This window comes from Corynebacterium sp. HMSC036D02 (assembly GCF_001836165.1).
Lineage (GTDB): Bacteria > Actinomycetota > Actinomycetes > Mycobacteriales > Mycobacteriaceae > Corynebacterium.
This window is the reverse complement of record NZ_KV827661.1, coordinates 75479-129580: the sequence shown is the minus strand read 5'-3', so window position 1 is coordinate 129580 and position 54102 is coordinate 75479. Positions and strand designations below refer to the sequence as shown.

Below are 54102 nucleotides of genomic sequence, written 5' to 3'. Positions count from 1 at the left end.
GTTGCCTGGCTCATCGGGGTTGCCTGGCTCGTCCGGGTTGTCCGGGTTGTCCGGGTTGTCCGGGTTGCCTGGCTCGCTCGGGCCCTCGCACTTGCACTTGGTGCCAACGCGGATCTTGCGGTCCTGCTTATCCTTCGTCACCGTCTCGGTAGTCTCCGGATCGCCCACAGGCTCACCGTTTACAAGCTTCCAAGTCTTGGAAACTTCCTTCTCACCATTGACACCAGGCTGGTCCTCTTCGACCTTGCCCGCTTCGAGGTTCGGGTCGTACTCAATGATGGTCTCGTACGGAATCTCCTCGGTGTGCTTATCCGTCAGCTCAGTCTGGTTCTCAGCCGGACCAACCTCGATGATGCGCGGGGAAGGCTTGCTGATTTCCTCAGAAGACTCCTCCTTGTTCACCTCGCCGTTATCAACAGTCACCGTGACGGTGTGCTTGATCTCACCAGGCGTGCCTTCTTGGACAACCTTGGTCTCACCCGGCTGCAGGTCCGGGTTCACGCGAATCTCGGTCTCGTACGGGGTCTTCTCAGTCCATTCGACCTTGTCGGAAACAGGGTCAGCCTTGGTGCCCACACGAATGACCGCGTTGCTCGGCTCCTTGGTGCGCTCGGTGGTCACGGTCGGCTCGCCGGAAGGCTTACCGTCCACGATCTTCTGAGTGGAAGTGACGACCTCAGTACCCAGCTCGCCCTGCTTATCGACGACCTGCTCGCCCGCCTTCAGATTCGGATCGAAGACGATTTCAGTCTCGAACGGAACAGACTTCTCCAGCTTGGTCACTACCTCGCTGTCGTCAATCTTCGGACCGTACTCGATGATCTGCTCAACCGGCTGCTTGATTACCTTCTCGGTGGTGTTCACCGTGGAGGTGTTGTCCTTCGCGGTGAAGTCGGCGGTGAATTCCTTCTCGCCGTATTCACCCTTCTGGACAACCTTCATCTCACCCGGCTTCAGCTCCGGGTTCACGCGCACGATCGTGTCGTACGGCAGCGGCGCAACCCAAGTTGCCTTGTTGGTTGCCTCAGCCGACTTGGTGCCGACAGTGACAATCTTCTCAACCGGCTTCTCAATGATCTCTTCAGTAATCTTCGGGTCACCCGGCTTGGAGTTGACGATGTCGCGTTCGATCGTCACCTTCTTCTTGCCCGGCTTGCCTTCCTGAGTGACCTTGGATTCGCCCGGCTTCAGGCTCGGGTCGTAGACGACCTTCACCTCGTACGGAACCTCAGTCTCAATGGACTCAGTGTTCTTGCCTGTGGTCTTGGTACCCACGCGGATGATCTGCTTGGTCGGCTCCTTGGTTCGCTCAGTGCTCACCTCAGGATCACCAGACGGCTTGCCATCCACGATCTTCTGAGTAGAAGTCACAACCTCAGTGCCAAGCTCACCCTGTTGGTCAACCTTCTGCTGCCCTTCTTCAAGAGAATCATCGAAAACGATCTCAGTCTCGAACGGAACCGGCTTCTCAACCTTGGTCACCACAGTGGTGTCCTCAGCGGCCGGACCGTACTCGATGATCTCCTTAACCGGATCCTTGGTCTGCTTCTCCTCCGGGGTCACCGTAGCCTGGTCACCCTTGGCGGTGAAGTCCGCAGTGTAGGTCTTCTCACCCGGAACGCCCTTCTGGACGACCTTGATCTCACCCGGCTTCAACTCCGGATTCGGACGAGTCTCAACCTCGAACGGAACCTGCGAAGTCCACTCAACCTTCGAGGAAGCCTCCGACGGCTTCGTACCGACTTTGATCACCTGATCAACCGGCTCTTCGGTGACCTTCTCCTCAACGGTGGCCTCGCCATCCGGCTGGGAATTAGTGACCTTCTGGGTCACCGTGATGGTCTTCTTGCCCGGCTTACCCTCGGTAACGGTCTCCGACGTACCTGCCGGCAGGTTCGGGTCAAACTCGATCTTGATACCGAACGGAACCTCAGACTCAACCGACTTCTTAACCTCACCGGTGGTCTTGGTACCGACGCGGATCTTGGCGTTCTTCGGTGCCTTCGTCTGCTCGGTGGTCACGGTCGGCTCGCCATCCGGCTTACCGTCCTTGATCTTCTGGGTAGAGGTGACAACCTCGGTACCCAGCTCGCCCTGCTGATCAACGACCTGCTCACCCTCCTTGAGGGAGTCGTCAAAGACAATCTCAGTCTCAAACGGAACAGGCTTCTCAACCTTAGTCACCACAGAGGTGTCCTCAGTCGCCGGACCGTACTCGATGATCTGGTTAACCGGAGCCTTGGTCTGCTTCTCCTCCGGCGTGACCGTTGCCTGATCACCCTTAGCGGTGAAGTCAGCAGTGTAGGTCTTCTCACCAGGCACGCCCTTCTGGACGACCTTGATCTCACCCGGCTTCAACTCCGGATTCGGACGAGTCTCAACCTCAAACGGAACCTGAGCAGTCCAGGTCACCTTCTCAGAAGCCTCAGACGGCTTCGTACCAACCTTGATCACCTGATCAACAGGCTGCTTGGTGATTTCCTCGGTGACCTGCGGATCACCCGGCTTGGAATTGGTGATGTCGCGCTTGACCGTCACCGTCTTCTCACCAGGAACACCCTCCGTCACAACCTCAGACGTGCCGGCAGGCAAGTTCGGATCGAACTCGATCTTCACACCGAACGGAACCTCAGACTTAACAGTCTCAACGTTCTCACCGGTGGTCTTGGTACCGATGCGGATCTTGGCCTTCTTCGGGGCCTTAGTCTGCTCGATGTTGATGCTGGGCTCGCCGTCCGGCTTGCCGTCCTTGATCTTCTGGGTGGAAGTGATGGTCTGCTCACCCGGGACGCCCTCTTCGTCGACAACCTGCTTGCCGGACTCGAGAGTGTCGTCGTAGACGTACTCGATCTCGAACGGAACCTCTTGGGTCTTCTTACTGGTCAGCTCTTGATCAGGGATGCCCGGGCCGACCTCAATGATGCGGGTCTGCGGCTCCTTAGTAACCTTCTCCTCAGCCACTGAAGCCTGGTCGCCCTTGGAAGTGAACTTTGCGGAATACTTCCGCTCGCCGTTCTCGCCTTCCTGAATGACCTTCATCTCGCCAGGCTTGAGCTCCGGGTTCTCGCGAACCTCGGTCGGGTACGGGATCGGGAACGTCCATTCGACGTCCTTCGCGCTCTCGGCAGGCTTGGTGCCGACAACGACGACTTCGTTCTTTGGCTCCTGGGTGCGCTCCCAGGTGCCGTCAAGGTTCATCTCTTCCTTGCCTGGCTTACCCTTGGTCTCAACCTTGTAGGTACCGGCAGGGACGGTGTCGTCGTACTTGTACTCGACCTGGAACGGAACCTCGCGCTTCGGAACGTCGATGACGTTGACCGTTGCGGTGGTGTTGTCCTTCGATCCGTCCTCGTAGGTCACGATGACCGGGACATCGATCTTATCGCCCGGCTTCGCGGTCTCCGGCGCGGTCGAGATGACATTGCCCTTGTCATCCAGACCAACGATCCAGTCGCCGTTAGCCGTCTTCATCTTGTACGTCGGGTTGCCGAACTCGTTGTTCTCACCCGTTGCCTCCAGGCCCTTGCCATTCGGATCAATGGTGAACGGCTTGTCCGCATCAAGGTTGATCTCCGCAGGCTTCTCGACGCCAATCGGCGAGGTCGCCGTACCACCCGGGTAGACCGTCTGCGACGGCACAACCGGCTTAGACTCCCAGGCGTTGGTCAGCTTGACCACGGTGGTAACCGGTGCCTGAGTCGTCAGACCACCCGGGGCGTTAACCGTTACCGTGACGGTGTTCTTGTCACCTGGCTTAGCATCGGCCGGCGGGGTGGAGGAAACTTCACCGGTCTTCGGGTCAATGGTGTATTTCCAGCCATTGACTTCCTGGGTAAGAACCGGCTTGCCATTCTTGTTTCCGAAGGAGAAGGTCGAGCCGTCAGGAGTGTCCTCTACCTGGTGCTTGACTTCCTGCCCCGGAGCGGTGACCTGGACGTTGTAGTTCGCCTTCAAGTCTCCCTTAATGACAACGACAGTGCCGACAACCGTCTGCGGCTTCTGCTTGCCTTCATCGCTGTAGTGAGCCTTGACCGGAACATTCAGGATGTCGCCTTCCTGCGCACCCTTCGGAATCGTGGTCGTAATCTCACCAGTTTTCTCGTCCACGAAGACGGTCCACGTCTTACCATCCTTGCTGGTAAGGGTGGTCTGGTTAGTACCATCCTCGAAGGTGTAGCGCGTCGGGGCCTCATCGGTCGTGTTGCCACTCAAACCGCGTTCCGGGATTTCAGGCGTGAGGCTGACACTCGCATTCGGCTGACCAGTCACTGTGTCGTAGGTCGGGATCTTGATGTCCACGATCGCCTGGAACTGGGTCTCGATCTCATCCGTGGTCTGGTCCGGGTAGGTTGCCTTCACCTTCGGGGTAATGATGCTGCCCGGCGTGACTGTGTCATCTGCCTTCGCGGTAACCTTGCCGGTGTCATCGACGGTGACGGTCCATCCCTCAGGGACAGTGGACTGATCAATCTCGAACTTGGCCGGGTGGACCGGCTTGTGGCCCTTCATGATGGACTTGGTGCCCACCTGGGCGGTAATTTCCTCGTTCAGCTTGCCCTTGGATAGGCCAGGGCGCACGAGGTCTGTGACCTGGGTGTTGTTCGGGTCGACAACCACGAGGAGTTGGAGTACGTCTGTGGAGCCGTTCGAGTACTCGACAGTGATTTTGGGCTGCGCAAAGCTACCCGGCTTCGGGTTCTCAGGAGCAGTGACGGTGACGTTGTAGTCCTCGTCCATCTCAACGGACCAGCCATCGAAGACGTACTTCTCGTCCAGAGTGACCTTAGCCTCGAAGCCGCCGTCACCCTTCTTCTTGACCAGGTCCTTGATCAGGTCCGGGGTCTGGGTGAAGGTGACCTTCTGCGGCTCGGTAGCAATCGGACCGGTAGCACTATCAACGCCCGAGATGATCGACGCATCCGTCTTGTCGTACTTCGGGGAGTGGTACTCGGTGTCGTCCAGGGAGAACGCCTTCGAGTCGATGACGTTCGCCTTACTGTAGCGCGTCAGCGAGTTGGAGCTATCGAATACTTGAGTGTTACCCCACTCATTGTTGTTCTCACCAGCAGCCTGGAGCTGGTCGACGGTACGTGGCTTTGCCAGAACGGAGAAGTTTACGTTCTTATCAGTGGCCAGGTCAGTACCGCGGTACTCAGGCCACGTGAAGAAGATCTCGCCAGTGGCTTCGTCGATACGCAGGTTCTGCGTACCCCCAGATGCCGCCGGGTCCGTGGTGCCGATGAACTTGCCATTGCCGTCGTAGGCCTCTACGACCATGCGGGACATCGAATCATCCGTGCCGCCGTTCGCAACAGCAGGAACGTTGATCTTACCGACCTTGGTTTGCTCACCAGGGACGATAACGTGCTTCTCGAAGCTCTCCCACGACACCGTAATCGGGTTACATTCGATGTTCTCGCTCGGCCACGGGTTCACGATGGCCGTAAAGGATGAGTTGGTTCCCTGGGTGGCCCTTGGCCCTTGAGGATTGTCCTGCTTATAGTTGCCCTGCCAGGCATAACGTACCGGGTTCGTGGCAGTGGCCTCAGCGAACTGCTTGACTTTGGCATCGGTCAGCTTCGCATTGAGATTCAGGGGTCGTTGTGGCCCAGAAGCAGTAATACCGAGAATTTCGTCGGCCTTGTGCGTGACCACCTTGTCAACAAGGGTCTGACCAGCATTCAAAGCGGGAATTTGAGCTGCATCAAGGTATGCGCCCATCCTGCCGTTATTGGTAAAGCCCCAATCGGCGAACGTGCGGTCCTTCGAGTTATCAAAGGAGACGCTCAAGCCCCACCGGGTTTTCGAGGGACTGGTCGCAGACGGCTCAGAGGTATACCAACTGAAACCAGCCTGGCTGCCCTCCGTAGTGCTTTCTGAGACAGTACACGAACCGGCCGGCAGGTCGGAGGCCTTCTGGGCGTCCTTCTCCACCGCGCCGGACTTGTCGCGGATGCCGCCGCTGAGGGTGGCGGCATTAGCCTCCGGAACCACCGTGTTAAAAGAGGTGATGCTGAGGCCGCTCAGCGCGAGTGTAATAGCAGAAAGAGCTGCTACCCCTTTACGGGAAGAGGGCCGACGGGCCGAGCCACTTCGTGGTGCATTCATTCCTTAGGTCCTTTCAAATGCGGTACCCTGCCCACCCCACAGTGCGGAAACCCGAAAGCCGCGGCGGCTTCTCAAGACATTTCCTCACAAATTCGTTTAAGGATTGACAGGAAATAGGCAGGTGAACGCTAAAAATTGTACCCTCCTATACATAAAACCGCAAGAAAAACAGGGTTTTACCTGGAATCTTTAAGAATAAGTACACAAGCGCGTGGGAATTATAGATTTCCTGGAATCGACCACTCTGTGAGATACTGATCGGTTTCCACACGTAGGGAGTGGGGCGGTGCGGCGAGACGTCGCCAAGCAGGGCGTGCCCATCGCCGTTATATGCAGTCCCGTATCGCCACCCCCAGACGCCGAGGACTGCGCCCCCTAGCTTGTCTCTTCTAGGACTCCTCGTGGACCAAATCCGAGCCACCGGAAGAGTTGGAGTCGCCTTCCTCATTGAGGTTCTGCATGAGGTTGGCCTCTATCCAGGCGCGTACGGTCGCCTCAAAGTCCTCGGAGTCTTCTACTTCCTGGACAACTTCATCGAGGTCCTGCGCGGTGAGGAACTTGGTAATGGAGGCAACTTCCAGCTTTTCATCGCGGTTGAATAGCCCGTCTTGGTAGACCACGACGTAATTCTGCGGAAGCTCCGGTTTTGAATTGGGGCAGCCTTCGGCACCGGCAGGCTCCACGACGGAGACCTCCGGGGGCAAAGACGCCATGAGCGCGACGTGGGTGCGCTCCAAAAAGTCCACGTCCTTGGTGCCCTCTTCCTTGACAGCCACGTAGTCCTTGGAAATCGCGCGGGCTTCCTCCGGGTTGTAGACGCTTAAGAATTCACCCGTGCAGCCAACGAAGAAGTTGCCGTTGGTGCTTATACCGCTGACGTGCTCCCCTCCCTGGCGCACCAGCATATGTTTCTGGGATACGGTAGCCGCGCGCCCCTCATCGCGCAAGGTCTGGCGATAGATTTCCGCCAGCACGCGCTGCTTATGGGAAGTCGGATCAATCATGATGGTGATCGGCGCCGAGTTCACTGGGTTCGGCACCGGCTTGGGTTCATACCCGGAGCAGGCGCTAAGCGACGCCCCCGCAACCCCCACCAAGGCCACCCCAACAATGCGGGCGAAGGTGCGGGAACGTCCAATAAGGCGGGGCATCAGAATCAGGCGCATTCTTTCTATTCAACCGGACATGCAGCACACATGTCGCTGTTCTTCAGGGTTCTCAGTCAGCAGCGCTGGGCCGCAGTATCTGGCTGAATCTTACACACCCCGCTGGCCAGACGGCGGTGTGGCTCTCCCCGATAGCAAGTGACTAGACTAATGCGCGTTATGACTAGCGCTATTACTGAATCTTCCGTTCGCGACGCGCTCACCCGCGTCGATGACCCAGAAATCGGACGCCCCATCACGGAGCTGGGCATGGTCAAGTCCGTGGCCGTCAATGGTCCGGACGTCGACATCGAGCTTTATCTCACCATCGCCGGCTGCCCGATGAAGGGCACCATCGAGTCCAATACCCGCGCGGCCGTAGCGGAGCTCGACGGTGTCGGCAACATCAGCATCTCCATGACGCCGATGAGCGACGATCAGCGTAAAGAGCTCAAGCAGAAGCTGCGCGGCGGGCAGGCCGAGCCGGAGATCCCCTTTGCCAAGCCCGAGTCCACCACCCGCGTTTTCGCGGTGGCCTCCGGCAAGGGCGGCGTGGGCAAGTCCTCCGTCACGGTGAACCTAGCCGCAGCCTTGGTCAACAAGGGGCTCAAGGTGGGCATCGTGGACGCCGATATCTACGGCCACTCCGTGCCCAGCCTGCTGGGTTCCACGGCGGGCCCCACAGTGCTTGACGACGAAATGCTGCTTCCCCCCATCTCCCACGGCATCAAGCACATTTCCATTGGCCAGTTCGTGGAGGGCAACGCGCCCGTGGTCTGGCGCGGACCGATGCTCCACCGCGCCCTGCAGCAGTTCCTCGCGGACGTCTTCTGGGGCGACTTGGACGTACTCCTGCTGGACCTGCCGCCGGGTACTGGCGACGTAGCCTTGTCGGTGGCCCAGCTCATCCCGAATGCTGAGCTGCTGATTGTGACCACCCCGCAGGCTGCTGCGGCCGAGGTGGCTGAGCGCGCCGGTTCCATCTCCCAGCAAACGCGCCAGCGTGTGGCCGGCGTGATTGAGAACATGGGTGCGATGGTCATGCCGGATGGCTCCACCATGGATATCTTCGGCTCCGGCGGCGGCACAGTGGTGGCCGAGCGCCTCAGCGTCCTGCTGGGCCACGAGGTTCCTTTGCTGTCGAGCATCCCGCTCGATCCGAGCCTGCGTGCGGCTGGCGATGCCGGAACCCCCATCGTCATCTCTGCGCCCGACTCCCCCGCTACCGCAGCCATCAACAAGGTGGCGGATTCCATTGCGGTGCGCTCCGATTCCCTCGTGGGCAAGAAGCTCGGCTTGGGTGTTACCCGCAAGAGCTAAAAGCCCTTAAGTTACGTCCTCCCAGGAGGAGCTGCCCTCGCCGGTGGGTGCATTCCCGCCGCGCGGGGGCTGCGTCGTTTTAGTAGCCTTCTCCCCCACCGGATTCTCCCCCGCCGGCTGCTGAGCGCCCAGGTCCGGATAGACCTGTGAATAGTCAAAGGTCGGCCGGCCTTGATTTTGTGGCTGTGATGGCTGCACTGGCCCTTGCTGGGGGTGAGCGGGCTGGTTGTTTACTTCTGCATCGTGCTCATACGGGCTGGTGCTCTTCTTGATGTCCTCAGCCATTTTTTTCGGGTTGAAATCGTCCCAGGCGGAATCGTCGCCGTCGAAAAGCGCCTTGGTGATAACCCCGCGCGGCCCCATGCGCGTCCACTCTGCCGCCTGGCTGAGAGGTACGCGGAGATCATCGAACTCCGCGCCGAGACCGCTCATTTCACCGTTGAGTTCCGCCTTCGCGTTGGCAATGGCCTTGCGCGCCGCGTAGATAGCCGCGCGCACGTCCATGATCACGCCGGGCAGGCGCTCGGGGCCGATGATGACGAGGCCGAGGAGCACGATGACAAGGATCTCGACCCAACCAATTGAGGAAAACACGAAACTATCTTAACTACTTCGATGAAGGAGACAGGGTGACGGGCGCGCGGGAGGCTTCGGGGTTTGAGTTATCCCCTTTGGTTGTGCCGGATGGCGCGCACGACCATCTCCACCTTGTCCAGAAAGTCCTGGCGTGGCTGGTGCGCGGGCGCTTCCGCATCCGGCCCGGGGCCGACGCCCTGGTGGGCGATGCCCGCGAGCTTCGCCATGAGTGAATCCGGCGCCTTGACGTGGGATTCCACGCTACATTCGCGCACCCACTCGGCGGCATTGCGCTGGTGGTGAATTTCTGCGCGGCATTCCGGGCAGTGCACGAGGTGGATGCGCACGCGGTGGGCATACTTGGGTGGCATCTCGCCGTCGACGAAAGCCACGACTGCCTCGGGCCCCAAGTGGCCAATGGTGTCCGCCCGCTGAGCGCGGGCCTTGGCTTTATCGCGGACCTTTGCTTGGGCCTCGGTGAAGAACCCGGACAGGCTCAGGGAATGGCAATCATTATGCCCTTCTTCTTTCACCTCAACGTCACCTCAACTCAGTGCGAGTTTTCCCTGCCTAGGCATGCTGCCTAAGTCCGAACGTCTCGCGGTCTCAGATTCAAACGCTGCCCAGTCTAGCGCGTACGCAGCAGGCTGCGGGTGTCCGCGTTGGTCTGGGCTTCCTTTTCCAAGGCCGCGCGCAGCTGGGAGCGGCCGCGGTGAATGCGGGAGCGAACGGTACCCATCTTGACGCCGAGAGTTTCAGCGATTTCGTCGTAGCTCATGCCCACGACATCACAGAGAACCACTGCCACGCGGAAGTCCGGCGCCAGGTTATCCAGTGCGGACTGCAACGCCGGATCGAGGTTGGCCACCGTGTAGGCCTGCTCCGGAGTCATGTCCGTGCCGGGGACGCGCTCATAATCCTCCGGCAGGGCCTCCATGCGGATCTTGGAACGGTGGCGGACCATGTCCAAGAAGAGGTTGGTGGTGATGCGGTGCAGCCAGCCCCCAAAGGTTCCCGCTTGGTACTTATCCAAGGAGCGGAAGACGCGCATGAAGGTCTCCTGCGTGAGGTCTTCGGCATCGTGTTGGTTACCGGAAAGGCGGTAAGCCAAGCGATAGACATCATCGGCGTGCTCGGCCACGAGCTCGCCCCACGAAGGCATCTCGGCCTGGCCGGCATCGAAAGCAGCGGTTCCGGTCAACTTCTCAGTTTCAGCACTGGCATCATGGCTGCCAGTGGCGGAGGAATCGGTGGAACGGTGAGCGGGCTCAAACTCGCGCTGCTGTGTGGTCATGGCGAATATCTTTCTATAGTGCGCGCCGAAACTCCAGCCAGCATACTGTGAGCAGGCTGTGAATTCGTCACTCCTCTTACATGCGCTTCTTGAGTCACAGGCAAAGGCAGTTGCGGGCGATTCTCAGCACGCAGGCGTGGGGATTTCACTATGGTTTTCTTTTGTGACTACTACGGCTTATGACGCAATGCGAACCTACATCGAATCCACCAGCGAGGTCTCCGAGGTTCTCGCCGGCGCCCGCGCCCATGCGGAGGAGTATGGCCTGCCGGCCCCCGATGAGGCGACCGGACAGCTGCTGAGCACGCTCGCGGCTGTCTCTTCCGGCACCACCTCCCGCCCGCAAGCGGTGGCGATTACTCCCGCTGCATCCGTCGTGGGCCTCTACCTGCTTGCCGGCATGCCGGAGAATGGAATTCTCACCTGCATCGATCCGGAGGCCGAGCACCAGGCCAGCGCCAAGCAAACCTTCCGCGAGGCCGGCTACTCCCCCAGCCGCGGCCGCTTCCTGCCGTCCCGGCCGCTCGACATCATGGGCCGCCTGGCCAATGACACCTACCAGGTGATCTACGCCGAGGCCCCCGCGCTCGATATGCCCGCGCTGCTCAAGGCCGCTTGGCCTTTGCTGCACCAACACGGCACCTTGGTGTTGGCCAATGCGCTTCTCGACGGCACCGTGGCCGACCCCTCCCGCACCGACCGCGACACCGCCGCCGCGCGCGAGGCCGACGAATTCGCTCGCTCCCTTGAGGGTGCGGCCGTGACCCGTCTGCCGTATGGGGCGGGCCTGACGCTCATCACGAAGCTGTAGTCCGCCAAGCACCACAAAAGCGGGCGTGGAGTGGAGTTCAATCCACCCGCACGCCCGCCTTCAGCGCTGAGATAACGCGGCTTAAACCTTGACGTTCTTGCCCACGACCACCACGCCGCCTTCGGAAACCTTGAAGCGCTCCTCATCGCGCTCGCGGTCCACACCGATGATGGCGCCGTCGCTGACCACCACGTTCTTGTCCAGAATGGCGTGGCGAACCACCGCACCGCGGCCAATGCGCACGCCCGGCAGGATGACGGAGCCTTCCACCGTCGCGCCATCCGCCACGTGCACATCCGAAGCCAGCACAGAGTTGCGCACCGTACCGCCGGAGACGATGCAGCCCGGAGCCACCATCGAGGACTGCGCAATACCGTTCTGCACAAACTTCGCCGGCGGGAAGTTGGAATCATCCGTGGAGTGGATAGGCCACGAACGGTTGTACAGGTTGAAAATCGGGTGCACAGAAATCATGTCCATGTGCGCCTCATAGAAGGAGTCTATAGTACCGACGTCACGCCAGTAGCCGTGGTCTCGCTCCGTGGAGCCAGGCACCTCATTGGCCATGAAGTCATAGACATGCGCCTGCTCACGCTCCACAAAATAAGGAATGATGTTGCCGCCCATGTCGTGTGCGGAGTCCTCATTCTTTTCGTCTTCCAGCAAAGCGTCGATAAGCGCCTGCGTGGTGAAGACGTAGTTGCCCATGGAGGCATAGGTCATGTTCGGATCATCCGGGGTCGCCGGAGGATTGGCAGGCTTCTCGACGAACTCCGTAATCGTGCCCATCCCATCCGCCTGGATGCAGCCGAAGGCGGAAGCTTCCGAACGCGGGACGCGGATGCCCGCCACCGAGCAGTCCAGGCCAGTCGCGATGTGTTCCTCCACCATCTGCGCTGGGTCCATGCGGTAGACGTGGTCAGCGCCGAAGACGATGACGTAATCCGGCTTCTCGTCATAGATGAGATTCAGCGACTGCAGAATCGCATCGGCCGAACCGTTGTACCAACGCTTACCGCGGCGCTGCTGGGCGGGCACGGAGGCGATGTACTGCGGGGTCGGTCCAGACAGGTTCCACGCTTGGGAGATGTGGCGGTCCAAAGAGTGGGACTTGTACTGGGTCAGCACCGCAATCTTGAGGAATCCGGCGTTGACAAGGTTCGACAGCACAAAGTCGATCAGGCGATAGGAACCACCGAAAGGTACGGCGGGCTTAGCGCGGTCTTCCGTCAGGGGAAAGAGGCGCTTTCCCTCGCCGCCGGCAAGGACAATGGCAAGGACATTTGGAAGGCTTCTCACACCACCCAATTTATAGACGTTTTCTGCATCGCGCAGAGGAAGTGCGTTTGTTTCTACCCCCTATTGTCGGCCTCCCACCTCCCCCGCTGCTTCTCGACGTCCCACCTCGCTGAACGCTCCGTCAAGGTTTAGCGCGAGCTGTGGATAATCCGTATTCTGGCGGGTATGAGAGCCGGAATATTTTCTAAGGAGTATCCGCCAGAGATTTATGGCGGAGCGGGAGTCCACGTTGCAGAGCTCACACGCTTCATGCGTGAGATCATCGATGTCTCTGTGCACTGCATGGGTTCTGAGCGCGATGAGAAGGACGTCTTTGTGCATGGCGTCGATCCTGCGTTGAAGGAGGCCAATGCCGCCGTGCAGACGCTTTCCACTGGTCTGCGCATGGCCAACGCCGCCTCCGATATCGATGTGGCTCACTCCCACACCTGGTACACGGGCCTGGGTGGCCACCTTGCCGGCCGCCTGTACGGCATCCCCCACGTGGTTACCGCGCACTCCCTCGAGCCGCACCGGCCGTGGAAGCGCGAGCAACTCGGCGGTGGCTATGAGATCTCCTCGTGGTCGGAAAAGAATGCCATGGAATACGCCGATGCCGTCATCGCGGTGTCGGCTGGGATGAAAGATTCCATCCTGGATGCCTACCCCCGCATCGACGCAGACAAGGTGCATGTAGTCCTTAACGGCATTGATACTCAGGTCTGGCAGCCGGGTGAATCCGCGGTGCTGGATAAGTTGGGCGTCGACAAGCAGCGTCCCATCGTTGCCTTCGTCGGCCGGATTACCCGGCAGAAGGGTGTGAAGCACCTGCTGAAGGCTGCCCAGAATTTTGATGCAGACATTCAGCTAGTGCTCTGTGCTGGCGCGCCGGATACGCCGGAGATTGCGGCAGAGACCGAGGCCCTCGTGGAGGAGCTGCGCGCTCAGCGTGACGGCGTGTTCTGGGTCAAGGACATGCTCTCGCGCGAGGAGATCAAGCAGGTCTATTCCGGCTCGGATGTTTTCGTGTGCCCCTCTATTTATGAGCCGCTGGGAATCGTCAATCTTGAGGCGATGGCCTGTGGCACCGCGGTTGTGGCTTCCAATGTGGGCGGCATCCCGGAGGTCGTTGTGGACGGCGAAACCGGCGTTTTGGTCAACTATGACGTAAATGACGAAGCCACCTTTGAAGCTGATCTGGCTGCCGCCGTGAACCGTGTCGCCGCCGATAAAGAGCTGGCACAACGCTTCGGTTCCGCTGGCCGCCAGCGCGCCATCGAGGACTTCTCGTGGGCTACCATCGCGCAGCAGACCGTGGACATTTACCGCTCGTTAATGTAGGAAGGACTGCCGTGACGCATAAAGAAACGCACCATCGCCCAGAACTTCACTTCGTTCCCGATAGCGGGATCCTCGACGCCCCCGCAGGAATCGTCCGGGACGGTCATACCTGGCACCTGTTCCACCAGTACCGTCCTGATGCCGGCCAACCTGCGCGCTGGGGCCATTCCACCTCCGAGGAAACGGCCTTCGCGTGGCTCGACTGCGACGACGTCCTCGCCCCCGTCGGCGGCGAGCTATCGCTGCGTGCAGGGTCCGTGGCGGAAGGAAAGGACGCTCTGAACCTGTACTTCACGTCGGTGACGTCGGTGGGTACGAGTGTGCGCTTGGCGCGCTACACCGACTACGCCGATGAATGCATCGTGTCTGATGATCCTTCGGCTCTCGACCCAGACGTTGTCCGCTTCGGGGAAGCCGTAGGCGCCCATACCAACTACGACCGCTTCCGCTCTCCCTCCGTGGTCCCGGACTGGGCCAAGGAAGACCGCGAAGAGGGCCATGATGGTTGGCTCATGCTGGCGCTGACCGGGCATTCCGACGCCCCGGTACCGGTGATCCTGGACAGCCCCAATGGCGAATCCTGGACGCTCCTCGGACCCTTGAGCTTCGAGGGGGACCCTGGCTTTGAGGAGGGCGAGGTTCCGGCCACCTCCCCCATCCCGCCGGTGGTTTCACCGCGTCTGGTACGCCTGCGCGACGAGGTGGATAGGGAGATTTACGACGTTCTCTTCGTGACCTTGGAACGCGAGGGCCGCGATGTCTCCGGCTATATCGTGGGCCGCCTTGATGGCACCGTGTTCACCGTTGCGAAGGGCTTCCAGCGCGTGGACTTTGGCCATGACTTCTCCCGTCCGCGCAACACCAACACCACGACCGGAACGATTCCGCAGGAACGCCGCTACGACCGCGCAGTCATCCTCGGACTGCTCAACGGCAACGGCCGCGGTGACGACGCCACCAAGCACCCCACATGGGAGGCCGAGGGCTGGGCTAATAGCCTGTCCCTGCCGCGCGCGGTGACGCTGCAGGGTGGCGTGCTGTACCAGACCCCGGCGGAGGGACTGCCGGATGCCGTCAAGCTTTCGGATTATGCACAGTCGTGGACGGGCGTGCTCGAAGTACCTACGGGTTCGAGCGTGACCGTCACGCTGAAGGACGGCTCTGGCGATACCGCTGCCGTCATTCGCCATACTGGTGAGGAAATCAGCCTGGACCGCTCCATGTCCAAGGCCTTCGATAACTACTTCAAGGACTCCGCTCCCGCGGTGGCGCCGCTGGCTGAGGGAGATTCGGATACGCTCACCGTCATTCAGGATGGTGCCAGCGTTGAGGTCTTCGTCGACGGCGGTTTGGTGGCTATGAGCTCCCGCGTCTACTTCGACGGTGGTTGCTCCGCCATCGAGGTCAGCACCGATGGCGAAGCTGTCATTGAACAATCGTGGAGCCGCAAGGGCACCAAGCGTTCCTAAGCGCATCAGGCGAAGTTAATGAGGGAGGTCCGGGTGTCCGGGCCTCTTTTTCTGTGCGGCCTCGACCGCTTTCCCTGTGCCCCCACTGTCCTTTGCCCTACCGCTCTTCGCTCGCTCCGCCCGTCGCGCTCACCGAAAGCCCCGCATGGCTGCTGCGCGCAACGCCAGTGAGCGCGAAGGGAGAATGCGGCGAGGATGCAGCTCGATGCTAACAACATGCCGACGCACCAATACGCAAGCGCACCCCAAACGGCATTGAGCTAAAAGAACCGAAGCGGGCTGTGCCAAACTACGCCCTGTCGCCCTGCCCGCCCTTCGCGCTCACCGAAAGCCCCGCATGGCTGCCGCACGCAACGCCGGTGAGCGCGAAGGGAGAATGCGGCGTAAGTCCACCGCGGTGTAAACACCCGCGCCCTTCGCGCTCACCGCGGACTACAAACTTCCACCACGCCCACTCCCGGTGAGCGCGAAGGGTGACGTGGAGGAAGGTCTTTAGAGGGCCGCTTCGAAGGGAGACTTCGAAGGGAGGCTTCGAAGGGTCTTTGAAGGGAAGGCCGAAAAGCGCTAGGCCGAACGCAGTCGATCCAGGCGGGCGTGGGCCGTCACGGTCAACGTCTGCGGCAAGGAGGCCATGCGCTCTGCCAGCTCCTCCGGGCTAATGTGGCGCGCCGAGGGGCTCATACCCACCTGCGCGGCGATGGAAGCCTTATCCAAGACAATGGGGAAAGAAATATCGACCGGATCAGCTGCCTGCTCAAGGAAACCTTCCGCCTGCGCGTAGAGGCGTTCAACCTTCCCTTCTTCCACGCCGAGAATGCCCAGAGGCTCACGCAGCTCGTCTAGGTGGCCCGCCTGCGGGGTCAGCACGATAACCTCCCCGCCCGGCGCAAGGACGCGCTGAAACTCCGCCGGATTACGCGGCGCGAAGACCACCGAGATGGCATGAATTGAATCATCCTTCAGCGGAAGGCGCTCCCACACATCCGCAACCACGGCGCCGACTCGCTCATGTGACTTGGCCAGGTGCTTAGCCGCGTGCGTAGAGATATCCAGGCCCACGCCGCGCGCACCTTCAATCGAGTCCAGCGTATGCGCAAGGTAGTAGCCAGTGCCCGCGCCGACCTCCAAGAGCGAGGGGGCAGTATCCTCATCGAGACCAGCATGCTGAGCTGCGTCCTGATTCTCCAGAGAATCCTGCACCGCACCGGTGACTGCCTCCACGAAGGGCGCAAAGTGCCCCATAGCCAGGTAGGTTTCGCGGGCGGTGACCATCGCGGCATCATCGCCTTGGTGTTTCAGGCCTGCACCAGCTGCCAGAGTGACGTAGCCCTGCTTGGCCACATCATAGGAATGGCCGGTCTCCGACACGAGGCGGGAAAAATCATCCGCGCCCTCAAGGGCGCTGCCATCGGCGGGATCGGCCAGAATATCGACGATATGTGAAAGCATGCTCCTAGACTAGCTAGAAACTGCTACGAGGAGTGAACCCAGCTCCGCTGCTTCTTCTTTGCTGAGCTCAATAACAATGCGCCCACCCCCGTCAGAAGGAATGCGCATGACGATCTTGCGGGACTCCTCTACCGCTTCCATCTCTCCACCAGTGGTACGGGGCTTCATCGCTGCCATATTGCGTCTCCTTCGACTGAGTTTTATACGTCCTTCTAGTCTAGCCCTTTTTCAGCCGATGGCGGCAGGCCCGCTCCCGCAGGCTTGCCCGTAAGCTCAATCACGGGCTCCAGCAACGGCCCAACCAAGCCTATGCCGAAGGTTTCGCTGAAGCCTCAGACGCCACCTTCGCACGACGCTCCACTTCTGCGAGAAGGGCATCCACCTGATCCTGGCGGTAGCCGCGCGCAACCACGTCAAAGCGCAGGTCATCGAAGCGCCCCTCCTCGAATGCCCGCAGATTCTCCGCGTTAGTATTCACAGCCTTGTCGGGCGCTTCCATGACGGTCCCCCGTCCCACGAGGCTTCCCCACGCCCGGGTGCCAATGATCACGAGAGCGATGAGGACAACGATCAGCAGAATCCAGGACAACATGCGCTAAATCTTACCCAGCAGCGGCGGCCGTTGGGGAACGGGTCCAGCCACGCCCGCGCGGGAGAGAATGGTGCGCGAGACCACATCGGCCATGGGGGCTAGCTCCTCCAGCGGGCGGTTGCGGTGGGTACGGGTACCCAGGTCCACCTCGGCGATAGCAAAGGGGCCATAGCGCTTGGCGACGTCTATCAGCAGCCCCGCTTCCACCCCATAACCCGCAACGAAGGGCAAGTCTAAAGCCGCGTCGCGGCGAATCGCATATTCCCCTCCCAAAGGCTGATCGATGTGCGCGAGCTCAGGGAAGAACATGCGCAGCAGCGGCTTGGCGCTCAGCTCCGTGACCCGCCCGCCACCGGTGGGCTGACCGTTCAGGCTGCGTGCATAGCGCGCCTTGACCAGCTGCACGTGCGGATCTACGAAGGGCTCACTGAGTGCGGTGACCATCCCGGGCGCGGCGGATTCTAGGTCCGCGTCGATGAACACGACGACCTCTCCCCGGGCCGCGGCCACCCCGCGCCATAAGGACTCGCCTTTGCCAGGCTGCGGCGGCTCCTCCACCACGTCGCGCCAATTGCACACCCGGGCGCCGGCCGCGGCGGCCCGCGCCGCAGTCCCATCGCTCGAGTCCGCATCGATGACGATGACTTCTAAAGGTTCATCCGCCAGGCAGGCACACACCACGTGGGCGACGGTGCGCTCCTCATTCAGCGCAGGGATGACTACGGAAACGTTGACTGACATGGCTTAGGCAAGCCCCCGGGTCGTCGCCAAGGGCGCCATGTGCCCCTGGATAGCGGCGGTCATACGGATGACGTCGAGAGTCGGGGCCACCTCATGGACACGAAAAGCCGCCACGCCCCGTGCCGCCGACCATGCCGTCGCCGCCAACGTGCCCGCGACGCGCTGGTCGACGGCTCGGTCGAGGGTCTCGCCCACAAAGTCCTTATTCGACAAGGCCATGAGCACCGGCCAGCCCGTTGCCACGATCTCATCGATGCGCCGCAACAACTCCAAGCCGTGAAAAGTGTTCTTGCCGAAGTCGTGCGTAGGGTCGATGAACGTCAGCTCCTCTGGGCAGCCGAGGTCGGCGGCGCGCTCGGCTAGCCGCGTGGTCTCGGTGATGACGTCGGCGACGACGTCGTCGAAATGCACACGATGTGGTCGGGTGCGCGGAGTCACGCCACCGGTGTGCGAACACACGTAGCCCACCTTGTGGTGGCCAGCCACCTCGATGAGCTCGGGGTTCCAGCCGGCCCACGTGTCGTTGACCAGACCGGCACCAGCGGCGATGGCCGCCTCTGCGACCTCGGCGCGCCACGTGTCCACGGAGATCAGCGCGTCAGGGCGGCGGCGGTGCAGCTCCGCAATGGTGGGCACGACGCGCTCGATTTCCTCGGCGGTGTCGACATGCTGACCCGGGCCGGCCTTGACGCCGCCGATGTCGATGATGGAGGCGCCGTCGTCAAGCGCCTGCTCAGCACGCTGGATTGCGGGGTTGAGCTCGAAGGTGGCGCCCTTGTCGTAGAAGGAGTCCGGCGTGCGGTTGACGATTGCCATGACCCGCGCGAGGTTGTGCGCTTGGGTCACTTGCCCTCCTGCTCCCGCAGGCGCTTGTCCGACATGACCTTGTGCGCGGCCAGAATGTGGGCGATGGCTTCGTCGATATCGTCGGTGACCAGGAAGAGATCAAGGTCCTCGGGGCTGATGAACCCGCCCTCAGCCAAGGTCTTCTTCATCCACTCCACCAGGCCGGACCAGTATTCGGTGCCCATGAGCACGATGGGATAGTTGGTCACCTTGCCGGTTTGGACCATGCACATGACCTCGAAGAACTCATCCATGGTGCCCATGCCGCCGGGCAGGCAGATGAAGGCCTGCGAGTATTTGAGGAACATGGTCTTGCGGGCGAAGAAGTAGCGGAAGTTAAGCCCCAGATCTACGTAGGGGTTCAGGCCCTGCTCGTGCGGAAGCTCGATGCCCAGACCTACAGACAGCCCTCCAGCCTCGTGCGCGCCGCGGTTGGCCGCCTCCATGATGCCGGGGCCACCGCCGGTGATGACGGCGTACTTGGCCTCCACGAGGCGGCGGCCCAAAGCCACGCCCAACTGATAATTCGGGTCATCCTCCGGGGTGCGGGCAGAGCCGAAAACGGTCACGGCCTTGGGCAGCTTGGCCAGGGCGTCGAAGCCGTCCACGAACTCACCCTGGATACGCAGAACGCGCCAGGGATCGGCGTGCTGCCACTCATGATCCGCGCCGGACTGAAGCAGGCGCTGATCAAAAGTGGAGGACTGCTCTCCAGCAGTGCGCACGAGAAGAGGTCCGCGCAGAGTACGCAGTTGCTCAGGCGTCATGGTGGTCTTATCCCTTCAGGTAGTTCAAGAGTGCGGTCGAGACTTCGGTGATCTGGGTGACGGGTACTTGCTCGTCCTTCTTGTGGGCAAAACCCGGATCACCAGCGCCGAAGTTGACGGCTGGGGTACCCATCTCGGAGAAACGGGCCACATCGGTCCAACCATACTTGGCGCGGACGTTGCCGCCGACGGCGTCGACAAGCGCACGTGCCGCTGGCTGGCCCAAACCGGGCAGGGCGGCACCGGCGATGTCATCGACCTCCACGGTGATGTTCTCGTGCTCGCCGAGGACCTCCATCAGGTGCGCCATCGCCTCCTCGGTGCTGCGGTCGGGGGCGAAGCGGAAGTTGACGAACATCCAGGCCTCATCCGGGATGGTATTGGTGGCCACGCCGGATTCGAGGTGGACGATGTTGAGGCCTTCCTTGTAGGTGCAGCCGTCAATCTCGATGTCGCGGGGCTGGTAGTTGGCCACGTTGAGCATCACCGGCGCCAAGGTGTGCGCCGCGTTGGAGCCGAGCCAGGCGCGGGCTGAGTGCGCACGGGTGCCGTGGGCAGTAACGCGCACGCGGATGGTACCTTGGCAGCCTGCCTCGATCATGGCGCCCGAGGGCTCACCCAGCAGAGCAAGGTCTCCCTGCAGCCACTCCGGGTGATCCTTCTGCAGGTGGCCCAGGCCGTTGAATTCGGTGGCGACCTCCTCGCCCTCATAGGCGATGACCGTGAGATCGTGCTTGAGCTCATCGGAGTTGTACAGCTGCGCAAAAGCGTTGAGGTAGACGGCCATACCGGACTTCATGTCCACGGTGCCGCAGCCATACATGATGCTGCCGTCCTCCGACATGGTGTGGGGCACGTTATCGGCCAGGGGCACGGTATCGATATGACCGGCGAGGACCACGCGGCTTTCAAGGCCCCGGTTCGTCCGGGCACACACGGTGTTGCCGTAGCGTTCCACCTCTACTTTGCTCTGGTCCAGACCACGCAGGGCCTCTTCGACCGCATCGGCGATCGCTTGCTCGTGGTGCGAAGGGCTAGGGATATCCACCAGGGCCTTGGTCAGCTCAATGGGATCGGAGAAGAGATTTAAAGTCACAACCCGCCATGCTAGCGCCCCCGGTTGCTTAGTGCATTGCGTAAAGTACTTCCCGTTGCAAACAATCAACAGCGTTGAAGGTGATTTCCCTATGGCTGCGGCCACTCAACTCAAAACCCGCCACCTCACCATGATGGGCCTCGGCTCCGCGGTGGGGGCGGGCCTCTTCCTAGGCGTCGGCCTGGGCATCCAGGTATCCGGCACCTCCGTCCTTATTTCCTATGCGGTGGCTGGGGCGCTCATCGCCTTGGTGATGTGGATGCTCGGCGAGATGGCCGCCGCCCGGCCTTCGTTGGGTGCTTTCTCTACCTATGCGGGCCAGGCCTTCGGGCCCTGGGCCAGGTTTACATTGGGCTGGATTTACTGGTTCATGCTGGTCATGGTGATGGGCGCGGAGATAACCGGTGCCGCGGCGATTGTCTCCAACTGGTTCGGGGTGGACCCCTGGATTCCCGCGTTAGTCGCCGTGGTCTTTTTCGCCGTGGTCAACTTTGCCGCCGTGGGTGGCTTCGGCGAATTCGAGTTCTGGTTCGCCATCATCAAGGTCGCCACGATTGTGGCCTTCCTGGGCGTCGGCGTGCTCATGGCACTGGGTATCCTGCCGGGCATGGACCTCTCCGTGGCAGGCCACAACTTCACAGAGAACTTCCTCCCCAACGGCGGCCCTGGTTTTGCCGCCGGTTTGCTCGCCGTGGCTTTCGCTTTCGGTGGCATCGAGCTGGTCACCATTGCTGCGGCAGAATCCGAAGACCCAGCCCACAACGTGGCCACTGCCGTGCGCGCCATCATCGTGCGCATCATGGTCTTCTACATCGGCTCCATTTTGGTCATCACCATGGCTTTGCCTTTTAGCTCCATCCAGGACGCCGATGTCGCGGCGGACTCGCCCTTCACGCTGGTCCTCGCCGCCGCGAAGATCCCCTTCGCCGCCGGATTCATGGAAGCCATCATCGCCTTGGCGCTGCTGTCCGCCTTCAATGCGCAGATTTACGCCACCTCCCGCTTGGTCTACGACATGGCCAAGGACCACAGCGCACACCACGTCTTCCTCAAGACCAACGCCTCCGGCTCCCCCATTTACGCGGTGGTGCTCTCCATCATCTTCGCCTTTGCGTCGGTGGTGCTGCAGTACTGGAACCCGCCGGGGCTTCTGGCCTTCCTCTTCAACGCGGTGGGCGGCTGCCTGCTGGTCATCTGGTGTTTCATCGTGGCCTCCTACATCAAGCTGCACCCTCAGATGAAGGCCAACGGCGAACTCACCACGCTGCGTGTTCCGGGCTTCCCGTGGCTGCCTTGGGTCACTGCCCTGGCGCTGGTGGGTCTTACAATTCTCATGCTTTTCGACGCCTCCGCCCGCAACCAAGTCCTCGCCGTCCTCATCCTGACCGTGGCCCTAGTTGTGATCTTCCACCTACTACCGGGTAACTCACGGCGCACGACCGAGGCGTAGCTGCTAGGGTGTGAGCCTATGACTTCAGCATCCGCACGCGGCCTGGCAACCATTACCCACGACGGCACCGTCCTGGACGTCTGGTTCCCCGCAGTTCACACCGATATCTCTGTAGAAGCCAGCGGCACCGAACGCTTGGAGGAGGTTCCGCAGCAGTTCGCTGACCTGGTTGGCCCCGACGAGGAGCGCGGCGTCGCCCGCATTGCGGTGGAGACCTCCATCAAGGACCTTGACGAGGCACCCGCCGACACGTACGACGCGTACCTGCGCCTGCACCTACTCTCCCACCGCGCAGTCAAGCCTCACGGCCTGAATGTGGACGGGATCTTCGGCAAGCTGGCCAACGTAGTGTGGACCAACTACGGCCCCTGCGCGGTTGCTGATTTCCAGATGGTCCGCGGCCGCCTCGCCTCCCGCGGCCCGGTCGTGGTCTACTCCGTCGATAAGTTCCCGCGCATGGTGGACTACGTTGTCCCATCGGGTGTGCGCATTGGCGACGCCGACCGCGTTCGTCTCGGCGCCCACCTCGCGGAGGGCACGACCGTGATGCACGAGGGATTCGTCAACTTCAACGCCGGCACCCTGGGCGCCTCCATGGTCGAAGGCCGCATCTCCGCAGGCGTCGTCGTGGGCGATGGCTCCGATATCGGCGGCGGCGCCTCCATCATGGGCACCCTCTCTGGCGGCGGCAAGGAGGTCATCTCCATCGGTGAGCGCTGCCTGCTCGGCGCAAACTCGGGCGTGGGCATTTCGCTTGGCGACGACTCCGTCGTCGAAGCCGGCCTCTACGTCACCGCCGGCACCAAGATCGCGGTCTTTGGCAAGATTGCTCAGGCACTGGACCTGTCCGAGGGCGAGACCGTCAAAGGCTCTAAGCTCTCCGGTGTCTCCGGCGTGCTGCTGCGCCGCAACTCCGTGACCGGCGCCGTCGAGGCCGTGGAGTGGAAGTCTGAGGCTGTGGCTCTCAACGAGGATCTGCACAAGAACTAAACGCTGCTGCCTGAGGCCCCTGTTTCTGCGGGGGCCTTTTGCGATCGTGGCCTAAGCCTCCGAGGCGCATGCTTCCTGTCCCCGGGCACGCGCCGCTACGGGGCCTCGCCCCGCCCTACCAATTCTCCCCTTATGCCCACTTACCGCTCGCGGCTGCCTACAATGCTAAAGGTGACTGCTCAAAACGATTCCTCACCTAGCTCACTCGGCAGCGGCTTGAAAGTCCGCCACCTGACCATGATGGGGCTGGGCTCCACCATTGGCGCAGGCCTTTTCTTAGGCACCGGCGTTGGCATTTCTGCCGCTGGCCCCGCGGTCCTCTTGGCCTACCTCATCGCGGGTTTCCTTGCCATCTTGGTCATGCAGATGCTCGGTGAGATGGGCACGGTAATCCCCGCATCCGGCTCCTTTTCCGAATACGCCGAGCACGGCATTGGCCGCTGGGCAGGCTTTACGCAGGGCTGGATTTATTGGCTTGCCACCGTCGCCGTCCTCGGCGCGGAAATTACGGGCGCTGCTGGTTTCATCGGCGCATGGTTCGACTGCCCGCCGTGGATCCCCGCGGCCGTCTGCGTGGCACTCTTCGGCACCATCAACCTCCTGCGCGTGCGTTTATTTGGTGAGTTTGAGTACTGGTTCGCCTTCATCAAGGTCGCCGTCATCATTGCTTTCCTTGTCATCGGTGCGCTGCTCATCTTCGGTCTGCTCCCCGGCCACACCTTCATCGGCACGTCAGTCTTCCTTGCCGACGGTTTCATGCCCAACGGCCTTGGCGGCGTGGCCGCCGGCCTGCTCGCCGTGGCCTTCGCCTTCGGCGGCATCGAGGTTGTCGCCATCGCCGCGGCGGAATCCGAGGACCCCGAGAAATCCCTCGTCAACGCGGTACGCACAACCATTACCCGCATTTCGGTGTTCTACCTGGGCTCTGTCCTCGTTATCACCTTCCTCCTGCCCTATTCTTCGCTCGGCTCCGCGCAATCTGCCGCCGAGTCGCCGTTCACCATGGTCTTGGACCGCGCCGGAATCCCAGGCGCTGCGGCCATTATGGAAGTGGTCATCGTCCTCGCGCTGCTCTCTGCTTTCAACGCGCAGATCTATGCTTCCTCCCGCATGATGCACTCGCTGGCTAGCCGCGGTGAAGCCCCCAAGCTCTTCGCGTCGACAGACAGCCGCGGCGTCCCGACTGCGGCCATCGCGTTGTCTGTCATTCTTTCCGCGGTGATGGTTGTTCTCAACTATGCAGATACCGGGTGGCTGCTGTCCTTCATGCTCAACGCCGCTGGAGCCTCGCTGCTCATCGTGTGGGTCTTCATCGCGGTGAGCCAGTTGCGCCTGCGCCCGCAGCTCGAGGCCATCCACCCGCTGCCGGTGCGCATGTGGGCCTACCCTTACCTCACGTGGTTCGCCCTGGCACTCTTTGCAGCTATTGCGGTACTCATGCTTACCGACGCCTCCGCCCGCATCCAGCTCTTCTCCGCCGCCACCATGTTCGCTGTGCTAGCCATCGCCGGCGTCATCAATGCCAAGGCCCGCGGCATCTCCCCTACAGCCCGGCTGCCCTTACCTACCGCAGAGGAACTCAAAACCCGCTAGCCGCTCCTCGCCGCCCTGCTCGCCTCCGCGCCTCTTCTCGCAACCGCGCCTCTTCTCGCAACCGCGCCCCTTCCTCGCTGTCACTCCACCCCCCTTCGCGCTCACCAGCACACGATGTAGCGCCGTTTCTCCGCTCTCGGTGGCCGGCAAGGGCATACCGCGTGAGCCGTCACCCCGACAAGCGCCCTTCGCGATCACCAACAATGGGCGGGCAATGACAGGCGCCTGCCACCGTGAGCGCAAAGGTAGGTGGACCCGAGCGGCGCCTCTTCCCCTCCGCCTCTTCCCTTCACGCTCACGGCTGGGACGTGGGGCGTCGGCAATGGGCACTCGGTGAGCGCGAACGGTGCTCGATGCAATTCCCGGCTCCGATGTAGTTTCCAACCCAGCTCCACCCTTCGCGATCACCGCCGAACGCTCTAGCAGCTAATCAGCGATCCCGGTGAGCGCCAGGGGTAGGGTCCAGGCAGCGGTTCTCTCCACCCCGCCACATCACCACCCGCCCTTCGCGCTCACCAGCGAATGCTTTAAGGGCACAGAATCGATTCCGGTGGCCGCGAAGGGTGGGGCCAGCACCCGTACGAAGGGCGTGGGCTGGGTCGAGCAGCCAGGCTGCGCTATTTGCTACTTGGCGGAGTCCCCAATGGGGCTAGCCAAGAGATAATGAAGATGAATGCCGCAGGAAAATTAGCGACACGTCAACATAACCCCCGGAAAACTGGACTTCGAACCCGAGTTATCCACAGGTAGGTAGTTGACTATCGACGCGTCGTGAAGCAATGCATACCTTGAGCTTCATGAAGGCATGGACAACCGCGGAGCTCCGTGAGATGGGACTGAGCAAGGAGGCAATCAGGCGGAAGCTCCGCGCGGGAAAACTCTTTCGTGTACACCGAGGAATTTACAGCGATGAGTGGTCGCCGCTGGCCGTGGCACGCGCCCTGGCTCACGGGCTGAGCCGAATACATTTCACGGGTAAGACCGCGCGGGAGATTCACTTGGGACGGAAGTTGACGTTCCCGCTGGAAGCCGAGGGACCGCGCACGCTCAAAGGGAAGAGCTTTCGGGTGACACATTCGCGGCTTTCGGCTATAACCAAGGTGAATGACCTGCCTGTGGTCCAGGTGCTGTGGGCTGCACGTCGTTTAGCATCCGCTTGCGGGCAGCTGCTGGAAGAACACTATCGAGGCAAGACTGGGCCTGAGCGCTTGAGCAAAGACCAGCGGAGAATGCGTCGGATTCCCCGGCGTTTGAAGGAGACTATTCGTCACACGCCCATCGGCGCGGACAGCGTGCCGGAGCGCCAGCTGAGCCGAAGGCTACGAGCGGACGGGATCTTTCCCGAGCACAACGCGCTCATTGCGAACTACCGCTTTGACTTGAAGATGGGCAAGCTCATCGTCGAGGTCGACGGCTGGGAGCACCACAAACATAGTCGTGCTTTTCAAGCAGACCGCTCGAAGCAGAACGCCGCAGTGGCTCATGGATATACGGTTTTGCGCTTTACTGCCGACGATATCCGCTACCACCTCGACGATGCCGTACTTCTCATCAAAACCACACTTGAACAGCTCAAAGGGCGTAAACCGAAGCTGCCGGCTGTGGTGATGCAGCCCTTCTGGGAATGGCATGTTTGCATGTAACCCTTGCCAGTATGACAAGTTTGCTTTACACTAGGGCATGTAAGCACGACACACCGTAAAGGAGACCACATGGCCGAGCACCAGAATATGGTCCGCAAATGGCGTCGGTGGCTCGAGATGTCTCAAGCTGACCTCGCTGAACGGGCGGGCGTGTCCCGCCAAACAATTGCCAATATCGAGCGCGGCAACTACTCCCCATCTGTGTACCTAGCTCTCGATATTTGCCGTGAACTAGGAAAGCCCGTCGAAGAAATCTTTGGAGATGAACAACATGATTAACGCCCTTGCCAACTACACGCTCCGCGAAATTGATCGCGCCTCCCACGACGAATTCGAACGCGAAACTTGCTACAAGGCCCTCGCCATCAGTGCTTCCCCGACGATGTTCCTCGAACTCGTCGCAGCAGCCATCCTTGCCTGGGTCCTTCCTGGTCAAATGAGCATGCTCTGCTTCCTCGCCATCGCGCCGTCTGTCATCGGCAATGCCATCGGCACAGCATGGCTACGCAAACGCGTCGCTACCCCACTTGCTGGCCGCAACTGGGCTGCAATGGCCGTTTACTTCATACCGGTAATTGCGATTTTCACGGGAGTCGCTTATAACGCCTATGCGCCAGCCGACGGCCACAACCCCACCGCCTATCTAGCCGGCACCGCAGTTGGCGCTGTCTCTGTCCTAGTCCTCGCCCCATTCATCCGCCGCCTTCAGCACCGCCGCGACCAAGAGCGCCTGGACGCCGAACTCGACGACTAGGCAGCTCTCCCTTCCGTCGCATCCCCCCGCCCTTCGCGCTCACCGCGGACGGCGGGCTTTGCTGTTTGCGGGCGCCAGTGAGCGCGAAGGGTGCAGGGCTTGTCGACGCTCTCCCTTCGCGCTCACCGCATCAGCGAAAAGACCCCACCGGTCGACGCTGGTGAGCGCGAAGGGAGGGGCGGGGCGAAGGTCCGATATTAGGCCGGCTCGGTCTCATGGACCACGACCGGCGCCTTGGGCGTCGAACGGAAGGTCCACAGCTTGTTGAAGATGAAGTTGATCGGCATCGCCACCACGATCGAAATGGCATTGGCCCAGTAATACATCGTGCGGAAGCCCGTCGAGTCATCGAAAATATCGGGCGGCAGCTGCAGCGGCGAGGTCGGATTCATCAGCAGGTACTGCACCGCGAGGGTCACCAAATACGCGCCAATGCCCGTAATGAGGAACGGGAAGAAACCCCGCAACCACGAGACTTTGCTAACGGATTTAAAAGTCCACATGCGGTTGAGCTGGTAATTCCACGTATTCGCAACGAGGAAGGCGATGGTGGAAAAAAGCATGAACCAGCGCACGTGAAACTGGGTGCCGAAGAGGTTGAACATCGCGTCATGCGGCGTAGCGCCGAACCAGGACAATCCACACTTTGCGGCCAGGATTGAAACTGCAATATTGACCAACGCGCCCGAACCGCCAACCAGACCGAACTTAATGAACTGGCCAAAATTCGAGGCAAAGCGAGCAAAGCTCAGATCCGCCATGGACACGCCCTTCGTACAAAATGCTCAATTATAATGAATAAAACTTCGTTTGAGTTTAGTCCCTCATTCAGCGCAAACTAAAACGCACACCGCAATAGCGCCCAATCTCACAGCTGAAACTCCCGTTTGCGGCCGGCAACTGGATCGCTAAAACTCAAAGCGACATGGGAAAGCAGCAGCGGCGTGGAGAAATCATAAAGATCCAAGCCTCGATCCACGGGATAAGTATCATCCCCCACAATCGGATGTCCCAGGTGGTTGAGCACCACGCGAATCTGGTGGGTATGGCCGGTCAGTGGCCAGACATCGGCGACCGCCCCCCGAGCGCGCACCCGAGTCACCGTAGGCGTGCCGGAAGGATCCACGCGGACCTGACGCTCACCACGCACCCGTCGCATGCCCAGCCGCACCGTGCCGTCGAAGGAGAAGGGCACGACCACCTGAGCCCGGTAGTGCTTCACCACCGCACGCTCCTGAAAGAGTTGCTGATACGCAGCGCGCGTGCGGGGGTTGCGCGAGCACAGCACCAGGCCCGACGTCAACCGGTCCAGCCTGTGCAGCGGCACGATGGAGTCCTCCCCGTAATCCACGCGCAGGCGGGTTTGAAGGGTCTCGCGGACGATGCGCCCATTCGACGTCGTGGGCAAGAAATGCGGCTTATCGACGACTATCAGGTCCCCATCCTCATACACCACCCGATAGTCAAAGGGAATAGGCTCTTCGGACGGCACCGAAGGGTGATACCATGCCAGCGTTGGGCCGGGAAGCACAGTGCCCGGTTCTAAGCGAGTACCGGGCGAAAACGCGGAATCGCCCGCCTCACCTGCCCAATAGGTAGGTGAGGCGGGCACGATGCCAGTGAGCATCACCTTACGCGGGCTAATCCCCTCCCGCGCCGGCGGGCGAAAGGCCACTTACTCAGCCAAGCGCGCCACCGCCGCCGCGATGCGCTCGTCCGTACCGTTGAGGCCAATGCGCACGAACTGCTCGCCCGCCGGGCCATAGAAATCACCGGGGGCAACGAGGATGCCACGCTCGGCCAGCCAGTCAACGGTCTCGCGGCAGTTCTCACCGCGCGTTGCCCACAGGTAGAGCCCAGCCTCGGAGTGCTCGATTTTAAAGCCCGCACCAGTCAGCGCCCGCATGAGATCCACACGGCGCGCGGCGTAGCGTTGGCGCTGGAGGGCTTCGGAGGGGTCGTCGTCAAGCGCGGCGACCATGGCCGCCTGAATGGGGCCTGGAACGATGAGTCCTGCGTGCTTGCGCAGCTCCAGCAACTCCGCGATGAGCTGGGCATCGCCCGCGAAGAAACCGGCGCGGTAGGAGGCCATGTTCGCACTCTTGGAGAGCGAATGCATGGCGATGAGCCCGGTGCTGTCGCCATCGGTCACGCGCGGATCCAGAATGGACACCGGCAGGTTCTCATCATCCCAGCCCAAGCCCATGTAGCACTCATCCGAGGCCACGATGGCGTTATTCTCGCGCGCCCAGGCGACGATCTCACGCAGCTTCTCGACGCCCAGCACCCGGCCCGTCGGATTCGACGGCGAGTTGATGAACACCAGCGAGGCATCCTGGAAATCCTCGTCGGCGCGCAAGGGCTTGGCACCGGCCAGGAGCGCACCGACTTCATAGGTGGGATAAGCAACCGTCGGGAAAGCCACGGTTTCCCCGCGCATGCCCAGCAAAGTGGGCAGCCAGGCGATGGCCTCCTTGGTGCCGATGACCGGCAGCACCGCGTCCACGTTCATGTTGTAACGGCGCTCAAGCGCCTTCGCGATGGCCTCACGCAACTCCGGGGTGCCCTGAGTCTGCGGGTAACCGGGAGCCTCGGCCGCTGCGGACAGCGCTAGCTGCACGCCAGGGGCAACCGGATCGACGGGGTTGCCCACCGATAGGTCAACGATCCCGTCCGGGTGCGCCTGTGCTTTCTTCTTGGCGTCAGCAAGCGAGTTCCACGGAAAATCCGGGAGTGTGTGTCCAAGCGGCGTGCGGCTCATGGTCTACTCCTGGTTCTGAGGCGGGAGTGCAGCAATCATCGGGACGTCAAAGTCCTGCGGGCCGAGAGCTGCTGCGCCACCCGGGGAGCCGAGATCATCGAAGAAGGCAGCGTTGGCGTCGTTGTAATCCAACCATTCATCCGGGACATCATCTTCGTAGAAGATGGCCTCCACCGGGCACGCCGGCTCACAGGCGCCGCAGTCCACGCACTCGTCCGGGTGGATGTAGAGCATGCGCTTGCCCTCGTAGATGCAGTCGACCGGGCACTCTTCAACGCAGCCGCGGTCCATCACGTCGACGCAAGGCTGCGCGATGGTGTAAGTCATAAGGTGTTTAAACTCCTGTGTGTCACGGGTTTTCTACGACTAACAGTATGCTACTCCGAGGCGAAAAATGGCCAAACGCTACCCGCGATTCCCGCGGCGAACAGCAGCAGGCTGAGAATATTATTGGCCAGCAGGCTGCTATCCCCCATGGCGGCTCCCAGCATGAACGCGAGAAATCCTCCCACCCAGGCCAGCCCTGGCGTACCTGCGATGTAGGGATTCTCACTCCACAGACGCGCTGTGCGGGTCAACACCCCGTTGAACCAGAAGGCGATGAGGATGGTGATGGGAAAGGCCATCCCGGATTCGCCGGGCCACGGCAGGCGCGCGGTGAGATAGACCACCTCGAGCGTCAATGAGCAGAGTGCGCCTAAGACGAGCCACACCAGGCCACCTATTTGCTCGCCACGGGAGAAATCAGTGCGAATGGCGCGCTCGGTCATTTCTCCCCCAGCAATGTTTCCTGCGGCTCCCCCTGGCCAAGCTGGTAGAACTCCTGGCGCAGCAGCGGCATGGTGAGCAGGTTGGACAAGGCATAGGCGGCGGGAACTCGCGCGGGTTCCGTGAGTCCCGCTTGGGCGGCGTGGGGGTTGACGGTGGTGAGGGAGCCGTCGGCAAGCCAGATCTGCGTGGCGTGGGCCAGCATCGCGGCGCGCTTGGCAGCAAGTGCTGCGTCGCTGAGCTCGTAGGTCACATCGCAGCCGGCGTTGGTGAAGTTGTCCAAGTACGCCTTATCCGGCAAGCTCCAGCCCTCCGGAGGCATGACAGCCTCGAGGCCGCGATAGTGCGCGGCACGCTCAAAGACCGCCCACCAGATACGCTGCTCCGGCTCGGCAGCCGCATGCACGGCCTTGTGCACCGCGATGTGGTCGGGGTGCCCGTAGCCGCCGTCCGGTCCATAGGTCAGCACCGCGTGGGGACGCAGCTGTTCTAGGTGGCCGCGCAACAAATCTGCGGCCTCATCCACACGGTTGACCAGGGCCCGCGGATTCTCATGAGCAGGCGAGCCTTCCATCCCGGAATCACGGAAGTGCCCAAAACCGCCCAGCTGGATGCCCTCGATTCCTAAAGCATCGAGCGCGTGCTTGAGTTCCCAGGCGCGGAACCCTCCCAGCTGATCTGTTTCCGCGAGGCCTTGGTAGGGCTCACCGATGATTTCGCCCTCCTCTCCCAGCGTCGCGGTAATCACGGTGACCTCAGCACCGCGCGCGGACAAATCCGCCAGCGTGCCACCGGTAAAGAGCACCTCATCATCCGGGTGAGCGTGAACAGCCACGACGCGGTAGCCCGTGAGATCCTTAATCATCGTCTTTCCTCCACTGCGGTGCGCTAATCAGACCGGAATCCCAGTCCTTAATGCTTTGTCCGGGGCCAACAATACCCTTGCCCAAAGCATGGACTCGCACCTCATTGAGCAGCGGGACGAAGAGCACTTCTTCCCTGTTAAGGTGCCCTACCCGTTCTTCGGCGGCCTCGGAATCCAGCTCACCGGAGAGGATGCCAAGGGCGGTTTCCGCGGAATTGTCTGGGCAGAATCCCGACAGCGTTGCCGCTGGGCGCGTCGGCGTTGCGCACACGAAGTAATTGGCCAAGCTCATCGCGTCGTTTCCGTTCTCATCCCACGCCACCACGGCATCCACCTTGCCCGCCGGAAGCAGGTCGGAGGTAATGGTGGTCAGGCGTTCGGTGACGACCTCCGCGTCGATGGCCTTGGCCTGCAGCACGTCCACGATGGTGGTGGCTGCAGCCAAGGCAGTAGGGTTCTGGGGATCCACACCGATGCGCACGGGCTTGCGTCCTGCCCGCTCCCGCAGCGGGGCAAGCTCCGAGTTGCTGTCGAAGGGATTGTGTCCGGGCTCCAGCTCCGAGGCGCGGCCGGTGGCCAAGCGGGCTATCTGGTCGGTATCCAGAAGCGAGGCTAACGCACGGCGCTGGGGCTGGTCGTTGAGAGCGCCCTCCGCGGCAGACATTTCCAAGCGGAGCTGGCGTTGCCGTGTCACCACACCGGTATTGACATTGCTGAGCAGGCTCAAGTTCTCCAGGGTGGTCTGTTGCGGGGTGAAATCAGCAAAACCGATCTGGCGCGAGCGCAGCATATTCACCGCCTGCGCGGTATCGCGAACCGCGCGCAGCTGGATGACGTCAATATTCGCGGGATCCTCTCCCCAGAAGCGGTCATTGCGGTTGAGAGTGATGATTCCTCGCCCGCGGTCCATGCTTTCCACGAGGTAGCGCCCAGCGGAGGCGGGGATCCCGTCGGCCAGCACTGAAGCGAAATCCCTGTCTTCTAGAAGGTGGGAGGGCATCAGATGGGCAAAAAGTTTGTGCCAGCCTTCGACGCGGTGGTCGAAGTCCACGGTCACCACCCGCCCATTGCCGGAGGTCCGCACAGCCGAGATCGCCCGATAGCCAGAAATATTCTTAGTCCCCGGGGTGCGCATTATCTGGGACCACAAATAGTTAAAGTCGGAACCGCTGATCGGCGTGCCATCAGACCATTGGGCTGGCGCGGCGATGGTATAGCGCACACGCATCGCAACGCCTTCGGGGGCTTCGATCTCCTCGGCAGATTCCAGGACATCCGTGTCCATCTCGGTGCCGTGGAACGCAGAGGGCAGCACTAGCTCCGCAATCTGGTTAACCAGCTCGGAATTGTTTGCCACCAGGTGCGGATTGAGCCCGCCGCGCAGCGGGTCGACCCCGATGGACACGGTGCTGCGCTTCGGCAGAAGGTCTTCTTCGGGTGCTGCTTCAGGTGGCGGGGACGTCGTGCTGGAATTCGTTGGAGTGGCGCTGCGATCATCCTCGTCCACCACCGGCGGCGGGCCAGGGTTAGCCTGGCAGGCCGTCAGCAGAGCGGCTGCGAGGATAACGCTGAGCCGGGGCAGGAAACGGTTCACTCCACACAACCTTTACGTTCTAAAAAACTTTCCCCACCACTGTAGCGGCGCGAGGGGCGCCGCTTAGCGAGCTACTTGTTGAGCTGCTTAGCGCGTGCGGCCGCGCGCTTGCGATCGGTGGCAGAAAGCTCAACCTTGCGCACGCGCAGGACCTTCGGGCCGACCTCGACGCACTCGTCGGTGCCACAGAATTCCAGCGCCTCATCGAGGGACAGGGTCTTGGCCTTGGCCAAGGTCACGGTGGCATCCGCGGTGGCGGAGCGCATGTTGGTCAGCTTCTTTTCCTTGGTGATGTTGATATCCATATCCTCATCACGGTTGTTGGCGCCGACAACCATGCCCTCGTAGGCCTCCATGCCCGGTTCCACGAAGAAGTCACCGCGGTCCGCCAGCTGCTGCAGAGCGTAGGCGGTGATCTGGCCGGAACGGTCGGCCACGAGCGAGCCGGTCGGGCGAGCCTTGATGTCGCCGGCCCAGACGTCGAGGCCGTCGGAGATGGAGTTCGCGATGCCGGAGCCGCGGGTCTCCGTCAGGAACTGGGTACGGAAACCGATGAGGCCGCGGGCCGGGATGCGGAAGACCATGCGGACCCAGTCGCCCTCGCGGACGTCCATGGACTGCATTTGGCCCTTGCGGGTGGCCAGCAGCTGGGTGATGGCACCCTGGTGCTCAGACGGGGAATCGATGGTGAGCATCTCGTAGGGCTCCATGGTCTTGCCATCGATGACCTGGGTAACCACCTGCGGCTTGCCGACGGTCAACTCGAAGCCCTCGCGGCGCATGTTCTCAATGAGCACAGACAGGGCCATCTCGCCGCGGCCCTGAACCTCCCAAGCATCCGGGCGCTCAGTCGGCAGCACCTTGATGGAGACGTTACCGATGAGCTCCTGGTCCAGGCGGGCCTTGACCATGCGGGCGGTGAGCTTATCGCCGCCGCCCTGGCCTGCCATCGGGGAGGTGTTGACACCAATGGTCATGGAGATGGCTGGCTCATCGACCTTGATGCGCGGCAGCGGCTCTGGGTGCTCGACGTCCGCGATGGTGTCACCAATCATGATGTCGGAGATACCGGAGATGGCAACGATGTCACCGGCGATAGCCTCGGTATCCGGCTGACGCTGGAAGCCGACGGTGCGCAGGAGCTCCGCCACCTTGACGGTCTTGGTGTGCATCTCCCCTTCCTCGTCATAGTGCATCCAGGCCACCTGCTGGCCCTTCTTGATGGTGCCGGAGTAGATGCGCAGCAGAGCGATACGGCCGAGGAAGTCATCGGAGTCGAGGTTGGTCACGTGCGCCTGCAGAGGAGCGTCGACCTTGGCGGAGGGCTCGGGGAGGACGTCATAGATGACGTCAAAAAGCGCCTGCAGGTCATCGGCGTTCGGGACATTACCGTTGCCCGGGTTCTCCGTGGAGGCCTTGCCCTCGCGGCCGGAAGCGTAGAGAACCGGCAGATCCAAGAGCTCCTCGGCGGCAGCGGCTGCTTCCTCATCCTCCAAGCCGGCAGCGATTTCCAGAAGCAGGTCCTGGGCCTCGGTGACGACCTCATCGATGCGGGCGTCGGGGCGGTCGGTCTTATTCACGCAAATGATGACCGGCAGCTTCGCCTCCAGAGCCTTGGTGAGCACGAAGCGGGTCTGCGGGAGGGGGCCTTCGGAGGCGTCGACAAGCAGCACAACGCCGTCAACCATCGAGATACCGCGCTCGACCTCGCCACCGAAGTCGGCGTGGCCCGGGGTGTCGATGACGTTGATGATGAGATCCCCGCCGTCCTTACCCAGGCCCTTGCGGTGGATGGCGGTATTTTTCGCCAGAATGGTGATGCCGCGCTCGCGCTCCTGATCGTTGGAGTCCATGACGCGATCCGAGTGTTCGCCATGGTCGCCGAAAGCGCCGGACTGCTCCAGCATGCCGTTGACGAGGGTGGTTTTACCGTGGTCAACGTGCGCGACGATGGCTACGTTACGGAACTCAGTATTACTCACGTGTGGGGTGCTCCTTAAAGCATGATGCGTTAGCGGTATGAACGGCCCTTAAATATACTCTCTAGCCCTTTCATGTGCAGCATCGCGCGTACCATCCCGCAGAGCGCTGCGGGATGTAACAGAATGGTATCAACAGCCGACATACCGCACAGTAGACCTCTGTTTAGAGTTGACTACATCAAAAAAGTGAATATTGTGGCAGCAGATACTATTGTGGCGCATGTGAATTAGTTTCTGCCGTCACGTCCCCCACCCACACACAAGGATTTTCCATGGCCTTTTCCGAACAGCACTCTTCCCGCTCCGCCCGTCGTGGCGTCGCCGGACTTACTGCTGCCGTGATGATGGGCCTACTCAGCATCACGCCCGCGCATGCCGGCGCCCCCGACCTCTCCTCGCTGGTGAACATCCCACAGAGCAGTAGCCCGCTGGACAGCCTCGGCCGTCCCACCCCGGAGACACAGGAGCGTGTTCGCGCTTTCGCGGCACAGCCATGGATCCCGCAGGAGGCCCGCAGCGCCATCCTCACCGCACTTAATTTCACCGCCGGTGAAGGCGGCGAGGGCGGCGTAGCCATGCCGGAAGGAAATAACCCCGGCTTCCGCCAGTTCTACTGGCCCACGGTCTCCGCGCAGTGCATCGGCGGGCAGGGCGATTCGGTTGGCTCCGCTATCGCCGTGCCCGGCCCGACCGACATGCCGGCCCCAGGTGCAGGCGAAGGCGAAACCGTCTTCCTCTTCACCGCGCTGGGTACCCCGACCGCCGCTGAAGAGCAGGGCGCCATGCACGTCCAGTGGTTCAACTTGGACACCTTCCAGTTCGGCACCACTCCCCTGTTCAACAACGGCATCAACACCGATGGACCCACCACGGTCTCGGGCCGTGCAACGACTGGCAAGGGCACCGTCGTGGCGGTCCTCTCTGGTGCGGTCAACACTGCTGAATCCTCGTGTTCCTTCCCACCTACCGCGGCTTACCTCGAGGTGAACTAATGAGCACTGACCTGCACCCAGTCAAGCAAGAGACCTTCAATACCGCCGACAACATCAATGTCGACCCGAAAGGTTTCCAGCGCGAGGTAGACACCTACCGGGTCACCGACTTTGGCCTCTACATGGCCCGCGGTGCTAACCACCCGCGCTTCGGCTACCTCGAGTCTTGGCTGCTGCCGGACCTTGGCCTGCGCGCCAACATCTTCCACTTCCGCGAGGGTGTGGATGTGCACCAGGACTTCTACATCGACGTTGCCGATATCGACATTGACGGGGACGTGTGGACCACCCGCGATCTCTACGTCGACTTGGTCTCCACCTCCGGCGAGCCGGTCGATGTACTCGACATCGACGAGCTAGCCGCCGCCACCTCCAACGGCCTCATCAGTGCCGAGGAAGCTGAGCGCGCCATGGAGCGAACCCTGACCGCCGTCGAAGGCATTACGCGCTACGGCGATGACGCCATGAATTGGCTGCGTACGCTGGGCATGGACCTTACTTGGGCAGAAAATGTGGAGCTCGTTCCTGCCGAGTAACCTAGGGTGAGTACTTCTCCCCTATCTTAAAGGATGTGAGCCATGGCCGGTGGCCTCTATGCCCTGCTTGACGACGTCGCCCTGATCGCCCGCTCCGCTGCCTCCAGCGTCGACGACGTGGCAGCTTTGGCCGGAAAGACTTCGGTGAAAGCCGCCGGAGTCGTTGTCGATGATGCCGCCGTCACGCCCCAATATGTCCAGGGCGTCAAGCCGCAGCGTGAGCTGCCGATGATTTGGCGTATCACCAAGGGCTCGCTGATCAACAAGCTCGTCATCATCCTGCCGATCGCGCTCATCCTGTCGTGGATCGCGCCCTGGGCGCTCACCCCCATCCTCATGTGCGGGGGTGCTTACCTGTGCTTCGAGGGCGCAGAGAAGATCTTCCATGCTGTCCTCCACCGCGGTGAGAAGGACGAACAGACCGTGGAAGAAAAGGGCCCCGATGCCGAGGACTCCCTGGTCAAGTCCGCTATCACCACGGACCTTATCCTCTCAGCCGAAATTATGGTGATTTCCCTTAACGAGGTCATCGACCAACCATTCTGGCTGCGCCTGGGCGCCTTGGTCACCGTTGGTGTCCTCCTCACCTTGGGCGTCTACGGCGCCGTTGGACTGCTAGTCAAAATGGATGACATCGGCGTGGCCCTGCTCAAGCGCCACGATGGTGACTCTGCCCTGGGCACCGCGTTGGTGAAGGGCATGCCCATTGTGCTCAATATCATCGGCATCATCGGTACCGCCGCCATGCTGTGGGTCGGCGGCCACATCGTGGTCAAGGGCCTGAGCGAATTCGGCGCCGAGCAGCCTTATGGCTTTATCCACCACGTGACCGAGAGCATCAACAACGGCGTCCTCGCCTGGTTGGCGGACACCGGTTTGTCCATGTTGTGCGGCTTTATTTTGGGCGCCGTTATCGTCACCATCATCATGGCGGTCAAGGCCACCGCGGAGCGCGTTAAATAAACATCGCGAGCGACACTGCCATGACCGCCATACCGGCGATAAGGCCGTAGATGGCACAGTGGTGTTCGCCGGTCTCCTCCGCCGTGGGCAAGAGCTCATCGAGGGAGATGAACACCATGATGCCGGCGATGACGGCGAAGCTGATGCCGAAAGTCATCGGCCCGATAAACGGCATCAGCAGCGCGAAGCCGATGAGAGCGCCGAGGGGCTCGGCCAAGCCCGATAGCGTGGCCCACCAGAAGGCTTTCTTGCGTGACCCCGTTGCGCTGCGCAGGGGTACCGCCACCGCAATGCCCTCGGGGTGTTGTGGATGGCAATAGCTACGGCAACGGGAATAGCAATCTCTGGGGCTTCCAGGCCCGAGAGGAACGTGGCGAAGCCCTCGGGGAAATTGTGGATGGCCAGCGCGAAGGCAGTGAACATGCCGGTCTTCATCAGCCTCTTGCGGCGTGCTTCTTCCTCAGTGGTGGCCGGCTCGTGCGGGTTGATCTCCTCCGGCACGAGGCGGTCAATGATGGCGATAATCGCAATGCCCGCGAAGAAGGCCCCCATCATCGTCCAGGTGGCGCGCGCCTCGTCCCCGAGAGTGCTCTCTAGCTTCTTCAGGGCCTCCGGCAGGATTTCCATGAAGGAGACGTAGAGCATCACGCCCGCGGACAAACCCAGGGCAGCCGCCATGAACTTCGGGCCGGGCTCGCGCTTGCCGACGGCTAGGGCGCCACCGATAGACGTCGACAAGCCAGACAGCAGCACGAGGCTGAAAGCGAAGGCAATGGTGGCTAAGTCCATAGTGGGAAACTATAGCTTGTCGGAGTTCTCCTCTGGGGGTAGCACCAGTGACTCGCCATCCTTCACGGTTGGATCATCGTCAGTGTATTCGCCGGTTTCATAGTCATAGCCCACCGCGTGGCCTTCTTCATCCGTGCGTGCGTACCATTCGGTGACTTCCGCTGCGGTGGAATCGAACTCCGCACCGGTGGCGTAATCGGAGTCAACCGCAGTCGGCTCAATGGTTAGCGCGAAGTTATCGCCGTGCTCGCGCACGCCATGGATGACGGCGTTGGAAATTGCCTGATCCTCGTAAAAGGTACGGATGGCCGCGGGGTCGTGCCGCAATTCTCGAATCAGCGCGATGCACATGAGCACAATGATGACCGCGAAAGGCAGAGCCGTCACGGTAATAAGGTTCTGCAGGCCTTGCAGGGCATTGCGGCCGCCCGCGAGAAGAATCACTACGGCGATTCCCGCCATACACATGACCCAGAAGATGGTGACCCCGGGCTTCGGCTTAGGGTTGCCGCGTTGCGTGAGCTGTGAATTCACGATGGACGCGGAATCCGCCGTGGTGATGAAGAAGACGATGAGCATGACGAGCACGAGCGGCGCCATGATCTGCGACCCCGGCAGGTGATCCAGAACGGTGAAGAAGATATCTTCTGCAGGCGGCATGGAATCAATCGTCCCATCGGGAGCAATATCTCCGTCGCGACGCTGCAGCCAGATTGTCGTTCCGCCCAGGATGGTGAAAGCACACACGATGATGGCGGAAGGAATAAGCAAGACGCCCACAATGTACTGGCGGATGGTACGCCCGCGCGAGATCTTGGCCACGAACACGCCAACGAAGGGCGCCCAGGACACCCACCAGGCCCAGTAGAACGTGGTCCACGAGGACAGGAACGACACCATCTCTTCGCCTTGTCCCATGTTGGCGGAGAGCATGCTCGGCATCTCATCGAGGTACTCAATGATGACGGCGGGCAGCATGTTGGCCAGGAAGGCGGTGGGCCCCACGACAAAGAAGAAGACCGCGAGCCCGAGCGCCAAGACAAGGTTGATGTTGGATAGCCAGCGGATTCCTTTCGATACACCCGAGACCGCGGAGAAGATCGTGCCGATGGACAGCACTATGATGATGACCAGCGCCGCCGTGTTGCCCGTGGTTGACCAGCCGCTGACGATTTCCACGCCGCGACTGATCTGCAAAGCTCCAATACCGAGCGTTGCCGCGGTGCCAAAAAGTGTGGCGATGATTGCTAGCCCGTCGATGATGCGCGCGGGCATGGAGTCCGTCTCGCGGTTGCCAAAAAGCGGCATGAGGATAGAACTCATCAACGGCACTCGCCCGCGGCGGTAGGACACGTAGGCCACACACAGTCCGACGATGGCATAGATTGCCCACGCATTGATTCCCCAGTGCATCGCTGCTTGAGCCATCGCACCCATGACGGCTTCATCGCTGGCGGCCTCATAAGCGCCGGGCCGGGGTGACAGGTAGTAGCTCAGCGGCTCAAAGGGGCCGAAGAAGATAATTCCGATGCCGATGCCGGCTCCAAAGAGCATCGCTGCCCAGCTCACAGTAGAGAACTCCGGCTTCTCTCCATCCACGCCCAAGGGAATTTTTCCGTATTTGGAAAAAGCGAGGATGAGGAGCAAGAACATAAGGAATGTTGCCAGCGTGGTAAAGATCCATCCCAGGTTGCGCATGACCCAATCCAAGGCCGCGGAGGAGGCAGTGAAAACCTGCTCGGGCGCGATGACGCCCCAGGCAACGAATGCCACAATGAGTCCGCCCACGACGATCAAAATGGGTTTGTCCACCCCATACTTCACCTTTTGGTCTTCGATGGACACGCCCGGAACCAAGGCGGGATGGATGTTGTGCGGATAGATAATATCTTTAAGAATCCGCTTAGCCTCGCGCGTACGCTTCTTGCTCTGATCGGTATTGTTCACCGAACTACGAGAATCAGCCGTGATGGGTCTTCACTCCTTATTCGATATGTTGTTGTTTAAGTCTTCTATCGACCGTATCGGAGATCCGGCTCCTGCGTAAGCTTGAGACAAGTCCGTCGATTCCCATCTGACCCACGAGGTGACTGACGCAACTATGGCGCTGTATCCGCTAGCTCCTTCTTATTTTGGTGTCGAGCACGTCGCGGTTCTTGAGCACGTGAACTTCTCCACCGCGTTGAGCATCCCTGGGTTGGCGCAGGAGCCTGCGCTCGTCGACGTTTCCTTGCTCCCCGACCCCACCACCGGGGGCTGGCGCGTACATTCAGCTTTCGGTTTCTTGGGTTCACTCGATGGCGAGGAGTCCGCAGAGTATCCCGCCCTGAATCGACTGCGCACGGCGGCGATGAACCCGGCGACGCATGCCACCGTCGACATTGTCGACGGTGAGGTGGAGATCGCCCTCGCCTTGGGGCTCGACCCGTGGATGGTTCCCGCCAACAACCAACCGGCGGGTACCGCGCTGCTCAACGGCGGACAGGGCGCGCTTGTTCGCGTCGCGGAAGGCGAGCTCACCGCATATCAGCTCCGCACGATGGGCACGGAACAGTTCTTCGTGACGCTCGTGCTTCTCGACGACACCGTCCTCGCCACCCACGACAACCTCGTCCTCGGTCCGTGCGCGGGGCTCTCCGATGCCCCAGCGCTGGCCGCCGCGTTCGCGGCCGCCACCCAATCCGGTGCCTCCCTTGCCGCCCGTGCTTATGCTGCCGCGGGCCGCATCGCAGTGGACCTTCCGATAGACCCCGCCGAGCTCTTCGCCCCCGCAGTCCCGCCGTTGCCGATCGACCCGAACAAGCCTGCTATCCCGCCAGTGCTCAACCCCAATGCCGATTGGGAGTTCACTGCCCCGGCCGATCCCCTTGCCTCACCGCTGCCGGCCGGTCCACGCGCCTTCGCGTCCCCCAAAGACACCTTTTAACTGGCACCTTATGCGCTTAACCTAATACACTGACCTGGGATTTCTCCGAAATCCGGCCACAAATGGTGCCGTTACTTTGGTTCCTTTGCCCCTGCCGCGCGCACGAATCGCTTTCCGTCGACTAGGCGCGTCGCCCCCGTGGCGTCGAGGTGCTCCAGCACCGGGATGGCAACCCGGCGCGTCGTTCCAAGTACCTTGCGCGCCTCCGAGAGGGTGAAGGGCTGTTCCAACTGTGAGACCACGGCGAGTGCCTCGCGCGGAGCTGAAGGCAGAAGCACCACACCGTTGGCCAGCCGGAGCAGGCGACCGGCGCGTTCAGCAGCGGCCAGCTCTTTCGGTCCCAGTCCCAGCTCTTTGAGGTCTTCCGCTTCCGGGGCAGCAAAGGGGTCCTCGCGCAGTCGCCGCTCGAGCTCCGCCACTCCCCTCTCCGCGGGGCCGAGGTCGACGGTCTGCCCGGGCATGCGCAGCACGCCATCAACTGTCTCGAGCTTGGCAGCTGCTACCGCTAGGCCTAACAAGGCCGGCTCGGTCAGTCCCAGTGCATCCATGGCCGCTGCCTTCGTCAGCCCCGGGGAGAGCGGATTCGCCTCGGCATGGGCTTCCACAGCCTGAATCAAAGCCCCTTTCCACGCAGTGACCTGACTGGCGGCGATCCACCAGTCGCGGAACTCAATGACTCCCGCCGGCTTCTCTGCCACAGAAAAGCCGTCGCGCACAAGACCACGCAGCTCCGCGTAGCCACAGCGCTTGAGCCACTGGGCCGGGTTCGTTGCTTCTAAAGCTTCTAGCTCAACAGCGCGCTTCTTGGCATCACCGCGCCTATTTAATTCAGCTGGGTGCACATCCACCACTTCTAAACCGGCCACGACGTGCCGCCCGCCCGGACTGCGCACCACAAACCTATCGAGCAAAGTAAGCGGTAACGGGCTTTCCAGAGTCAACCGCGCGAACTCACCTCTTAAAGGCCGCAGCCGCGCGCCCACTCCCGCGGTGCCGATGTGCACCACGAGGTTCTGCGGAAGCTCGCTCATGTCAGTACCGAACGTTCGCCGCACATCCACGGTGTCGAGCACACGCCAGCACCCAGGGCTAAGCAAAGCATCTCCGCGATGAACCTGGTCCGCAGCCACCCCGCGCAAGTTGAGCGCCACGCGCGTGACGGGTGCAGCGCTGTCCACTGCCTTGTTCTCACTGTGCACCCCACGCACCGTGACGCGTTGCCCACTGAGCTCAAGGCCATCGCCTACCGAAACCGTCCCGGCCGCCAGCGTTCCCGTCACCACGGTTCCAGCGCCCTTCACGCTGAAGGCGCGATCCACCCACAACCGCACGCGCGCCTGCGGATCCGACGTGGGCATACCGGCGAGAACCCGGTCCAGTTCGGCACGCAGCTTCTCCACGCCCTCGCCGGTCTTCGCCGAGACTTCGACTACGGGAGCGTCGGCAAGCGCTGTTCCAGCCAGTTCTGCTTTGACCTGCGCGGCTACCTCTGCCCGGCGGGCAGTATCAGCCCTATCAGCACGAGTCAGCGCCACCACGCCGTGCTCGATTCCCAGGGCACGCAACGCGTCACGATGATCGGTGGACTGCGCCTGCCAGCCTTCATCGGCCGCCACCACAAAGAGAACCACCGATGCCGGCCCCACCCCGGCCAGCATGTTGCCCAAGAACTTCTCGTGCCCCGGCACATCGACAAATGCGACGTCCGCGCCCGAGCCCAGCCTCGTCCACACAAATCCTAAATCGATGGTCAATCCGCGCCGCTTTTCTTCCTCCCAGCGGTCCGGTTCCATCCCCGTCAGCGCCTTGACCAGGCTCGACTTGCCGTGATCCACGTGCCCCGCAGTGGCCACTACATACACCTAGATCACCGCCCGCAATGCCGCGATGAGCTCGGCATCCTGTGCCTCCGGCACACACCGCACATCCACCAGGCAGCGCCCCTGATTCACGCGCGCCACCACAGGAGGCTCACCCAACCGCAACGGCCGTGCCAACTCCTCTGGCAACGCCACGGCCCACCCCGGTAGCGGCACCTCGGGTGCCCCGCCACCGCCGACGCGTCCGGCGTGTTCGACGACCTCACCGCCAACTGCCGCTGCCACCTTCTCCGTGCGCTCGCGGTGGCGCTGCGGATCAATGTGGAGCGCGTCCTGCACGGCGTTGGAGGGCGTGGACAGAGAGGCCTCGAGCGCGTTGAGCCGTAGCTTATCGATGCGCACCGCCCGCGCCAACGGATCTTTCTTGCACGCAGTAATCGCTTCCTTTGCACCGACGAGCACCCCGGCCTGCGGGCCGCCGAGCAGCTTATCCCCTGAAAAGAGGACAACGTCGGCGCCATCGCGAAGAGCCTCGCTGGCGGAGGGTTCTGCCGGCAGCGCGTCATCTGGTCTAAGCAACCCCGAACCGATATCCACGATGAGCGGCAAGTCGGTGAGCGCACGAAGCTCAGCAACCGATACCGAAGAAGTGAACCCACTGATCAGGAAGTTGGAGGGATGCACCTTCAAGATGGCTCCCGTGTCCTCCCCCATCGCCCGCTCATAGTCCGCCAGGTGAGTGCGGTTCGTAGCGCCGACCTCGCGCAAGCGGGTGGCCGTGGACTCGATGAGCTCGGGCAAGCGGAATCCCGCGCCAATCTCGATGAGCTCACCGCGGGAGATGATGACTTCCTTGCCAGGGGCCAAGGCCGCCGTAGCCAACAGCAGCGCGGAGGCACCGTTGTTCACTATCAGCGCATCCTCCGCGCCGGGGCATGCAGCCAATACCGCATCAACGGCCGCGCGGCCCCTATCTCGTGAGCGCAGGCCGCTGTCCAGATCCATCTCAACGTCCGTATACGATGCCGCGGACACTAGCGCATCTACCGCTGCCGGCGGTAAAGGAGCCCTGCCCAAGTTCGTGTGGATGATGACGCCAGTGGCGTTGATGACGTGGCGCAAGGAATATGGCTGCACAGCATCGAGCCTGGTGGCCAGCTCCTCCTCAATCTGGGAGGGGGCGAGGGAGCCGGAGCGGGCGTCGGCAAGCACGGCGTCGATGATCCCGCGCACCGAGTGCGGCGCCAGGCGGTGGTGGGCATCCTGCACCGCCGGGTACTGGAGGATCTCATCCATCTTCGGGATAAAGCGGCGGGGGTCAGTCATCAAAGTTCCTCCTAGCTGCGCACATGGCGGAGACGGACAGGAATCGAACCTGCCAGACCGAGATGCTCGGCCTCACCGGTTTTGAAGACCGGGGCGCCCACCAGGACACGTACGCCTCCGTCTGCTCACCTTACACGGGGCTAAAGTAGGACTTATGACTGACATTAAACTTACGTCCTTTGCCGCCGGTGGCGGTTGCGCCTGCAAGATTCCCCCGGGAGAACTCGAGTCTGCTGTGGAGGGCCTCGTGGGCACCGCGGACCCCAACGTGCTGGTCGGGCTTGACGACGGCGACGATGCCTCCGCCGTGCGCATCCCCAACGGCCTGGCGGTCATCTCTACCGCGGATTTCTTCACGCCGATGCTCAATGACCCTTATGACTGGGGCCGCGTGGCTGCTGCCAATGCGCTTTCCGACGTCTACGCCATGGGCGGCACCCCCATCACCGCCATCAACCTGGTTGGCTGGCCACGCGAGGTGCTTGGTCTCGACATTTTGCGCGAGGTTCTGCGCGGCGGCATGGACGTGGCATCTCAGGCCGGCATCTCCATTACCGGCGGCCACTCCATCACCGCACCGGAACCCACCTATGGTTTGGCAGCCACGGGTATCGTCCACCCGGATAAAATCCTGCGCAACGACGCCGCCGAAGCTGGACTTCCCATCACGCTGACCAAGCCGATTGGCGTGGGCATCCTCAATAACAAGCACAAAACCACCGGTGAGGTCTCCCAGGCCGCGGTGGACTCCATGACCGCGCTTAATCGGGATGCCTCTGCGGCAGCCGTGGCGGCCGGGGTGCGCGCGGCAACCGATGTCACCGGCTTTGGTCTTCTGGGCCATCTCTACAAGATGTGCCGCGCCTCCGGTATAGGCGCAGAGCTGGACTTCTCAGCTGTTCCTGCGATTGAAGGTGCCAAGGATGCCTTGGCGGATGGCTTCATCCCGGGTGGCTCGCGCCGCAATCTGGATTGGGTGCGCCCCCACCTCGACACAGATTTGAGCGAGGAAGACTTGATTTTCCTCGCCGATGCCCAAACATCCGGTGGACTCCTCGTCATCGGCGAGGTTCCCGGCTACCCAGTCATTGGCCGGACTGTGCCGGGCGATGCACGGATTTCTATCCGCTAGTCACCGTCGAATGGCTGAGGCCCTCTGCCCTGCGGCGGGCTTCAGCGCGCCGCTTTTGGGGGCCAATGCTTGTCGACGGATCCTTCACCGCCTCCAGCCCAGCGTTGAGCACGCCAAAGCGCGTGCACGCGGATCCCGCCATGAGCGCCACGCCGGATACCACCGACACCGCGCGCGACTTTGTCGCCGACGCGATTACGGTTCCCACCCCACCCGCGGCGATGAGCGCCTCAGAGGCCTTCATGAGTTTCCCGGGCGTGCCTTCGTGCAGCGGGCGAAGAGGCTCAGGCTCCATGTTCGCTTCCATGACACGGGTCGCGGCCAGATCGGCCGCTGCGGCAGTAATACCGAGCGCTCGTGCCGCGCCCGCATTCTCCACCGGGGTAAAGACCATGACAGCACCCGACGCCGCTGCCGAGGCCGAGGACACGAACACATAGGGCAGGTGCTTCTTCGCGTCATTCCACGTCGGGTTTGATGTGTTGGCCAACAGCACCGCGGTGTAACCCGCCAGCGGTCCGCCAAGCACGCCGGCGACAGCGCCTGCTGGGCCCGCGGCCTTATTGAGGAGGCGGCGAAGCGGCTCCGGCAGCACACCACCGACCAGCTCGTCCGCTTCCACGACCGCGGGCAGGGCCGCGGCGGAAGCGAAGCTGCCCAGGATCCACGAGCCGATGGACATCGGCGAGGTCACCTTGAAGACGCGGAACATGTTGAGCAGGCGCTCTGGGCGGCCGAGGTCCAGCACCAAAAAGACCGAACCTACCGACGCCGCGGAGAAAGCCGTCAACCGCGTCGAGCGTTTCAGCGGTGCGTTCCCAGTGGCCTGGGCACCGGCGGCCAACATCGCAGAACCGCCGGCCACGCCGCCGAGGAAGAAATAGCCGCCGATGGGCCACTCCCACGGCGGGGCCTTGACTACTGGCTTGCCGTAATACGAGGAGAACTCGAAGTCCTCGGCCATGCGCTCTTCTTTGGAACCATCCTGTGCGCCGGCTCCGACTCGTCCACGCCGGCGCTTCTTGCCGCCGCCACGCCTGCGCCTAGGCTCCTGCGGCGGGCGGTACTCATCAAACTCGCTCACTTGCGGCCTCCCAACATGAATGCCCCGGCCACAGCCAGCGCCATTCCTCCGATAGCTTTCGCTGCGGTCTTGTACATCTGCGGCAAATCCGCCGTGGGCACGCGCGGATCCGGCGGCAGCCCATAAACCTCAGGAGAGTCGAGCAACAAGAAGATTGATCCCGTTCCCCCAACACCATCTTGCGAGTTTGCTCCGTAGAGACGAGCCTCCGTCAGCCCTTGCTCGTGGAGGACGCGCACGCGCTCCCGCGCTGCGGCAAGCATCTCCTCGTAGGGGCCGAATTGGATGGAGTCCGTCGGGCAGGTCTTGGCGCAGGCAGGCTGCTCACCAATTTTCAGGCGGTCATAGCACATGGTGCATTTCTGGGCCACGCCCAGATTCTTAATGGGCATGGCCTGTCCCGGTGTATGGTCGGGGCCCTGCGGCTTGAGTTGCTTCAGCTTTGCCAACACGTTTACGCCCGCGTGGTCCGGAACCTGGTAGTCCACGGTGGCCGTTTTATCCGCCTTCAGCGTCACGCCGCCGTCATCGCGGCGCTCAATCACGCCGAACGGACAACCGGCCACGCATGTCCCGCAACCATTGCACACATCATCTTGGACCACGACGGTGCCGAATTCGGAACGGAACAGCGCGCCTGTCGGGCACACGTCCAAGCATCCAGCGTTGGTGCAATGCTTGCACACGTCGGAGGACATCAACCACCGGAAATCATCGGTATCCGGGGTCATGCTTGGGGCGGAAGCTTTGGGCATGCCTAGCGAAACAAGTTTCCGTCCCTCCTCGCGAGCCTGTTGAATACGCTCGTTGCTTTGCTCAATGAAGGCCACGTGGCGCCAAGTATTGGCGCCCAGCGAACCAGTGTTGTCATAAGAGTCACCGGTGACCGCGTACCCCTCAACCGGGTTTCGGTTCCACTCTTTACACGCCACCTCGCAGGCCTTGCAGCCAATGCAAATCGAGGTATCCGTAAAGAAAGCCATGCGCTGATAGGACTCATAGCCGTGCTTATCAGCCTTTTCGGTCAAAAGATTAGCCATTGGTCCTCCTTAGCTTTCTTTGCCTTCATAGTCGGCGACGTTTCCAGCAGTCGCATCATCACCCGTGTTGTCCTCGGTAGCTGCTTTCTCAGTGCTGAAGGCATCGTCAACATCCAGGATCCGGTTGCCGGAGTCCACGGTGAGGTGTGCTCGTTCTTGGTACTCGTGCAAGAGCTGAAGACGTGCCTCGCCACGCGGGCGGCGGCCCGGCTGGATATCGCACGCGCCCACCTTGGAATTCTGGATGAATACGTTTGGTTCCAGGGTCAGGCCCAACAGGTCGTTGGCGCCATCGCCGGCTACCTCGGTGGTCTCCGATTCTCCGTAGTGATACGGCAGACCGATCTGGTGGAAGTCCTCACCATTGATAGTAAGCATCTCCATGCGGTCCGTTACCAGAACCTGTGCCTCGATGACACCGCGTGGGGACACGATGGTGGCCCACTCACCGTTGACCAATCCACGCTTGGCGGCCAGCTCCTTGTCCACCTCGCAGAAGAGTCCCGGCTGCAGCTCCGCCAAATAAGGCAGGCGGCGTGACATCGCACCCGAGGTATACATCTCCGTCAGGCGATAGGTGGAGAAGACGAACGGGAAAACATCAGCACCGCGCTCCCCCGGCTCCGGGCGGGAGAGGTTGTCTTCGCGCTTAATTGTCAGACGCGTCGGCGACTGCTGCTGCTTGTACAGCGCATTGTGTACCGGTGATTCTTGCGGCTCGTAGTGAGTCGGCAGCGGGCCGTCAGACAATCCCTTCGGCGCGAACAGCCAGCCTAGGCCGTCGGCCTGCATGATAAACGGATCGTCGCCATCGAGGGCATCAGGGCCAATGGCGTCGACAGGTGCCACGTAGTCCGGGCGCTTCGTCAACGGGAAGTCGGGCACGTCATCGCCAACCCACTTTCCTTGCTCTTCATCCCACCAGATGTACTTCTTGCGCTCCGACCACGGAGTTCCATCCGGCTTTGCGGAAGCACGGTTGTACAAGATGCGGCGATTGGCCGGCCAGACCCAACCCCAGTCGAGAGCAACCTCGTTTTGCTCCGAACCCGGAACCTTCTTCGCGGCATGGTTGATGCCGTCCTTGTACACACCGGTGTAAATCCAGCAACCGCCGGAGGTGGAGCCATCGGTACGCATTTCTGTAAAGGCAGGCAAGAGCTGCCCCTTCTTCGGGCCGTCGAGATAGTAACCGTTGATCTCCCGCAAAATCTCATCCGAGCTCGGATCGCCGTGCTCATCTTCGGTGTAGTCCCAAGTTACGGACTTGATTGGCAGGTCGCGCGGATCAGTCGAATCCGCGAGGCGCTCCCTAATCTTCTTGCCCAGCTGGTAGAAGAACCACGCCTCACTGCGCGCTTGCCCAGGCGGCGGAACCGCTTGGAAACGCCACTGGACCATGCGCTGAGTCTGGGTAAAAGTTCCGGACTTCTCCACGTGGGTAGCTGCCGGCATGAGGAAGACCTCAGTAGCAATGTCCTCAGTCTTCAGCTCGCCGTTCTTAATCTCCGGCGAATCCTTCCAGAAGCTTGCGGTCTCAATCTCTTGGAAGTCGCGTACCACCAGCCACTTCAGGGAAGCGAGACCGCGGCGCTGCATACCACCGTTGGACTGCGCCACCGCCGGATTCTGACCGAAGACAAAGTAGCCCTCTACCTCATGGCGCAGCATGGCCAGCAAGGTCTCATAGGTCGAGTGTGCTCCAGAGAGGCGCGGCATGAGGTTAAAGCCCCAGTCGTTCTCCTTGGTAGCAGCATCGCCCCAGTAGGACTTCATGAGCGAGACCGCGTAGTTCTCGCCCAATTGCCAGAAGCCCTTCTGGTCCGCCGCGCGGAAAGAATCCAGGTAATCCGCCCAGGTTTCCTGGTCCACATGCGGCATGGGCAGGTAGCCCGGAAGCGAGTTGAACAGGGTCGGGATATCCGTCGAACCCTGAATCGAAGCATGCCCGCGTAGCGCCATGATGCCGGAACCGGGGCGGCCCACGTTACCCATGAGCAGCTGCAGGATTGCCGCGGTGCGGATGAACTGTGCACCCAAAGTGTGCTGGGTAAAGCCCAGCGCGTAGGCGAAGCACGTCGTGCGCTCCGGGTTGGAATTCTGCGCAATGGAATCCGCCAAGTAGTAGAAGTCCTCCGGCGAAATACCGCAGGTCTCCTCCACCATCTCCGGGGTGTAGCGCGAGTAGTGGCGCTTGAGAATCTGGAAGACCGTGTTCGGGTCCTCCAGCGTCATGTCCTTCTCCACGTTCCACGAGGAGCCCTCGGGCTTTTGGACATATTGCCACGAGTCCGTGACATATTTGCCCTTCTCTGCGTCGTATCCAGAGAACAGGCCCTCCAAATCCTCGGTGTCCTTAAAGCCCGGCGAAATTATCGACGCCGCGTTGGTGTAATTCACCACATAATCGTGGAAATACAGGTCATTATCCAGCACGTACTTGATAATCGCGCCGAGCAACACCACGTCGGTGCCACCGCGAATACCGATGTGACGGTTCGCAAAGGCAGACGTACGCGTATAACGCGGATCAACGTGAATAATGCGCGCGCCGCGCTTCTTGGCTTCAACGACCCATTGGAAACCAACTGGGTGGCATTCCGCCATGTTAGAACCCTCGATGACGATGCAGTCCGCATTCGCCATATCCTGCAGCGGTTGGGTTGCGCCGCCGCGGCCAAACGAAGTTCCTAGACTAGGAACGGTGGCGGAGTGTCATATGCGCGCCTGGTTTTCCACCTGAATGGCGCCGGTGGCAGTAAACAGCTTCTTGATGAGGTAGTTCTCCTCATTATCCAGCGTCGCACCGCCCAGCCCAGCGATACCCATCGTGCGGTTAAGGGGACGCCCCTGCTTATCGACGTCCTCCCAGTGCCTTGCGCGCGATTCCACGAAGCGGTCCGCGATCATGTTCATCGCGGTCTCTTCATCGAGCTCCTGCCATTCGGTGGCGTAGGGTGCTCGGTACTTGATCGTGGTGATGCGAGTCGAGGAGTTAATGAGCTGCTCAGAGGCCGAGCCCTTAGGACACAGACGCCCGCGGGAAATTGGGGAGTCCGGATCGCCCTCGATTTGGATGACCTTGTCATCCTTGACATAGACGCGCTGGGAACAGCCCACCGCGCAATAGGGGCACACCGATTGCACCACGCGGTCCGCGTCTACGGTGCGTCCGCGCAGATCTTCGCTCTTAGCCGACTGCGTAGACACATCGCGACCGAAGGCATCCTTGTTCCGGATCTGGCGCACGACGGGCCAGTTCAGTGGGCTAAAACGTGACATACCTTAAACCTACTTGCTTGCCCCAGCGTTTTCCAGCTGCCACTACCCCGCCTCTCCGAACAGCACCGCTGAGTACGCTGACAACTATGAACCACACTAAGCACTTTGAGCTCAAGGTCCCCGGCGGCAAGTTGCTCGTCGTTGACCTCGATTTAGACACCGACAACACCGTCACTGCCGCGAAGGTTTCCGGCGACTTCTTCCTCGAGCCTGAGGAGGCCTATGAGGCACTAGCCCCCGCCTTGGTCGGCACCACCACCGCCACCTCGACAGAAGAGATCCAGTCCCGCCTCGATGCAGCCCTTGCACGAATCGATTCACCCGTAGCTCTCCATGGCTTTGACACCCACCACCTTGCCGTCACCGTTAAGCGCGCGCTGTCTGGTGGCACCGATTTCACCGACCACCACTGGGAGATCCTGCGCCCAGGTGTTCTCCCCACGCCCGTAAATGTCGCACTTGACGAGGTTCTCCTCAACGAAGTTGCTGAAGGAAAGCGCGGGCCCACGCTCCGATTTTGGGAATGGGAAGATCGTGCCGTCGTATTCGGTTCCTACCAGTCCTATGCCAATGAGCTGGATCAGGAGGGCGTCGACAAGCACGGCATTGTTCCGGTGCGCCGAATCTCCGGCGGTGGCGCGATGTTCATGGAGGGTGGCAATTGCGTGACCTATTCCCTGTACGCCCCGGAGTCGCTCGTGGCCGGCTATTCCTACGAGGCCAGCTACGAATACCTGGACCAGTGGGTGCTCGCGGCGCTGAACAAGCTTGGCGTCAATGCATGGTACGTGCCGATTAATGACATCACCTCGGACGGCGGCAAGATTGGCGGCGCCGCCCAGAAGCGCCGTAAGGGCGCGGTACTGCATCACACCACGATGAGCTATGACATCGATGCGGACAAGATGATGGAGGTCTTGCGCATCGGCAAGGTCAAGGTCTCGTCCAAGGGTCTTGCCAGCGCAAAGAAGCGCGTCGACCCGCTCCGCCGCCAGACTGGCGTGCCCCGCGAGGAGATCATCGAGACCATGGCGCGCGAGTTCGCCACCCGCTATGGCGCCATCGACGCCGAGCTTTCCGACGACTCCCTCGCCGCCGCCCGCCACCTCGTCGACACCAAATTCCTCAACGATGAATGGACCAAGCGTATCCCATAATTTGCGGGGGAATTTCTGGGCAGCGTACGGTGTTATAAGTTCAAGTGAACCGATCGGTATGATCGTACCGAACTAAATGGTCCATTTCTATACAACACTGTCTAGAAGGAAAATCTCGTGTCAGACACTTCCTCTCGTGCATCCTCACGCACGCTGCCCTCGTGGGCCACCGGCTTTGGCGCCCAAGTTATCGCCGGTCTCATCATCGGCCTTATTCTCGGCTTCATCGCCTCCGGCATGGAGTCCGAGTGGCTCTCCGATACCCTGTCCGGCGTCGGCGGCGCGTACGTCCAATTACTCAAGGTGATGGTCCCGCCGCTCATCTTCGCGGCTGTCGTCACCTCGGTTGCCAACCTGCGCAAGGTGGCTAACGCCGCCTCGCTGGCGATCTCTACTCTGGTCTGGTTTGCCATTACGGCCTTCTTCTCCGTCTTGGCTGGCATTCTCGTCGCCCTCGTGATGAAGCCGGGCGTAGGCACAACTGTCGATGCTTCCACCGCCGCCGACCCATCCCACATCGGCTCCTGGACCGCTTTCCTCCAGCAACTTGTCCCCGCCAACTTCTTCGGTCTCACCGCTTCGCTGAGCGAAGATGAAATCTCCCTCAGCTTCGGTGCCCTTCAGCTCCTTGTCATTTCCCTTGTGCTGGGCATCGCCGCGGTCAAGGCTGGCAAGGCGGCCGATCCCTTCCTGCACTTCACCGAATCTTTCCTCAAGGTCATCCAGGTGGTCCTCTGGTGGATCATCCGCCTTGCCCCGATTGGCACCGCCGCCCTCATCGGCAAAGCCGTGGCCACCTATGGTTGGGACGCGCTTAGCTCCTTGGGCAAGTTCGTCCTCGCGATGTATGTGGGCCTTGCACTTGTAATTTTCGTGGTCTACCCCGCCGTGCTCGCATTCAACCGGATCCCGGTAGTTGGCTTCTACAAGCGAGTCTGGCCCGTCTTTTCCCTTGGCTTCGTCACCCGTTCCTCCATGGGCGTCATGCCAGTTACCCAGCGCTTTACGGAAAAGGCCATGGGCGTACCCCGCGAATACGCCTCCTTCGCCATTCCGCTGGGCGCTACCACGAAGATGGACGGCTGCGCTTCCGTCTACCCGGCCATCGCCGCCATCTTCATTGCACAGTTCTACGGCGTTGATCTCTCCTTCACCCAGTACCTGCTCATCATCTTCGTTTCCGTCATTGGTTCCGCAGCAACCGCCGGCACGACCGGCGCTACCGTCATGCTGACGCTGACGCTCTCCACGTTGGGCCTTCCGCTCGCCGGCGTGGGTCTGTTGCTGGCCATCGAACCCATCATTGATATGGGACGCACCGCCGTCAACGTCACCGGCCAATCACTGTGTGCCACCATCGTGGCCAAGCGCGCCGGCATTCAAGACGAAGCCGTCTGGGATGCTGCTGGTAACGGAGTCTCACACATAATGAACGAGGACCAAGACGCAGACGAGCCCGAGACACAGCCGGTCAACACGACTGCATAACTCTTCCTGCCCCTCCCCAAGCCTTCCTAACACGCAAGAGCCGTGTAGGAAGGCTTTGGTATTTCTGCCCCAGGCGAAGGGCTTTACCCGTCGTTCTTTTCGACGGTGGGTGTGTTCTTGGTTTCTTGTCCTTTCGGTTGTTTGGAGTGGTGTCGTCGTTTGATTCGACGAGGGCTAGGCCCCTGTTCTTCGTTATCGTCGTCGTTTGAATCGACGGGGTTTAGAAGGGGATGTCCTCGCCGTTGTCGGTGTTGGTCTGGGTTTCGGCTTCGGTGTTGGCTTTGGTTTTGGCTTGTTGTTGTGCGTAGTCGTCGAGTTCTTGTTTGAGGTGTTG

Annotated in this window: 44 protein-coding genes, 1 tRNA gene and 1 pseudogene; 17 read left to right on the top strand and 29 right to left on the bottom strand. The window is 61.5% G+C overall.

All coding sequences use genetic code 11. The annotated features are described in order from the left end of the window. Positions 1 to 6108 (bottom strand): G5 domain-containing protein (locus tag HMPREF2743_RS03365; RefSeq protein WP_083321595.1); only part of this gene is annotated, 6108 nt, incomplete at its 3' end. A 389-nt stretch (positions 6109 to 6497) separates the two neighbouring features. After that, positions 6498 to 7274 (bottom strand): hypothetical protein, encoded by a 777-nt coding sequence (locus HMPREF2743_RS03360; protein WP_070528927.1) that lies wholly within the window; start codon positions 7272 to 7274, stop codon positions 6498 to 6500. Positions 7275 to 7433: 159 nt separating this feature from the next. On the opposite strand from HMPREF2743_RS03360, the gene HMPREF2743_RS03355 reads away from it, so the two are divergent. Next, positions 7434 to 8573: an Mrp/NBP35 family ATP-binding protein gene (locus HMPREF2743_RS03355; RefSeq protein WP_210383652.1), complete on the top strand. Its 1140-nt coding sequence runs from the start codon at positions 7434 to 7436 to the stop codon at positions 8571 to 8573. 6 nt (positions 8574 to 8579) lie between these two features. Here HMPREF2743_RS03355 and HMPREF2743_RS03350 read toward each other — a convergent pair whose 3' ends face one another. The 3 genes from HMPREF2743_RS03350 to sigE all read right to left on the bottom strand — a co-directional run bounded on the left by HMPREF2743_RS03350 (position 8580) and on the right by sigE (position 10443). Next, positions 8580 to 9167: a twin-arginine translocase TatA/TatE family subunit gene (locus tag HMPREF2743_RS03350; protein WP_070528931.1), complete on the bottom strand. Its 588-nt coding sequence runs from the start codon at positions 9165 to 9167 to the stop codon at positions 8580 to 8582. A 68-nt stretch (positions 9168 to 9235) separates the two neighbouring features. Beyond that, positions 9236 to 9682, bottom strand: coding sequence for an anti-sigma factor family protein (locus tag HMPREF2743_RS03345; protein WP_070528935.1), 447 nt, complete (start codon positions 9680 to 9682; stop codon positions 9236 to 9238). A 95-nt stretch (positions 9683 to 9777) separates the two neighbouring features. Next, the gene (sigE, locus tag HMPREF2743_RS03340) at positions 9778 to 10443 is read right to left on the bottom strand and encodes an RNA polymerase sigma factor SigE (protein WP_070528939.1); all 666 of its coding nucleotides are present in this window, start codon (positions 10441 to 10443) and stop codon (positions 9778 to 9780) included. Positions 10444 to 10606: 163 nt separating this feature from the next. Here sigE and HMPREF2743_RS03335 point away from each other — a divergent pair, with 163 nt between their 5' ends. Continuing rightward, a complete protein-coding gene (locus tag HMPREF2743_RS03335; RefSeq protein WP_070745649.1) occupies positions 10607 to 11254 on the top strand; it encodes an O-methyltransferase in 648 nt (215 codons plus the stop codon). An 81-nt stretch (positions 11255 to 11335) separates the two neighbouring features. On the opposite strand, the gene glgC is transcribed toward HMPREF2743_RS03335, so the two are convergent. Further along, positions 11336 to 12553 (bottom strand): glucose-1-phosphate adenylyltransferase, encoded by a 1218-nt coding sequence (gene glgC, locus HMPREF2743_RS03330; RefSeq protein ID WP_070745651.1) that lies wholly within the window; start codon positions 12551 to 12553, stop codon positions 11336 to 11338. Between the two features lie 165 nt (positions 12554 to 12718). Between glgC and glgA the strand changes: the two genes are divergently transcribed. Both glgA and HMPREF2743_RS03320 read left to right on the top strand, forming a co-directional pair. Further along, positions 12719 to 13873, top strand: coding sequence for a glycogen synthase (gene glgA / locus HMPREF2743_RS03325; RefSeq protein WP_070528948.1), 1155 nt, complete (start codon positions 12719 to 12721; stop codon positions 13871 to 13873). Positions 13874 to 13884: 11 nt separating this feature from the next. Continuing rightward, on the top strand, positions 13885 to 15342 hold the full coding sequence (locus HMPREF2743_RS03320; RefSeq protein ID WP_070528951.1) for a GH32 C-terminal domain-containing protein: 1458 nt from the start codon (positions 13885 to 13887) through the stop codon (positions 15340 to 15342). A gap of 564 nt (positions 15343 to 15906) precedes the next feature. Here the strand turns inward: HMPREF2743_RS03320 and HMPREF2743_RS03315 are convergent. From HMPREF2743_RS03315 to dapE, 7 genes are all read right to left on the bottom strand, one after another. Next, on the bottom strand, positions 15907 to 16791 hold the full coding sequence (locus HMPREF2743_RS03315; RefSeq protein WP_070528954.1) for a methyltransferase domain-containing protein: 885 nt from the start codon (positions 16789 to 16791) through the stop codon (positions 15907 to 15909). Positions 16792 to 16800: 9 nt separating this feature from the next. Continuing rightward, a complete protein-coding gene (locus HMPREF2743_RS03310) occupies positions 16801 to 16968 on the bottom strand; it encodes a DUF3117 domain-containing protein (protein WP_010187237.1) in 168 nt (55 codons plus the stop codon). A 130-nt stretch (positions 16969 to 17098) separates the two neighbouring features. Then, positions 17099 to 17383 (bottom strand): DivIVA domain-containing protein, encoded by a 285-nt coding sequence (locus HMPREF2743_RS03305; protein ID WP_070528958.1) that lies wholly within the window; start codon positions 17381 to 17383, stop codon positions 17099 to 17101. A gap of 3 nt (positions 17384 to 17386) precedes the next feature. Then, positions 17387 to 18124: a glucosyl-3-phosphoglycerate synthase gene (locus HMPREF2743_RS03300; RefSeq protein ID WP_070528964.1), complete on the bottom strand. Its 738-nt coding sequence runs from the start codon at positions 18122 to 18124 to the stop codon at positions 17387 to 17389. Between the two features lie 3 nt (positions 18125 to 18127). Next, on the bottom strand, positions 18128 to 18940 hold the full coding sequence (folP, locus tag HMPREF2743_RS03295; protein WP_210383659.1) for a dihydropteroate synthase: 813 nt from the start codon (positions 18938 to 18940) through the stop codon (positions 18128 to 18130). A gap of 26 nt (positions 18941 to 18966) precedes the next feature. Then, on the bottom strand, positions 18967 to 19737 hold the full coding sequence (locus HMPREF2743_RS03290; RefSeq protein WP_070528970.1) for an LOG family protein: 771 nt from the start codon (positions 19735 to 19737) through the stop codon (positions 18967 to 18969). Between the two features lie 7 nt (positions 19738 to 19744). Further along, on the bottom strand, positions 19745 to 20833 hold the full coding sequence (gene dapE, locus HMPREF2743_RS03285) for a succinyl-diaminopimelate desuccinylase (RefSeq protein WP_070528975.1): 1089 nt from the start codon (positions 20831 to 20833) through the stop codon (positions 19745 to 19747). A 91-nt stretch (positions 20834 to 20924) separates the two neighbouring features. Here dapE and HMPREF2743_RS03280 point away from each other — a divergent pair, with 91 nt between their 5' ends. From HMPREF2743_RS03280 to HMPREF2743_RS03255, 6 genes are all read left to right on the top strand, one after another. Continuing rightward, positions 20925 to 22283, top strand: coding sequence for an amino acid permease (locus HMPREF2743_RS03280; protein ID WP_070745655.1), 1359 nt, complete (start codon positions 20925 to 20927; stop codon positions 22281 to 22283). Positions 22284 to 22301: 18 nt separating this feature from the next. Continuing rightward, on the top strand, positions 22302 to 23273 hold the full coding sequence (gene dapD, locus HMPREF2743_RS03275) for a 2,3,4,5-tetrahydropyridine-2,6-dicarboxylate N-succinyltransferase (RefSeq protein ID WP_070528981.1): 972 nt from the start codon (positions 22302 to 22304) through the stop codon (positions 23271 to 23273). Positions 23274 to 23435: 162 nt separating this feature from the next. Further along, entirely contained in the window at positions 23436 to 24866 is a 1431-nt protein-coding gene (locus tag HMPREF2743_RS03270; RefSeq protein WP_070528984.1) for an amino acid permease, read from the top strand. A gap of 797 nt (positions 24867 to 25663) precedes the next feature. Further along, the gene (locus tag HMPREF2743_RS03265; RefSeq protein ID WP_070818153.1) at positions 25664 to 26509 is read left to right on the top strand and encodes a type IV toxin-antitoxin system AbiEi family antitoxin domain-containing protein; all 846 of its coding nucleotides are present in this window, start codon (positions 25664 to 25666) and stop codon (positions 26507 to 26509) included. Between the two features lie 69 nt (positions 26510 to 26578). Then, a complete protein-coding gene (locus tag HMPREF2743_RS12835; protein WP_070528987.1) occupies positions 26579 to 26788 on the top strand; it encodes a helix-turn-helix transcriptional regulator in 210 nt (69 codons plus the stop codon). Then, a complete protein-coding gene (locus tag HMPREF2743_RS03255; RefSeq protein WP_070528992.1) occupies positions 26781 to 27263 on the top strand; it encodes a hypothetical protein in 483 nt (160 codons plus the stop codon). The genes HMPREF2743_RS12835 and HMPREF2743_RS03255 overlap by 8 nt, the downstream gene beginning before the upstream one ends. 197 nt (positions 27264 to 27460) lie before the next feature. On the opposite strand, the gene HMPREF2743_RS03250 is transcribed toward HMPREF2743_RS03255, so the two are convergent. The 8 genes from HMPREF2743_RS03250 to typA form a co-directional block, all read right to left on the bottom strand. Beyond that, on the bottom strand, positions 27461 to 28024 hold the full coding sequence (locus HMPREF2743_RS03250; RefSeq protein ID WP_070528995.1) for a GtrA family protein: 564 nt from the start codon (positions 28022 to 28024) through the stop codon (positions 27461 to 27463). Positions 28025 to 28131: 107 nt separating this feature from the next. Then, positions 28132 to 28890, bottom strand: a complete 759-nt coding sequence (locus tag HMPREF2743_RS03245; protein WP_210398349.1) for a pseudouridine synthase — start codon at positions 28888 to 28890, stop codon at positions 28132 to 28134. Between the two features lie 48 nt (positions 28891 to 28938). Next, a complete protein-coding gene (gene dapC, locus HMPREF2743_RS03240; protein ID WP_070818149.1) occupies positions 28939 to 30024 on the bottom strand; it encodes a succinyldiaminopimelate transaminase in 1086 nt (361 codons plus the stop codon). A 3-nt stretch (positions 30025 to 30027) separates the two neighbouring features. After that, on the bottom strand, positions 30028 to 30351 hold the full coding sequence (gene fdxA / locus HMPREF2743_RS03235; protein WP_005327491.1) for a ferredoxin: 324 nt from the start codon (positions 30349 to 30351) through the stop codon (positions 30028 to 30030). 50 nt (positions 30352 to 30401) lie between these two features. After that, positions 30402 to 30794: a hypothetical protein gene (locus HMPREF2743_RS03230; protein ID WP_070745661.1), complete on the bottom strand. Its 393-nt coding sequence runs from the start codon at positions 30792 to 30794 to the stop codon at positions 30402 to 30404. Then, on the bottom strand, positions 30791 to 31657 hold the full coding sequence (locus tag HMPREF2743_RS03225; protein WP_070818148.1) for a PIG-L family deacetylase: 867 nt from the start codon (positions 31655 to 31657) through the stop codon (positions 30791 to 30793). The genes HMPREF2743_RS03230 and HMPREF2743_RS03225 overlap by 4 nt, the downstream gene beginning before the upstream one ends. Next, a complete protein-coding gene (locus tag HMPREF2743_RS03220) occupies positions 31650 to 33251 on the bottom strand; it encodes an ABC transporter family substrate-binding protein (protein ID WP_070745665.1) in 1602 nt (533 codons plus the stop codon). The genes HMPREF2743_RS03225 and HMPREF2743_RS03220 overlap by 8 nt, the downstream gene beginning before the upstream one ends. A 71-nt stretch (positions 33252 to 33322) precedes the next feature. Then, positions 33323 to 35233 carry a translational GTPase TypA gene (gene typA, locus HMPREF2743_RS03215; RefSeq protein ID WP_070529025.1) on the bottom strand — a complete coding sequence of 637 codons (1911 nt, stop codon included), beginning with the start codon at positions 35231 to 35233 and terminating at the stop codon, positions 33323 to 33325. Positions 35234 to 35505: 272 nt separating this feature from the next. Here typA and HMPREF2743_RS03210 point away from each other — a divergent pair, with 272 nt between their 5' ends. Genes HMPREF2743_RS03210 through HMPREF2743_RS03200 form a run of 3 tightly spaced genes read left to right on the top strand, consistent with a single transcriptional unit; the run spans position 35506 to position 37724 of the window. Beyond that, positions 35506 to 36225 (top strand): Rv1157c family protein, encoded by a 720-nt coding sequence (locus HMPREF2743_RS03210; protein ID WP_070745667.1) that lies wholly within the window; start codon positions 35506 to 35508, stop codon positions 36223 to 36225. Further along, on the top strand, positions 36225 to 36761 hold the full coding sequence (locus tag HMPREF2743_RS03205; RefSeq protein ID WP_070529033.1) for a ribonuclease FAU-1 family protein: 537 nt from the start codon (positions 36225 to 36227) through the stop codon (positions 36759 to 36761). The genes HMPREF2743_RS03210 and HMPREF2743_RS03205 overlap by 1 nt, the downstream gene beginning before the upstream one ends. 42 nt (positions 36762 to 36803) lie before the next feature. Next, positions 36804 to 37724 carry a DUF808 domain-containing protein gene (locus HMPREF2743_RS03200; RefSeq protein WP_070745668.1) on the top strand — a complete coding sequence of 307 codons (921 nt, stop codon included), beginning with the start codon at positions 36804 to 36806 and terminating at the stop codon, positions 37722 to 37724. Here the strand turns inward: HMPREF2743_RS03200 and zupT are convergent. Further along, a pseudogene (gene zupT / locus HMPREF2743_RS03195) lies at positions 37717 to 38513 on the bottom strand (zinc transporter ZupT). The gene HMPREF2743_RS03200 and the pseudogene zupT overlap by 8 nt on opposite strands. 9 nt (positions 38514 to 38522) lie before the next feature. Then, the gene (locus tag HMPREF2743_RS03190) at positions 38523 to 40460 is read right to left on the bottom strand and encodes a BCCT family transporter (RefSeq protein ID WP_070745670.1); all 1938 of its coding nucleotides are present in this window, start codon (positions 40458 to 40460) and stop codon (positions 38523 to 38525) included. Between the two features lie 154 nt (positions 40461 to 40614). On the opposite strand from HMPREF2743_RS03190, the gene HMPREF2743_RS03185 reads away from it, so the two are divergent. After that, positions 40615 to 41439 carry a hypothetical protein gene (locus HMPREF2743_RS03185; protein ID WP_070624770.1) on the top strand — a complete coding sequence of 275 codons (825 nt, stop codon included), beginning with the start codon at positions 40615 to 40617 and terminating at the stop codon, positions 41437 to 41439. Positions 41440 to 41510: 71 nt separating this feature from the next. On the opposite strand, the gene selB is transcribed toward HMPREF2743_RS03185, so the two are convergent. From selB to HMPREF2743_RS03170, 3 genes are all read right to left on the bottom strand, one after another. Next, positions 41511 to 43301: a selenocysteine-specific translation elongation factor gene (gene selB / locus HMPREF2743_RS03180; RefSeq protein ID WP_070529050.1), complete on the bottom strand. Its 1791-nt coding sequence runs from the start codon at positions 43299 to 43301 to the stop codon at positions 41511 to 41513. Then, on the bottom strand, positions 43302 to 44585 hold the full coding sequence (selA, locus tag HMPREF2743_RS03175; protein WP_198531058.1) for an L-seryl-tRNA(Sec) selenium transferase: 1284 nt from the start codon (positions 44583 to 44585) through the stop codon (positions 43302 to 43304). Positions 44586 to 44609: 24 nt separating this feature from the next. After that, positions 44610 to 44704: transfer RNA gene (locus HMPREF2743_RS03170), tRNA-Sec, on the bottom strand. Between the two features lie 35 nt (positions 44705 to 44739). Here HMPREF2743_RS03170 and selD point away from each other — a divergent pair. After that, positions 44740 to 45717: a selenide, water dikinase SelD gene (selD, locus tag HMPREF2743_RS03165; RefSeq protein ID WP_070524877.1), complete on the top strand. Its 978-nt coding sequence runs from the start codon at positions 44740 to 44742 to the stop codon at positions 45715 to 45717. Here the strand turns inward: selD and nrfD are convergent. Genes nrfD through fdnG form a run of 3 tightly spaced genes read right to left on the bottom strand, consistent with a single transcriptional unit; the run spans position 45707 to position 51123 of the window. After that, complete coding sequence (gene nrfD, locus HMPREF2743_RS03160; RefSeq protein ID WP_070524875.1) at positions 45707 to 46801, bottom strand: NrfD/PsrC family molybdoenzyme membrane anchor subunit; 1095 nt, start codon at positions 46799 to 46801, stop codon at positions 45707 to 45709. The two genes, selD and nrfD, sit on opposite strands and share 11 nt — an antisense overlap. After that, entirely contained in the window at positions 46798 to 47841 is a 1044-nt protein-coding gene (locus tag HMPREF2743_RS03155; protein ID WP_070524873.1) for a 4Fe-4S dicluster domain-containing protein, read from the bottom strand. The genes nrfD and HMPREF2743_RS03155 overlap by 4 nt, the downstream gene beginning before the upstream one ends. A gap of 9 nt (positions 47842 to 47850) precedes the next feature. After that, positions 47851 to 51123, bottom strand: a complete 3273-nt coding sequence (fdnG, locus tag HMPREF2743_RS03150) for a formate dehydrogenase-N subunit alpha (RefSeq protein WP_232770869.1) — start codon at positions 51121 to 51123, stop codon at positions 47851 to 47853. Positions 51124 to 51209: 86 nt separating this feature from the next. Here fdnG and HMPREF2743_RS03140 point away from each other — a divergent pair, with 86 nt between their 5' ends. After that, the gene (locus tag HMPREF2743_RS03140; RefSeq protein ID WP_070529063.1) at positions 51210 to 52280 is read left to right on the top strand and encodes a lipoate--protein ligase family protein; all 1071 of its coding nucleotides are present in this window, start codon (positions 51210 to 51212) and stop codon (positions 52278 to 52280) included. Between the two features lie 117 nt (positions 52281 to 52397). Further along, on the top strand, positions 52398 to 53768 hold the full coding sequence (locus HMPREF2743_RS03135) for a dicarboxylate/amino acid:cation symporter (RefSeq protein ID WP_070597044.1): 1371 nt from the start codon (positions 52398 to 52400) through the stop codon (positions 53766 to 53768). The last annotated feature ends 334 nt before the right edge of the window (positions 53769 to 54102 follow it).

Excerpts from the sequence above, each read along its gene's own strand:
- HMPREF2743_RS03360 (WP_070528927.1), bottom strand. The coding sequence starts at position 7,274 with ATGCGCCTGATTCTGATGCCCCGCCTTATTGGACGTTCCCGCACCTTC.
- HMPREF2743_RS03355 (WP_210383652.1), top strand. The coding sequence starts at position 7,434 with ATGACTAGCGCTATTACTGAATCTTCCGTTCGCGACGCGCTCACCCGC.
- sigE (WP_070528939.1), bottom strand. The coding sequence starts at position 10,443 with ATGACCACACAGCAGCGCGAGTTTGAGCCCGCTCACCGTTCCACCGAT.
- glgA (WP_070528948.1), top strand. The coding sequence starts at position 12,719 with ATGAGAGCCGGAATATTTTCTAAGGAGTATCCGCCAGAGATTTATGGC.
- HMPREF2743_RS03315 (WP_070528954.1), bottom strand. The coding sequence starts at position 16,791 with ATGCTTTCACATATCGTCGATATTCTGGCCGATCCCGCCGATGGCAGC.
- HMPREF2743_RS03310 (WP_010187237.1), bottom strand. The coding sequence starts at position 16,968 with ATGGCAGCGATGAAGCCCCGTACCACTGGTGGAGAGATGGAAGCGGTA.
- HMPREF2743_RS03305 (WP_070528958.1), bottom strand. The coding sequence starts at position 17,383 with ATGTTGTCCTGGATTCTGCTGATCGTTGTCCTCATCGCTCTCGTGATC.
- HMPREF2743_RS03300 (WP_070528964.1), bottom strand. The coding sequence starts at position 18,124 with ATGTCAGTCAACGTTTCCGTAGTCATCCCTGCGCTGAATGAGGAGCGC.
- folP (WP_210383659.1), bottom strand. The coding sequence starts at position 18,940 with ATGGCAATCGTCAACCGCACGCCGGACTCCTTCTACGACAAGGGCGCC.
- HMPREF2743_RS03290 (WP_070528970.1), bottom strand. The coding sequence starts at position 19,737 with ATGACGCCTGAGCAACTGCGTACTCTGCGCGGACCTCTTCTCGTGCGC.
- HMPREF2743_RS03280 (WP_070745655.1), top strand. The coding sequence starts at position 20,925 with ATGGCTGCGGCCACTCAACTCAAAACCCGCCACCTCACCATGATGGGC.
- dapD (WP_070528981.1), top strand. The coding sequence starts at position 22,302 with ATGACTTCAGCATCCGCACGCGGCCTGGCAACCATTACCCACGACGGC.
- HMPREF2743_RS03270 (WP_070528984.1), top strand. The coding sequence starts at position 23,436 with ATGCTAAAGGTGACTGCTCAAAACGATTCCTCACCTAGCTCACTCGGC.
- HMPREF2743_RS03265 (WP_070818153.1), top strand. The coding sequence starts at position 25,664 with ATGAAGGCATGGACAACCGCGGAGCTCCGTGAGATGGGACTGAGCAAG.
- HMPREF2743_RS12835 (WP_070528987.1), top strand. The coding sequence starts at position 26,579 with ATGGCCGAGCACCAGAATATGGTCCGCAAATGGCGTCGGTGGCTCGAG.
- HMPREF2743_RS03255 (WP_070528992.1), top strand. The coding sequence starts at position 26,781 with ATGATTAACGCCCTTGCCAACTACACGCTCCGCGAAATTGATCGCGCC.
- HMPREF2743_RS03250 (WP_070528995.1), bottom strand. The coding sequence starts at position 28,024 with ATGGCGGATCTGAGCTTTGCTCGCTTTGCCTCGAATTTTGGCCAGTTC.
- HMPREF2743_RS03245 (WP_210398349.1), bottom strand. The coding sequence starts at position 28,890 with ATGCTCACTGGCATCGTGCCCGCCTCACCTACCTATTGGGCAGGTGAG.
- dapC (WP_070818149.1), bottom strand. The coding sequence starts at position 30,024 with ATGAGCCGCACGCCGCTTGGACACACACTCCCGGATTTTCCGTGGAAC.
- fdxA (WP_005327491.1), bottom strand. The coding sequence starts at position 30,351 with ATGACTTACACCATCGCGCAGCCTTGCGTCGACGTGATGGACCGCGGC.
- HMPREF2743_RS03230 (WP_070745661.1), bottom strand. The coding sequence starts at position 30,794 with ATGACCGAGCGCGCCATTCGCACTGATTTCTCCCGTGGCGAGCAAATA.
- HMPREF2743_RS03225 (WP_070818148.1), bottom strand. The coding sequence starts at position 31,657 with ATGATTAAGGATCTCACGGGCTACCGCGTCGTGGCTGTTCACGCTCAC.
- HMPREF2743_RS03210 (WP_070745667.1), top strand. The coding sequence starts at position 35,506 with ATGGCCTTTTCCGAACAGCACTCTTCCCGCTCCGCCCGTCGTGGCGTC.
- HMPREF2743_RS03205 (WP_070529033.1), top strand. The coding sequence starts at position 36,225 with ATGAGCACTGACCTGCACCCAGTCAAGCAAGAGACCTTCAATACCGCC.
- HMPREF2743_RS03200 (WP_070745668.1), top strand. The coding sequence starts at position 36,804 with ATGGCCGGTGGCCTCTATGCCCTGCTTGACGACGTCGCCCTGATCGCC.
- HMPREF2743_RS03185 (WP_070624770.1), top strand. The coding sequence starts at position 40,615 with ATGGCGCTGTATCCGCTAGCTCCTTCTTATTTTGGTGTCGAGCACGTC.
- selA (WP_198531058.1), bottom strand. The coding sequence starts at position 44,585 with ATGACTGACCCCCGCCGCTTTATCCCGAAGATGGATGAGATCCTCCAG.
- selD (WP_070524877.1), top strand. The coding sequence starts at position 44,740 with ATGACTGACATTAAACTTACGTCCTTTGCCGCCGGTGGCGGTTGCGCC.
- HMPREF2743_RS03155 (WP_070524873.1), bottom strand. The coding sequence starts at position 47,841 with ATGGCTAATCTTTTGACCGAAAAGGCTGATAAGCACGGCTATGAGTCC.
- HMPREF2743_RS03140 (WP_070529063.1), top strand. The coding sequence starts at position 51,210 with ATGAACCACACTAAGCACTTTGAGCTCAAGGTCCCCGGCGGCAAGTTG.